Genomic DNA, 57,671 nt, shown 5'->3' on the forward strand with positions numbered 1-57,671 from the left:
TTCATCCGTTTCTTTCAAAGAATGTAATTTGTGAATATAATCCAAATCCAATAGTGCAATTGGTCTTAGTATTAACCGTTCCGTTTTGAGAACTAAAGTATTCATTTTTTGTTTTTAATAATTTTATCGATCTCAAAACGCTCATGATATTCTATTTGATTGTTTCTGTCATATCGAATAAAAGAACCATTTTTCTTGCTATTTTTAAAATTGCCTATTTGCCAAAGCTGTCCAGTTTCGCGATAAAAGAGCCACTCGCCTTCCATCACTCCATTAATAAAAGTACCTCTTGCTTTTACTTTTCCATTTTTGAAAAAATAAGTCAATTGATCTCCAACTAATTCATGGGCAATTTGTCCGTTAACGTAGTATTTTTTGTCTAACATTTGAATTTAATTGTATTCCTTGTTCAGAATTAGTCATTGTTAGCAACACAAGCAGCATTTCTAAAATTGAAAGATATATACAAGCTTTACAATTGCAAAAATAAATTAGCGGTGTTGGTCAATTAAAATAACATTTCCATCTGGGTCAGTGATCATAAAGCCTGCTGGGCCAGACGTTTTCTCATCTACTTCAGGATCTATTTTTAGACCTTTGCTTTTTAGTTCTCGTTGAATTGCTCTAACGTCTTCAAAATCTGCTATATTGTTAGCATTTTCATCCCATCCAGGGTTAAAAGTCAAAATATTATTCTCAAACATTCCCTGAAAAAGTCCGATTAATGAATTATCATTTTTCATGATGAGATAATTTTTTTCTAAACCTCCAGCAAATACTGAAAATCCCAAATTCTCATAAAATTGTTTAGATACTTGAATGTCCTTTACATTAAGACTCACTGAAAATGCTCCTAATTTCATATTCTTCACTTTTTTAATGTTGTTTTTATCTTTATCCTGTTCCATCGCAATTTTGTTATCATTTTTATTTAAAACTAAAGTGTTAACGTAGAAGCCTATCCCAAATGACCCCAAAAACCCTATAATTATTAATATATTTTTTTTCATGGTGTTTTATTAAAAGGTAATAATTTAGTTAATTATGCATACAAATAAGAGTCTCTAATTGAATAGATTTACAATCCCTACACTTCATACATTTACAATAATTTTATAACGTTTGTGCTTTCCTTCACCTAACTGTTTGATCATTTTCATCCGTACTTCGTTTCAATTAGATTAATAAATAAAAGCTAGATGCTCGCACTCTTATTAAGTAATATTTTGAAAACAGAAACAATTTCAGTACTACAGAAAATGTTGAGGTATACTTACATTTAATTAGTAATAACAATATTAACAATGGAAAATAGTTTAATTATACAATATTTGACTGATATTATGTAACTCTTTCGGGGAACAAAACAGTAAACTTTGTTTCCTGACAATAAAGTCATTTTATAAAAACAAAAATAATGAAAATAAACAAATTTTTTCCAATCATTGCAATAGTATTAATGGCATTGCTGTCTAGTTGTGACCAAACAAATGACAATACTACTTCTTCCGGAACTTCAGCTTCTTTAACTGCTAAAATGTCCTCTAACATTGCTCCAACAGGTAAATCAGTCGATGCTTCAGAAAAAGTTAGCTCATTAAGTGCCGTTAATCTTGGAATTGCAGGAGATTTTACAATTCTTTCAAAAACTGGAATTACAGATGTTTATAAATCAACAATTACAGGAGATATTGGTTCCAGCCCAATTACTGGTGCCGCTATTTTAGTTAAATGCGATGAAGTTCTAGGAACAATCTATTCAACTGATGCTACCGGACCACTACCGTGTAGTATCACTAATGCTACACGATTAACTGTTGCTGTTGGAGATATGGAGACTGCTTATACAGATGCTGCTGGAAGACCAAACCCTGATTTTTTAAATTTAGGAGCGGGAAATATTGGAGGAAAAACACTTACTCCAGGTTTATATAAATGGTCAACTGCACTTAATATACCTACAGATATCACTATTTCAGGTAATGCAACAGATATTTTTATTTTTCAAGTTGCTGAAACCCTTAAAGTAAGCTCGGGTGTTAAAATCAATTTAGCGGGAGGTGTACAAGCCAAAAACATTTTCTGGGTAGTTTCAGACGCGGTTACATGCGGAACGAGTAGCCATTTTGAAGGAACAATATTAGGAATGACGGGTATTAATTTGCAAACCGGAGCAACAATCAACGGAAGAATGTTAGCACAAACTGCTGTAACTTTACAAATGAATACAGTGACACAACCCAAATAATTAAACGAATAGATTTATGAGTAAGCTGTCCAAAAGTAATTTTGGACAGTTTTTGTATTTATAAAAAAGAATTGAAAACGTATAATATTTATGATCTGATGAAAACAAGGATACACACCTAAAAAATCCTATTTATTTTTAGATTATTCTATTTTCTCATTTTTATAAGGCACCAATAATTATTCATTCCAATTATTCTCGCAAACTCAAGAGAATGGTATCCGTGTCCTTTTACGTTTTATCAATACATCCCTAAAACGGGAACCGTAACTGATAAAAACACACAATGTAAAGCCTTACGCGTAAAGAGATTACGGAGAACGAGGCACGCCTAAATGCAAACCAAAATAAAACAAAAGTGAATTGCGATTTTATGAAATGTAGCATAAATATGTTAAAAAATTATCATAATATTAGCAGGTAGCCGTTGCAAAAAAATGTAATTTGGCACTTTAATTTACTTCTTTCGAATACTTATTACTACAACTTATGGATAAAATAAAAATACTTTGGGTCGATGATGAAATCGATCTTTTGAAACCACATATCTTATTTCTGGAAAAGAAGAATTACGAGGTAACGACCTGTAACAATGGGCTAGATGCCATTGGAATTTTTGAGGAGAACAACTTTGATATTGTTTTTCTTGATGAAAATATGCCTGGGATGAGCGGATTGGAAACCTTATCAGAAATGAAGGAGAAGAAGTCTTCGATTCCCATGATTATGATTACTAAAAGTGAGGAAGAATACATTATGGAGGAAGCCATAGGGTCTAAAATTGCCGATTATTTAATCAAACCCGTGAATCCAAACCAGATTTTGTTGAGTTTGAAGAAAAATCTGGATCATTCCCGATTGATTTCGCAAAAAACAACGCTGGATTATCAGAAAGAATTTAGAAAAATTACCATGGAAATGGCAATGGTGAATTCTTATGAAGATTGGATTGAATTATATAAGAAATTGATTTTTTGGGAACTGGAATTGGAAAATATTGACGATCAAAGCATGGTTGAAATTCTTGAATCCCAGAAAACAGAGGCTAATTCACAATTTGGAAAATTTATTGAGCGTAATTATGAGGATTGGTTTGCTTCGCCTGTTCGCCAAGGCTCGAGTGCACCAAAAGCCGATAAGCCTGTACAATCGCATACTTTATTTAAAGAATTAGTACTTCCTGAACTCCAGAAAAAAGACAAACCTATTTTATTTGTAGTCATTGACAACTTGCGTTACGATCAATGGAAAACCTTTGAAAGCGTAGTGGGAAATTACTATAAACTGGAAAAAGAAGTACCCTACTACTCCATTCTACCTACGGCTACACAATATGCAAGAAATGCTATTTTCTCCGGCTTAACACCGCTGGAAATGGAAAAACAATTTCCTCAATATTGGAAAAATGACCCAGAAGAAGGAGGTAAAAACCTTTTTGAAGCTGAATTTTTGACCGCGCAATTAAAACGATTGGGTTTAAATATCAAGGAAGATTATTTCAAAATCACGAATCTTGCAGGCGGTAAAAAGTTAGTTGAAAATTTTAAATCATTAAAAAACAACGACTTAGTCACTGTGGTTTATAACTTTGTGGACATGCTTTCTCATGCTAAAACAGAAATGGATGTTGTTAAAGAACTTGCTTCTGATGATAAAGCGTATCGATCGCTGACGTTGAGTTGGTTTAGGAATTCTCCGCTGCTGGAAATCATTCAACAAGGTCAAAAAATGGGTTTCAAATTGATTTTGACTACTGATCACGGAACGATAAACGTAAAAAATCCATCAAAAGTAGTAGGTGATAAAAATACAAGTTTGAACTTACGATATAAAACAGGACGCAGTTTGACCTACGAACAAAAAGATGTATATGCAGTGAAAGAACCAAAAAATGTTGGATTACCTACCATAAATATGAGCAGTTCTTATATTTTTGCAAAAAATGATTTATTTTTGGCTTACGTCAATAACTACAATCATTATGTGAGTTATTATAAGAATACCTATCAACATGGTGGAATTTCATTGGAAGAAATGATTATTCCATTTTTAGTTTTTAACCCGAAATAAGAGATATCTGTTACCCATTTTTAGGTTTAAGTACAACCTAAATTTTAAACTTTAAACAAATTTTACAGAATGAATATCATTTTTTCTATCGACCAGCTCGAGGAAGTAGCCGAAAAAATCATAGCATTAAATCCGAATAAAATTATTCTTTTTCATGGAGAAATGGGTGTTGGAAAAACGACTTTGATTAAACAATTATGTAAAACATTAGGTGTGAAAGGGGCTACAAGTAGTCCAACTTTTTCTTTAGTTAATGAATATGAAACTACTACTAATCAGTTAGTTTATCATTTTGATTTTTATAGATTAAATGCTGAAGTAGAAGCTTTAGACATGGGTGTGGATGATTATTTGTATTCCGGGAATTGGTGTTTTATAGAATGGGCAGAAAAGATACCAAATTTGATTCCTGAAACCCATTCAGTACTAACTATTGTGCTGCTTCCTGACGGAAAACGCGCTTTAACCTTAAGTTAAAAGTAATTATGAATGTAGACAATACCGTAGAAATTATCCCTTTTACAATAGATTTAAAAGAGTCCATAAAAATCTTGAATCTGGAGTGGTTGAGAAAATATTTCAAGGTGGAACCCAAAGATGAAATTGTACTTTCGGATCCGCAAGGTCAAATAATAGATAAAGGTGGAATGATTTTTTATGCAAAATATAATAATGTCATTGTAGGCACCGTTTCCTTAATAAAAATAGATAACAATAGCTATGAATTAAGTAAAATGGCCGTAACAGATAACCTTCAAGGTTTGGGTGTAGGAAAAAAACTACTGTTGCATTGTTTTACTATTGCTGAAGGAAAAGAAATTCAAAAACTGATTTTATATTCCAATAGGAAATTACTACCCGCCATTCATTTATATAAAAAATTTGGTTTTGTAGAAATCCCTTTAGAAGATGGCGTTTATGAAAGAGCCGATATAAAGATGCAACGTAACATATTATAATAATCAATCATTAGTACTACTGAATATATCAAAATGCTAATTGTACTTTTTATAAAACTTTTTACGTAAATTGTACCCTTAATATAATAACATCAATGTCAATTACTATAACTCCGTTTACAAAACAACAGCTATTGCCTCAAGAGGAAAAACTGGAGATTGCAAGACAAAAAAGTGAACTTTTTATTGGGATTCCTAAAGAAACTAGTTATCAAGAACGTCGTATTTGCCTTACACCAGATGCTGTAAATTCATTGACATATCATGGTCATAGGGTGATGATAGAGGCAGGAGCAGGATTGAGTTCTAGTTACACCGATAAAGAGTATAGTGATGCTGGTGCCGAAATTACTAATGACACCCAAAAAGTTTTTAGCTGTCCGATGGTATTGAAAGTAGAGCCTGCAACGCTCTCTGAAATTAAAATGATGAATCCACAGACAATTATTCTGTCCGCAATTCAATTAAAAACCAGAAAAAAAATATATTTTGAGGCGTTAAGCAAAAAGAAAATTACCGCCCTAGCTTTTGAATACATTAAAGATGAGGATGGTACCTATCCCGCAGTGAAATCCTTGAGCGAAATAGCCGGTACGGCTTCTATTTTAATTGCCGCAGAATTGATGATAACCAATGAATTTGGAAAAGGATTGTTATTCGGGAATATTACTGGCGTTCCTCCTACTGATGTGGTTATTTTAGGCGCTGGAACAGTTGGTGAATTTGCAGCCAAAACAGCCATTGGCTTGGGTGCTAATGTTAAAGTTTTTGATAATTCCATCACTAAATTACGCCGACTTCAAAATAATTTAAATCAGCGCATTTTCACTTCTACGATTCAACCTAAATCTTTATTAAAAGCCCTAAGACGATGTGATGTTGCTATTGGTGCTATGCGAGGCAAAGAACGTTGTCCCGTTATTGTAACAGAAACTATGGTAGAACACATGAAACACGGAGCCGTAATTGTAGATGTTAGTATTGATACCGGAGGCTGTTTTGAAACTTCTGAAGTCACATCTCATGAAAAACCAACCTTTATCAAATACAATGTAGTTCATTATTGTGTCCCAAACATTCCTTCTAGATATTCTAAAACCGCATCGTTATCCATCAGCAACATAATCTCTCCTTACTTGATGAAAATTGCCGAAGACGGTGGTATTGAAAGAGCCATCCGATGTGATAAAGGATTAAAAAATGGGGTTTATATGTACCACGGCATCCTGACAAACAGCGCTCTTGGCGATTGGTTTGATTTGCCCTTCAACGACATTAATTTAATTGTTTTTTAAGAAAACTTTCTTCTACCTTTGCCAAAAATATAATTCATGAAGTTTATACATCGTTTTGCCTATTATTTAGTAGGTTTAGTAATAGGATTGTTCTTTGTAGCATTAGTCTTTAGTGGAAAAGATACCCGTTGCAATTATTTCCCCAATTCAAGAGTTTTGAATGATTTAAGAAACAAACCTTTTTATTACTCTGATAAAGCTTCCCAAATATTAGCAGAAAAATGGATTGACACTTCCGATATTAAAAACACACTACAATTTGGTGATGTTGATTTTGATAAAAGCAATATCGAGATCAAAAAAGGTAAATTGTATATCATCGAAGGAAAAACAATCAAAAACCAAGAAGTAATTTTAAAAATAATTAATTATTCTGACAAAGCGGTTTTGGAAGATATTATAAAAAAATAGATCTTGTAATTGGTGTTTATAATATAGGACTGTCATACTTTTTTTAATTTAGGCGTACCCATAAGTAAAAACTTTGTTTGTTGCTGTCGTTCCCACTTTTTTACAGTCTGAAACACCTCTCAAAAAAACTCCATTTCCATTACTTACGCAATATGTTATAAAACAAGTATTTATATTTAAGTATCACGATTATTGCAAAGCAAGCCAGTTAATCATTCCTATTCCATTATTTTTTAAATACGCATTCGTTTTACTAAAATGGTTGTTACCAAACCATTTACCTTGATTTGCACTCATAGGTGAAGGATGCCCGGATTCTAAAACCAAATGTTTGTTTCGATCTATCTTAAGACCTTTTTTATGGGCGAAATTACCCCAAAGCAAGAAAACTACATGTTGATTCTCTTCCGAAATTTTCTGAATTACAGTATCGGTAAAAATATTCCATTTTAAATGTTTATGACTGTTGGCATTGTCTTCCCTAACCGTTAAGGAAGCATTCAAAAGCAACACGCCCTGTTTTGCCCAAGATTGTAAATTACCGGAAACGGGCAAAAAAATAGTTCCTAAATCTTCACTCATCTCTCGAAAAATATTACGTAGGGAAGGCGGAATTCGAACGCTATCATTCACAGAAAAGCACAAACCATTGGCTTCCCCTTTCCCATGATACGGATCTTGACCTATAATAACTACTTTTGTATCTTTGAAACTACAGTAATTAAAAGCCGAAAAAATTAATTCTTGAGGAGGATAGCACAGATGATTTTTATATTCTTCATTAACCGTTTCCATTAAATCCTTAAAATAGGGTTTCTGGATTTCTTCAGATAGAATGGATTGCCAGGAAGAAATAAGATTGATTTGCATGTAATTTATTTTGTGGTAAAGTTCGCAAAGTTTTTCGCAAAGTCGGCTAAAAAATTAATACATTTCACTGTGAATCTTTGTAACTTTGAACCTTTACAACTTAGCTCCTAAAATGATATCTATCACCGAAAAAACATTACAAGATTTACAATTTCCTACAGTTCTCGAAACCATTTCGACAATTTGTAATACCGATATTGGACAACAAAAAGCTCTAGAAATAACTCCTTTTAAAGATAAGGAAACATTGATGCAAGCATTGATGCAAACATCTGAATATGTTTCGTCTTTCCAAAATAACAATGCCATTCCCAATCATGGTTTTGATGCCATCACGCACGAGATAAAATTTCTTGCAATAGAGGACAGTTTCTTAGAAGTGGGCAGTTTTCGAAAGATTGCCACTATTTCTTCAACGGTAAATTTCCTTTTGATTTTTTTGAGAAAATTCGAGGATTATTATCCAAATTTAAATGTAAGGGCGAACCAAGTTGAACTTACTAAAGAAATCATAACGATGGTCGATGAAGTCGTTGATAAATATGGTGAAATAAAAGACAATGCATCGCCAGATTTATTGAATATTCGCAGGAATATGAATGCGGTTCGAGGCAAAGTCAATCAAAGTTTTGGATCTGCGTTGACGCAATACGCAGCTTTGGGATATTTAGATGACATTAAAGAAAGTTTTGTACAAAACAGGCGCGTTTTAGCCGTTATGGCAATGTACCGTCGTAAAGTAAAAGGTTCTATTTTGGGTAGTTCTAAAACCGGAAGTATCGCCTATATTGAACCTGAAGCTACCTTACAATATTCCCGCGAGTTGAGCAATTTAGAATATGAAGAAAAAGAAGAAATTACCCGAATTTTAAAACAGCTGTCCAATTATATTCGTCCTTTTTTACCATTATTGATTCAATATCAGGATTTCCTGAGTGATATTGATGTAATCGCTGCTAAAGCAAAATACGCCAACCGAATTAACGGAATTTTGCCAACAATTACCGAGGAACGTCGTGTTTATTTTAGAGATGCGTACCATCCTATTTTATATTTGAATAACAAACATAAAAACGAAGTTACACATCCACAGACTATTGAACTCAATCAGGAAAGTAGAATTATTGTAATTTCCGGACCTAACGCAGGAGGAAAAACCATCTCCTTGAAAACCGTTGGATTATTGCAACTGATGCTACAATCCGGTATGTTAATTCCGGTTCATGAACGCAGTGAAACCTTTTTATTTGATAGGATTCTAACAGATATTGGAGATAATCAATCTATTGAAAATCATCTTAGTACCTACAGTTACCGATTAAAAAACATGAACTACTTCTTAAAGAAGTGTAATAGAAAAACGATGTTCCTTATTGATGAATTTGGTACGGGTTCAGATCCTGAATTGGGAGGTGCTTTAGCCGAAATTTTCTTAGAAGAATTCTACCATCGGGAAGCTTTCGGGATTATTACAACCCATTATTCAAACCTAAAAATCTTGGCTAACGAATTGCCTTATGCCACCAATGCCAACATGCTTTTTGATGAAAAATCATTAGAGCCCATGTATAAATTGGCATTAGGTCAAGCGGGAAGTTCCTTTACTTTTGAAGTCGCTTTGAAAAACGGAATTCCATTTAGTTTAATCAATCGAGCCAAAAAGAAAATTGAAGTTGGAAAAGTACGTTTTGATAAAACGATTGCCACACTTCAAAAAGAGCGCTCAAAGATGGAGAAAACCTCGCAAACACTCAAAGAAGAAGAAACCAAAGCGCGAGAAGAAGGAAAGAAAATGGAGACTATCAATGTAAAAATCAAACAAAAACTGGAAAGCTATCAGGAATTATATGACAGCAACCAGAAAACAATTTACATTGGTCAAAAAATTGAAGATATTTCGGAGAAATATTTCAATAATAAGAATAAGAAAGAATTGCTTGGTGAATTTTTAAAAATTATTGAAATAGAAAATTCAAAACGCAAAAAAGCCACTGTTAAAGAAACCAAAGCACTGATAGAAAAGAAAAAAGAAGTAATTGAAGAAGTAACAGTTCAGGTTGAAGAAATTAGAAAAGAAAAGAAAGAGAAGAAATTAAAAGTAGTAGTTGAAAAACCTAAACCAATCTTAAAAGTAGGTGATCGTGTGCGAATGTTTGACGGGAAAGCGATAGGAACGATTGATGGTATTGAAAAAAACAAAGCAACCGTAAATTATGGTGTATTTACTTCAAAAGTAAGCCTAGAAGCACTAGAGTTTGTTGAAGCAGGAAAAAAATAAAGTATGTATCGATCATTATCTAAGACGGCAATCACATTAACAAATATATGAATTAAGCAATAAGGTCCGATTGCTTATTCCTTACACTACCCTAAAATAAGAAAATGCTAAACCTCCCTAAAGATAAAAAAATAATACTTTTTGATGGTATTTGTAATCTCTGCGATTCAGCAGTACAGTTTATTATTAAACAGGATACAAAAGATGTTTTCAGGTTTGTTGCTCTGCAATCAGATTTGGGTCAAAAAATAATCATTCACTTGGGAATTGACATCAAAAAAACAGATAGTATTATTCTTTATCAACCCGGTTTTGCATATTTTCATAAATCAGAAGCCATAATTGAAATTGCAAAATATTTAGGTGGACTATTTTATTTTGCTACTTTGTTTTCAATATTACCCACCTCATTCAACAATTTTATTTACGATTTTATTGCAAAAAACCGCTATAAATGGTATGGTAAAAAAGAAAATTGCCTGATTCCTAACAAAGAATTAAAAGCTAAATTTTTAGAATAAAATACCAATTATGATAATTATCATTTCTTTTATCTGGTTAGAAGTTTAAATTTGAATAATCTTAAATTTAATAATTCATGAAAGACACTTCACTCTTTTCTTGGGATAACGGTTCCTTTATAATGATTGTAGTATTTGGCTTAGTAATCATAGGACTGGTTGCCGCGGTTTTAATTATGATGAATTCCGATAAAAAAATAAAAAAATAATGCAAAAAAAAGAGGATGACCAATGGACATCCTCTTGCTATTATTGAAACAATTAGGATTTAACTTCTAATTAATTTTCTATATTTCAATCTTTTTGGAGTTAAATCACCCCCTAAACGTTTTTTCTTATTCTCTTCATATTCCGAAAATCCACCTTCAAAATAATATACTTCAGAGTTTCCTTCGAAAGCTAGAATATGTGTACAAATTCTGTCCAAAAACCATCTGTCGTGAGAAATTACTACTGCACAACCGGCGAAATTTTCTAGACCTTCTTCTAATGCACGAAGTGTATTGATATCTAAATCATTTGTTGGCTCATCCAGCAAAAGTACGTTCCCTTCTTCTTTCAAAGTCATTGCAAGATGCAAACGGTTGCGTTCCCCACCGGAAAGCATGGACACTTTTTTGTTTTGTTCTCCACCACCAAAATTAAATCGTGACAAATAAGCTCTTGAATTTACTTGCTTTCCCCCCATCATAATTAATTCCTGACCGTCAGCGAAGTTTTCCCAAATTGATTTGTCTGGATTAATATTCGAATGGGCTTGATCTACATAAGCAATTTTTACGGTATCCCCAATTGAGAACTCTCCTGAATCTGGCTTTTCTTCTCCCATTATCATTTTGAAAATTGTTGATTTACCAGCACCATTCGGCCCAATAATTCCAACAATTCCAGCTTGCGGTAATGTGAAATTTAAATTATCATACAATAATTTATCTCCAAATGCTTTAGCAACATTTTTGGCTTCAATAACATTCGTTCCTAAACGTGGACCATTTGGAATATAAATTTCCAGATTTTCATCCAATTGTTTTTGGTCTTCATTCAGCAATTTATCGTAGTTCTGTAAACGCGCTTTTTGTTTCGTTTGACGGCCTTTGGCACCTTGACGAACCCAGTCCAACTCCCGTTCTAAGTTTTTTCTACGCTTCGAAGCTACTTTTTCTTCGAGTGCCATACGACTTGATTTTTGGTCTAACCAAGAAGAATAGTTCCCTTTCCAAGGAATTCCTTCTCCTCTATCTAATTCTAGAATCCAACCGGCAACGTTATCCAAGAAATACCTATCGTGCGTTACTGCAATTACAGTTCCAGCATATTGTGCCAAATGTTGTTCTAGCCAAAGTACACTTTCGGCATCTAAGTGATTCGTAGGCTCATCTAGAAGCAAAACATCCGGTTGTTGCAACAACAAACGACATAAAGCTACTCGACGACGCTCTCCACCCGATAAATTCTTAATTGGCGTATCACCTTCCGGAGTACGCAAAGCATCCATGGCTATTTCAAGTTTGGTATCAATTTCCCAAGCGCCCAATGCATCAATTTTATCTTGCAAAAGTGCCTGACGATCCATCAACTGCTCCATTTTATCAGCATTCTCATAGACTTCAGGCAAACCAAAACTATCATTGATTTTATTGAATTCATCTAAAACTGCCATTGTTTCAGCAACTCCTTCTCTGACAATTTCGATAACAGTTTTACTATCATCTAAAATAGGTTCTTGTTCTAAATATCCTACTGTATAACCCGGTGCAAATACCACATCACCTTGGTAATTTTTGTCAACACCGGCTATAATTTTTAATAAGGAGGATTTTCCAGAACCATTCAAACCCAAAATACCAATCTTTGCTCCATAAAAGAAACTCAAGTAGATGTTTTTAAGGACTGGTTTATCTGCTCCTTGATACGTTTTGCTCAATTTTGACATTGAGAATATCACTTTTTTATCGTCTGCCATTTTTTTTAATTTAAAATTATTTCTATTCTGCCATTAAGGCTCGTTTCTCAATTTGTACACCTACTAGACTCTTCCTTTAAGGGAACTAAAAACCCAAGCGTTAGCCAAAAAACCCACACCCACAGCAGCAAATCCCCATCCTGCTACGTCATCATATCTAAATGCACCTAATGCAATCAGCAATAAACCCATTACGATCATAATTAAAGTAGCCCAACCTAAAATAGTATTTTTATTCATTGACATAGTCCTGGTATATATTTTTAAATCACCAATTTTTGGAATACAAATATCGGAAATTTTGCCTTTTAATTAAATATTTTATAGAGCATTTCTCGTAATAAGTCAGATTGAGACATCGCATTAGCGCCAACACCTTTACTCTTAACATCAATATCTCTTATAGCACCCACAATTTGACTTACTTTTTTCATGGGATAATTTTTTAAAGCCACATCATATTCTTTCAGAAAAAAAGGATTTACCCCTAGTACTGCCGCCACATTTTTTGGATTCCTATCTTTCAATCCATGATACTTTAACAATTGAATAAAAAAACCAAAAACCAAACTTGTAGTTACTACCATTGGATTGTCTTTTGGATTCTGAGCAAAATTTTCAGCAATCGTATAGGCTTTTAATTGGTTGCGTTCTCCAAGTGCTTTTCGCAATTCAAATACATTAAAATCTTTACTAAAACCTATATTTTCCTCAATATGTTTGGGAGTTATAGTTGTTCCTATTGGCAAAACAATCTGTAGTTTCTCCAATTCATTGTTTATTTTACTTAAATCTGTACCAAGGAACTCTACCAGCATTGCGGTAGCCTTAGGTTCAATTGTATATTTTTTTCCTGACAAAACACGTTTAATCCACTCTCCCACTTGGTTTTCATAGAGCTTTTTACTTTCATAAACCACACCATTTTTGGCAACTAGCTTAGTAAGTTTCTTTCGTTTGTCTAATGTTTTATATTTATAGCAAAATACCAAAACCGTTGATGCCATTGGATTTTCAGCATAATTTTCCAGTTTGTCTATGGTTCTGATTAAATCCTGTGCTTCTTTTACGATTATTACTTGTCGTTCTGCCATCATTGGATAGCGTTTGGCAGTCGAAACAATATCTTCTATGGTAACATCTCGCCCATATAAAACCGTTTGATTGAAACCTTTTTCCTCTTGGGTTAGTACTTTTTTCTCAATATAATCCGATAGTTTATCAATATAATAGGGCTCTTCTCCCATCAAAAAATAGATGGGTTTGATGTTGCCACTTTTTATATCATTTACAATTTTTAATACTTCGTCCATATTCGCTATTCTCTTTTAATCTATTATCTAAAAGCCTTACTTTTGCTGCATGCAAAAATTAAATTTTCAACTTTACACCTTTCGGTTCAAAAATAGCGAAAATAAAGTCTCCATTTTTGATGAAATAAGGAAAAAATTTATCATTCTCACGCCCGAAGAATGGGTTAGACAGCATGTTGTTCAGTTTTTATTAGATGAAAAAAAATATCCAAAATCATTGATTAATGTAGAAAAAGTACTAAAAGTCAATGGCTTGCGCAAAAGATATGATGTAGTGGTTTTCAATCCTGATGGTTCAATTTTCATTTTAATCGAATGCAAAGCACCTGAAGTTAAAATTGCACAAGCAACTTTCGACCAAATTGCCCGGTATAACATGACGATGAAAGCGCAATTCCTGATGGTGACTAACGGATTGAATCATTACTTTTGTCAAATGGATTTTGAGAATCAGAAATACCAGTTTTTAACTGAATTACCAATGTACCAAATCCAATAATCAAATTTTAAAGATGAAAATAGCTGTTGTTATCCTGAATTGGAATGGAATTTTATTGTTGGAAAAATTTTTGCCATCAGTGCTGAAATATTCTCCAGAAGCCACCGTTTATGTTGCGGATAATGCCTCTACAGATGCTTCTATTTCTTTTATAAAAACATTTTTCCCATCAGTTAAAATTGTTGAAAATGAGCGTAATTTGGGTTTTGCAAGTGGGTATAACGCGGCATTAAAAGCTATTGATGCTGAAGTTTATGCTTTGGTTAACTCGGATATTGAGGTTACTGAAAATTGGTTGCAGCCCATTATTAAAAATTTTATAGAGGAACCAGATACAGCTATTATCCAACCTAAAATACTGGATTACAAACGCAAAGAGTATTTTGAATATGCTGGTGCTGCCGGAGGATTTATTGATCAATACGGTTATCCCTATTGCAGAGGTCGTATTTTTGATTCTTTAGAAAAAGATAACGGACAGTATGATACTAATTGTGAAATCTTTTGGGCTTCCGGAGCTTGCTTTTTTATACGAAGTACCGTTTATAAGGATTTAAAGGGTTTTGACGATGGCTTTTTTGCACATCAGGAGGAAATTGATCTTTGTTGGCGGGCTTTTAATAAAGGTTTTAAAATAAAATACAACTTCCAATCGGTTGTTTATCATGTAGGCGGGGCGACTTTACAACAAGGAAATCCAAAAAAAACATATTTAAATTTTAGAAATTCATTGTTGATGCTGACTAAAAATCTTCCTGAAAAAAAATTATATACGATTCTTTTAGCACGAATGGTTCTCGATGGCATTGCAGGTCTGCAATTTTTAGTACAAGGAAAATCCAACCATTTTGTGGCAATACTCAAGGCTCATTGGTCCTTTTATATTCGTTTTGTTCAGTATTATAAAAAAAGAGACGAATTTCAAAATCTTGAATACTATAGTGTAAAAAGTATCGTTTACTTCTATTTTATTAGAAAAATCCTCGTATTTAACGATTTATTTAGATTTAAATAAATTTTAAAAAACTAACTTTGTTTTTTAACCTTTAATACTAAATTCAAACAATTCATGAAAAAAATCGTAATTGCCTTATCAGTAATGGCTCTTTTAACTTCTTGTGTTTCTAAAAAGAAATACACGGATTTAGAAACTAGAAATAAAGAAACCCAAGATTTATTAAATACTGCAACTGTAAAATTAAATTCTTGCTTAGAGGAAAAAGCAGGTTTTGCGGCAACAGTGGCTGCTTTAAAAGAACAAAATCAAGGCTTAATTAGTGTTTCGAAAGACATGACGGTATTGTCGACTAAGGGAGCTCAAAATATTGAAAAAGCATTAGAATCTATCAAAGAGAAAGATTTAAAAATAAGTAGAATGCAAGATGCTTTAACTAAAAAAGACAGTGTTACCCTTGCATTAGTAACTAGCTTAAAAAGTTCAGTAGGAATATCTGATCCAGATATTGAAATAAATGTTGAAAAAGGAGTAGTTTTTATCTCTATAGCAGATAAATTATTATTCAAAAGTGGTAGTTATGAAGTAACAGACAGAGCTAAAATGGTTTTGGCTAAAGTGGCTAAAGTTGTTAATGACAAACCTGATTTTGAATGTATGGTTGAAGGACATACTGATAATGTTCCTTACAACGGTTCAGGTGTATTACTGGACAACTGGGATTTAAGTGTAAAACGTTCAACTTCTATAATCCGTGTATTAACGAATCAATTAGGTGTTAAACCAGAACAATTAATTGCTGCAGGTAGAAGTTCTTATATCCCTTTAGTTGCAAATGATTCTGCAGAAAACAGGTCTCGTAACAGAAGAACTCGTATTGTTGTTTTACCAAAAATTGATCAATTCTATGAAATGATTGAAAAAGAAATGAAAAAACAAAGACCGTAATTTCAGATTATTTTAAAATATTAACGCCTCGAATCATCGGGGCGTTTTTTTTTGTATTATTTTGTCTAGTCCTGAAATAGTAATATAAAAAAAGCAGGTCAATTGACCTGCCGTTATGTATCCTCAATTTTTCTTTAACAACCAATTAAATATAATTAAGAATATCATGCATATGTGTTGTAATTGTTGAAATCATAAGTAAATATAGAGATTTATTATAACTCACCAACAGTTTTGCTAAAAATTTAAATTTTACAAAATATCCAGACTTCCCTTACCTTCTCTTATCACTATGGGTTCATCTCCCGATAAATCAATAATTGTGGAACCAATATTATCCCCGTAACCTCCATCAATAACTACATCCACCAGGTTTTGCCATTTATCAAAAATCAGTTCAGGATCAGTTGTATATTCTATTACATCATCATCATCGTGGATGGATGTCGAAACAATTGGGTTTCCCAGCTGCTTAACGATTTCTAAAGCAATTGAATTATCAGGAACTCTTATCCCTACAGTTGTTTTCTTTTTAAACTCTTTGGGTAAATTGTTATTTCCGGGCAAAATAAAGGTATACGGTCCTGGCAATGCTCTTTTTAAAATTTTAAAAGTAGACGTGTCTATTTGTCTCACATAATCTGATATATTACTCAAATCATGACAAACAAAAGAAAAATTAGCTTTGTCTAACTTTATTCCTTTTATTTTGGCAATGCGTTCTAGTGCTTTTGTATTTGTAATATCACAACCCAATCCGTATACGGTATCCGTAGGATAAATTACCAAACCTCCATCTTTTAAAACCTTAACCACTTTGGCAATTGCTGCTTCGTTTGGTTTATCTTCATATATTTTTATAAATTGAGCCATTTTTTTAAATTAAAGTTAAACACATTTAAAGTTTAAAAGTACAGGTAACAGACAACTTAAAACCTAAACTCAAAACAAATTTTTTATCCTATGATATCCAGTTTTGCAAATCGCAATAATAATTTCTTTATTCCACCAACTTCAAATTTGATTTCTGCTTTTTTATCCGCGCCAGCTCCTTCCATATTCACTACTTCACCTTTGCCAAAACGTTCGTGCATTACAATATTTCCTGCAACCAGTTTATTGTCAAATAAATTCGCACTACCGCTTGAAGTTACAGTATTCGTTACAGGTTTCAACTTACGAATATTTATATCTGATTTGGGTTCATTATCATTATTATATTTGGCAGGCGGTGTTCCACTAGCAGGTTTGGCCAAACGCAATTTCGATTTGTCCACATCACCAAAAATATCACTATCAATCATGGGCTTATACCGATAATTTGATTCTGTGGGAGTGAGATATTCTAAATACTGTCCGTCAATTTCTTCAATAAAACGCGAAGGTTCACTATCCGTCAATTTACCCCAACGATAGCGAGATTGCGCATACGTCAAATAAGCTTGATGTTCCGCACGTGTAAGCGCCACATAAAACAAACGGCGTTCTTCTTCAAGTTCACTTCGGGTACTCATACTCATTGCACTAGGAAACAAATCTTCCTCCATACCCACTACAAAAACATGTGGAAATTCCAGCCCTTTTGCCAAATGAATCGTCATTAACGCCACACGATCTTCATCACTAGTGTCTTTGTCTAAATCAGTTGCTAAAGCCACATCTTCCATAAACTCAGACAAGGCACCACGAGCACCATCAATTTCTTTTTGACCTTCAGTGAAATCCTTGATTCCGTTTAATAATTCCTCAATATTTTGAATTTTTGCCATCCCTTCGGGAGTAGCATCTTTCTTCAATTCCTGAACTAATCCTGTTTTTTTAGCAACATGATCCGTTATGTAAAAGGCGTCCTGATTTTCATTAATCACCTGAAAACTTTGAATCATAGTAACAAAATCCTGCAATTTTTGTTTGGTTCCTGAATTCAGTTTTAAGTCAATTTTATCAATATTTTGCATCACTTCAAATATTGAACGCTTGTAATGATTGGCGGCAATGGTTAACTTCTCTACAGTTGTATCTCCAATTCCACGAGCAGGATAGTTGATGACACGAACTAATGCTTCCTCATCTTTTGGATTGATAACCAATCGCAAGTAACACAAAACATCTTTGATTTCTTTCCTTTGGTAAAAGGACAAACCACCATAAATTCGGTATGGGATATCTCTTTTACGCAATGCATCTTCCATAGCACGGGACTGCGCATTGGTTCGGTACAAAATAGCAAAAGCACCATTATGCAATTGGTTTTGCATTTTTTGTTCGAAAATGGTACTGGCTACAAAACGGCCTTCTTCCGCATCGGTCATGCTACGGTGCACTTTAATTTTTGGACCAAAATCATTGGCAGTCCAAACTATTTTATCCAGCTTTACTTTATTTTTATCGATAATAGTATTGGCCGCTTCCACAATATTTTTTGTTGAACGATAGTTTTGTTCCAATCTGAAGGTTTTTACTCCTTCATAATCTTTCTGAAAATTTAAGATATTATTGATATTGGCACCACGAAACGCATAAATACTTTGCGCATCATCTCCTACCACACAAATATTTTGAAATTTATCAGACAAAGCCCGAACTATCAAATATTGAGAATGGTTTGTATCCTGATACTCATCTACCAGAATATAGCGAAAACGGTTTTGATATTTAGCCAAAACTTCCGGAAAGCGCGTCAGTAATTCGTTAGTTTTCAGTAACAAGTCATCAAAATCCATCGCTCCGGATTTAAAACATTTATCAACATAATTTTGATAGATCTCTCCCAATCGCGGTTTTTTAGCCATCGCATCCGCTTCTTGCAGTTCTGGATTATTGAAATACGCTTTTACTGTAATCAGACTATTTTTATAACTGGAAATTCTGCTTAAAACTTGTTTAGGCTTGTATACATCCCTGTCCAACTGCATTTCTTTGATTATTCCAGAAATACAACGCAGTGAATCTTGAGAATCATAAATTGTGAAATTTGAAGGATATCCTAAATGATCCGCTTCAGAGCGTAAAATGCGAGCAAAAACAGAGTGAAACGTACCCATCCATAAATTTTTGGCCTCGCTGTTTCCTACAATATCAGCAATACGCTTTTTCATTTCCCGTGCTGCTTTATTGGTAAACGTAAGCGACAAAATACTGAAAGGGTCAACGCCCAGACTCATCAAATACGCAATTCTTATAGTCAATACGCGTGTTTTTCCTGAACCCGCACCTGCAATAATAATCATGGGGCCGTCTTTTTGGAGAACAGGTTCTCGTTGTGCTTCGTTAAGTTGATCGATATATTTATGCATGAAAATTTTATCTAATTGTATGCAAAAATAGCGATTTTGAATGAGGTTTTAAGTACCAAAAAGCAAGAAACGGTTAATTCACTTTACTTTTGTATTTGATAAAAGATTCTGTCTTTTTATTTAAAAAATACATCGTAAGCAAAACGTATTAAAGTACCAACCACCACTATCAAAAAGAAAATCCGAATAAAACTATTCCCTTTATTAATGGCTAATTTAGCACCTATCCAGCCGCCAAGAGCATTACTGGCAGCCATAGGCAATGCAATAGCCCAGATGATTTTTCCTTTTAAAATAAACAAACAAATAGAGCCGAAATTTGTCGCCAGATTCACCATTTTGGCATTTGCAGAAGCATGTAAAAAATCAAATCCCATAATGGCAATAAAAGCGACCACCAAAAAACTACCAGTTCCAGGTCCTATAAATCCGTCATAAAGTCCTACCACAAAACTAATTCCAATTGCATTTAGGATTTGTGTACTTGCAGAATGATTTTTTTCAATGTGTTGTCCAAAGTTTTTCTTAGCGTATGTGTAAATCACTAAAAAAGAAAGCACCACCAGTAATAATGGTTTCATGAAATCATTACTTACATACGTCAACAAAGTAGAACCTAAAAATGCTGATGGAAAAGCCAAAAGCATCATGATGCTTAATAATTTCCAGTTCATATCAACTTTCTTGAGATACTGATACGCTGCAAACGAAGTTCCACTGAATGCAGGAACCTTTAAAGTTCCAATTACCGTTGAAACAGGAAGATTTGGCAATAAAATAAGACCCATCGGCGTTTGTATCAATCCTCCACCACCTACAATTGCATCAATAAATCCTGCAGCAAAAGCCGCTAAACAAAGTAAAACCAATACATACGTCTCCATCGTGATAAGCTATTTTGAATTTTATAGTTATGTTTTGCAAAAATACTATTCAGATTGATGCATTGCTATTAATTTGCAATTGATTTATACTCAAAAAAGTATATTTTTGTTTTAAAATTTTCAAATTAAAATGGATTCAACAAAAATTATAGAAATTCTGGCCTACACAATACCGTCATTAATAACTGGTGGAGTTGCCTATTATCTATTTAACTCATATTTCAAGGACCAACAAAACACAAGACGCTGGTTGTTACAAAAAGAGGCTCAAAAAGACGCATTACCCATACGCTTACAAGCCTACGAACGCATGGCATTGTATCTGGAACGTATCAATCCTACCAAATTATTGATCCGAATTGTACCGCTTTCCAATGATAAAAACGATTATGAAAATCTTATAATTGCCCAAATTGAACAGGAATTTGATCATAATTTAGCACAACAGATATACATGACTGATGAATGTTGGACAATTATTGTCACAGCAAAAAATGCTACAATCCAAATGATTCTAAAAGTTAATAGGAGTGATCGTGTTGACAATGCCGATAAATTGCGTGAAGTACTTTTGAAGGATTTAATGGAGAAACAATCCCCAAGCAATGCTGCTTTGGCATATATCAAAAATGAAGTAGGACAATTGTGGTAAAAATATTGACACTAGTAATTGCTATTCCTTCAATAATCGATTTAATTGATAGTGCTCCAATTCATTTAAATGGGGAAGTATTTTTTCCAAAGAACCTCTTATTACCGGATTTTTCAATAGTTTTCTAATGTTATCTCTACCAAATTTTGAAAATTGCCACATGTGATGGGTAGTTGCATTGACCAAATTTTCTAAAACAAGGTCATTTATCATTTTGAAAACGAGCAATTTCTCCAAAGCATTTTGTCGTGTATTCGCTTCATAATTAATCGATGTATACTGTGTTAATTCGTTAACCAATACTGCTTTATCTGTAACATAATTAGGCGTTGATAAAGCAAGTGTCAACCACAAGGTTCTTAAATTATAATCATTGAAGCCCATCCAGTTTTTTGATTTATCTAAATATAGAATGCGTTGCTCTGGAAAATTATTCCACAAATTGTACAGTGCTATTTCTTGGGTTTGATACGATTTGTCTCCTAATAACGTTTCATATTGTATTCTGAATCTTTCTGGAATTTCATTCAATGCGGCTGCTACTGTTTGACGTAATTTTATATTTTTACTTTCTAAAGCCAATGTTAAGAGCGATTCTTTCTCTTGAAAACGGTCCTCTTTTAATTGGTTTACAACTGCTTCTTTTACAGAAAAATGCACTTCAGACCGCATTGTTTTTTCAAACAAATCTTTTTTCTCTGACAGTGGTTTGTTTTTCAATTTATCTACTTCAAATAATGTTTTAATTGATCTATTTTTAAGTAATAAACTATTGGCTTGTTGCGTATTAAAAACACTTGATTCAAGCCATACTTTACTAAAATTATCCAAATCATAATCTGATATTTTTTTGATTTCTGCAAAGAAATCTGATGTATTTACACTTTGAAACGCATGTTTTTTCAGATAGTTTTTCACTGCTTTTTTAAACACCTTATCTCCTATTTCTTCGTGTAAAACAAAAAGTGCCCAAGCGCCTTTTTGATAAAAAGTCAATGAACTGGCTTTGGCATTCAAAACGGGAATCGTATCCGTTCGAGAAGCGTATTTTAATTGTTGCGCCGAATCATATAATTTCGAATAAAAATAATCTTCCCCATAAATTTCTTTTTCGGCGAGTAACGCATAATAGGTTGCAAAACCTTCCTGCAACCAATGGTGTTTTCCGGTTTGGGCAGTGACCATATTCCCAAACCATTGATGGGCTAATTCGTGTGCATTGACATTTGTGTAACTTCTGTCCTCAAAACCTGTTGAATCAACCACATAACGCATGTTGAAAAGCGTTGCCGATGTATTCTCCATTCCTGCATACAAGAAATCCCGAACTGGAACTTGTTTGTAAATTTCCCAAGGATACTTTACTCCTATTTCTTTTTCTAAAAAATCAAACATCTGTTTTGAATCCCTATAAGTCGGTTCAAATTTGGCACTATCTTTTGGTTCCAAATACATTTCTAAAGGAATTCCAGATTTTGATTTTTGTGTTTCTTTTTTAAATTTCCCGATGGCAAGCATCAATAAATAAGAACTCATCGGTTTTTGCATTTGGTATTGCCAAACCGAAAGTCCATTAAGCTCTGATTTAAATTTTAACGTTCCATTAGAAATTACCTGATAGTTTTTATGATATGCAATATTTAAATTGAAAACTACTTTTTCATTCACATCATCAAAACTCGGAAACCAATGACTAGTATATTTTCCTTGTCCCTGTGTCCAAATTTGTACATTATCATTTGCCTGTGAGCCAACAAAATACATCGTTTGTTTTGGCTTAGCCAAAAACTGAAAAGTCAGGTTGTTTTTTCCTTTTTTAAATGGAAAAATAATTTGCAATTGTTTTTGTGTATTGATGTAATTAAGCGATTTTCCGTTCAGTTTCAAATCAGAAAATTCCATATTTTGAGCATCAATTTTAATGGTATCAATAGATTTCAAAACGTCAAAATCATAATCGACATTTCCTGAGACTATCTTTTCAACCGGATTTATGGCAATTTTTCCTAAAACCGATTTAAAATCAACAAATTGGGTTTGTTGGGCAAATGTAAACGTGGAAATAAAAAAGAATAGGTATTTCATTATTAGGGCATTTAATGCTACGATTTCCAAAGTTACAAAGGTTTCCCAAACTAATCCGCCTAATTTTGTAAGTTTACCTTCAGAAAATCAGAAGAAAATTACTTTGAAAAAGAAAGCCTTATTTAATTGGAGCAGCGGAAAAGATTCTGCTTTAGCCTTATACAAAACCCTACAAAATCCTGAAATTGATATTGCCTGCTTGCTGACCAGTGTCAACCAGCAATACCAACGTATTTCGATGCACGGTGTCCGGGTTGAATTATTGGAACAGCAAGCCGAAAGCATTGGATTACCGCTTGAAATCATGCAAATTCCCGAAATGCCAACGATGGAAGTCTACGAAAATGTGATGCGCGAAACATTGGCTACACTAAAAAACCAAGGCGTCACCCTCTCTATTTTTGGTGATATCTTTCTCGAAGATTTACGTAAATACCGGGAGGATAAATTAGCCGAAATAGGTTTCGAAGGCGTTTTTCCACTTTGGAAAATCCCAACTCACGAGATCATTCAAGAATTCATAACTTTAGGTTTTAAAACAATTGTGGTTTGTGTCAACGAACGATTTTTGGATAAAAGTTTCGTTGGTCGCGTTATCGATCAAGATTTCATCAACGATTTACCTGAAAATGTAGATGTTTGTGGCGAAAATGGTGAATTCCATACCTTCACATTTGACGGTCCCATTTTCTCAAAACCCATAGATTTTGAAATTGGTGAAATCGTGTACCGAAAATATGAAAAACCAGAAAAAGAAGATTCGTCCGATACCGCTTGCGACACGAGTGCTTCTGATGCGTTTGATTTTGGGTTTTGGTATTGTGATTTGGTTGGGAAATAATTTAAACAAAAAACTCCGAAGTCATAAGACAACGGAGTTCCATTTTTATAGAATCTGAAAGAAATTGCTAATCTAAACTTGGCACAACGAAAGTATCCAACACACTTTTTTCATTCATAAGTGCTTCAATTTCATTTGATTTTCTTGGTGCTTCCGCAGATAAATTTACGGGTCCATTTGTGGTAATCAAAATATCATCTTCGATTCGTACCGCAATTCCCCACCATTTTTTATCACAATCACTTCCGATAGGAATGTAAATTCCTGGCTCTACAGTAACAACCATATCGGCTTCAAAAGCATTATACAAACCTGGATCGTGAACATCTAAACCAATGTGATGCGAAGTTCCGTGCGGGAAATATTTACGGGATTCTTGTTCTGTTTTAACAATTCCTAGTTTCACTAAACCGACGCTGATTATTTTGCGAGCCGCCGCATCGGGCGCATTGAAACTATTTCCAATTTTTGCAGCAGCAATTCCTGCTTCTTGAGCTTCATAAACCAAATCATAAATAAGTTTTTGCTCTGTAGAAAATTTTCCGTTAGCAGGAATTGTTCGGGTTACATCGGCAGTATAGCCATGATATTCAGCACCTAAATCCATTAGAACCAAATCATTTTCGACTTTCATTTTACTATTTTCAATATAATGCAATACACAACCATTGTTTCCAGCGCCTACGATTGACGGATAACCTTCAAACTCGCTGCCGTACTTTTTATAGACAAATTCGTGAATTCCCTGTATTTCCGTTTCAGACATTCCTGGATGCATCGCTTTCATGATTTCACGTTGCCCCATTGCCGATATCCGTACCGCTTTAGTCAACAAAACCAACTCTTCTTTGGATTTTTTCTCCCGCAAACTCGCCATATACGTCAAAATCGATTTGGTATTTATAGTGGCCTTTTTTGAAGTGATGCTTTTTTTAGCATTAATTTCGTTTTGCACATTCGAATCCATTTGAGATTTCACTTTTTCATTATAGCCAATTTGGGATTTAAAGGCGCCAATTAACTTGTATAAATCGGCTTTTTCATTTTTCGAATTTCGAGTATCTTCTTCAAATTCCTTAAAGAAAACAGTATCAAAACTGGCATAATCAATCCCTGAATTTAAAAACGTAGCTCCATTCAAAGCATTTTCAAAACCCAACTCTTTTTTAGCGCCTTCCGTTCCTAAACGCACTCCTGTCCATTGCTCCGCTCTTGGATTCTTTTCCTGAACGTACAACAATTCATTGAATGACTTTCCGTCTTTATTGGTTTGATTGTTCGAAAAAATTACCAGAACTGAATTCGGCTCTTTATATCCTGTTAAATAATAAAAATCCGGATCTTGATGGTAGATAAAATCCACATCATTAGCTCGATTCCGAATGGGATTACCAAAAAATACCGCCACACTATTCTCAGGCATTTTAGCACGTAAAGCTTCTCTGCGCTCTTTATGGAATTGAGCCGATAAATAATCGTTTGGATTTCCGTTTTGTGCTATGGTAACACAGACAAAAAAGACAGTAAAAACAAAAGAAAGTTTTAAATTCATGGCGCTAAAATATTAGAGTTTTGCAAAATAAAGACGAGGTTTTGAATGAATGAATTGATAGGTAAATATAATTTTTTTGTGCGTATCAATTACTATTTTTATTGAAAGATCCTTCTTTTATCCGTTTAAAAATAGAAAAAGAGCACCAAAAGTTTTTCAACTTCTGAGTACTCTTCAGCAAAAGTGCTTCATCATTCTAAAATTAACCAAAACTAAACTTTATGAAAAATGTTTTTAATAAGCACTAATAATTTACTTTTTTATACTAGAATAGTAAAATGTTATATGCTATAGTTTTTAAACTTATAACATAGATGCTACTTCTTGCAAAAGGTTGCGTCAAATTATAATTATTTTTTTCTAAAGTGAAAAAGCCGCTAAAATTAACCCTGTTAAACGGTTTACAGTTGCTTCTAAATCAATGACCGCAGATTCACTGATTTTAAAAAATCTGCGAATCTGCGGCTTATTTTTTTACCCGTAAAGTACTTTGTTTATCTTTCCTCGTAGATTTTCAACAACTGCGTCACCGTATTCCAATTGCGGATTGTTGCAATAACATTCAGTTTTTTCTCGATGTATTTTTGGTCGAATCGAGTTTTTCCGGCTCCAACAGCGTATTTAATAAAAATTCTGCTCTCATCAATACTCGCTTCATCCGGCTTGAATTGGCTAATTTTCAAATCATTGATGCTGGTACTTTGCAACGTGGTAGAAATAAAAGCCACGTATAACTTCTTGCTGTCAATATCTTTTTCTTTCAAGAAAGGATTGTTTTTGAAACACGCTTCTAAATCTGCGGAACCAATAACCACAACAGGCACTTCATGACCAAAAACCTTGAAAATTTCCTGCTTGATTTGAAAACCAACTTTCGTAGGACTTTCTTCTTCTGTATCCACGAAAACATTTCCTGATTGAATGTAAGTTTGCACATTTTGAAAACCAATGGCTTCCAAAGTCGTTTTTAGTGCCTCCATTTTTATCATGTTGTGACCGGAAACATTGATACTGCGAAGCAATGTGAGATGAGTTGTCATTATTATACTTTTTATATTCTGCGAAGATATTGTGTTTGGAGCAGAATTTAGCGTTTTAGTTTTAATAGTTAAATTTACTAAAGGTAATTGGTTCGAAACTAAAAAAGTTATTTACCAAAAAACTATAAACCTAAAAATTATGATATTTAGATAATAATTACTTGTTGTTTGGAATTGTATTTAATAAAAATAAGTAATTATTCAAATAACTAATGATGATATAAATAAATTAAGGGGTTTTTCTATTTTTAATAAAAAAAAACAATATACTGATATCCAAAACTGTTGTCAACAATCTTTTGAATTATATCAAATTTGAGTTGTAATTATATCAATAAAATTTCCTAATTTTTGAAAATCTCTATCATTTGTTACAATTTTATAACTATTTTGAGTCGCTAGTTGAGTAATATAAGAGTCATTAAAATCAACATTACCAAAATTATTAAGTAATATATCTGTATCGATATTATGAAAACTATCTGAGACTTTTATAAGATTTGGAATACTTAAAATACTTAATATTAGTTGTTTTATTGTTACAACAGAATTTAGATAATCATTAGTTCCTACAAAATCTCTTTTGAAATCTTGATTATTAAATCCGTTAGTTGTTGACCATTGTTTAAAATCATGCCTAAGTAGTACATTCGCAAATTCAGAGATTACCATAGATGTAATATAAATTGGCTTATCCCTTAAAATGAGTTCTTTTAAAAGGCTAGAATATGATGCTTGATCATTTCTTTGGTAATTTGAAACAGTTCCAAAAAGTAGAAGCCAAACATTAGTATCAAAAAAAAACTGATCTGTCATTTTTATTTGATATCCATTCAATTTAATTGTTGCCATAAATGGAATCATTTGTATTTTTCTCGAATCCGAGTTTATTTGCAAAATACTCTTTAGCCCTCTTGACAACTAATGCAAAGAGCGGCCTATCTTGTTCTTGTACATTGATTAATTTTAAATTTGTATTTAAAAAAATACTAGAATATTTATCATTGCTATATAACTGACCGATTGCTGAGTTTAAAAATGCAGTAGTCATAAGAGTGATCCCTTGAAAATCAAGAATTACCATTTCATTTTTCGAAAAATTATCATCCAATAATTCAAAAATAGTATTACCGTCTTCTGTTGTGACAGCAAAACTAGCATTTATAATATCCTTAATTAAAATTTGCATTTGATTGTATATTTAATATTTTACAAAGTTAAAAAATATTATCTAATTCTGGCACTTCATCTATAAAGCTGTAATGTTTATTTTCTGTTAAGTCAAATTCTAAGTTTGCAATCGTACCATCGAAACTAAAATTTAAATCTGTTTTACTGATTATACCCTCGCGTAATTCCCAATATCCATTTGAGGAAACAATTTGTACTTTACCTTTATTTAGATTAATAAATTCAAAAATTAGCCCCAAACCTAAACCTCCAGGTGTATTACCCACCTTTGTTGTATTTCCGGTTTCCATTGCCCAGTTAATACACTCAGATGAACTCATACCCTTATTCAAAAAATCATTTACATTATTCACAATCGTTTTTCCAGTATCTACAATTGTAATATGTAATTTTTTTCTAGTGGGATAGAATTGACCACATGTATGAATATTTTTACATTTACCATGTGTTCTTGCATTCTCGAACAATTCATAAATATTTCGCTTTATTTCATTTCCTAATCTTTCTGTATGTCTGGGAAATTCCTTATTATCGAGTAATTCACTTTGAATGTATTGATTATATAAATGAGGCTCTCCTTCTTTAAATTTTTTATAAGGAATTTGTGTGTTACTACTAAAAAGACTTCCAGAATTAATGCCATAATGAGGTAAAAACCCATTTCTAAAAAGAATATCATTTTTGCTTTTTAAATAGTCCGTATCTATAATTTGAACGATATTTTGTCTTTCTTCAAGATCTTCGATAATTGCGCCCAATATTGCAACTAAATTAGCTTCAAACCAAAATACATTTTTAAAGCTAATATGAATCATTTCATTTTTAAAGCTCGACAAATCATTATGAAAACGCAAGAGCAACTCATAACCATATACTTGCGAAGTTATTTTAGAAGGTATATAAATAATTTTCATTTTAATATTTGAAGGTGTGATATAATAATTTTGACTTATTTATACAAAAAAACATTAACTATTATTAAGTAGCAATATCAATCTTTCAAATATACAAATTTTCCTACTCCTTTCGTTAACAATCCCATTTCCAAATTTCCAAACAAAAAACTATCTTCGCTCCATCAAATTAAAAATCCGTTTTAATCTGCGTTTTTGTCATCTCGAGCGAAGTCGAGAGAAGCAAATCCGTTTCATCCGTGTCCAAAAAAATCTAAATGCAAAACCTCCTACTTACTCCCATCGAATACCTCAAAGGCGTTGGTCCCAATCGGGGCGAATTGTTGCGTAAGGAATTGGGAATTTATAAGTACGTGGATTTGGTTAATTTTTTTCCAAACAGATACATTGATAGAACGCGGTATTACAAGATTAATGAACTGCAAAACAATAGTGCCGAAGTTCAGATTATTGGTAAAATCACAAACATCAAAACCGTTGAATTTGGACGAAACCAAAAACGTTTAGTCGCTACTTTTGTGGATGATACGGGCCAAATGGAACTCGTTTGGTTTCAAGGTCACAAATGGATTCGGGAGAGTTTAAAGCTTAATGAAATTTGCGTGATTTTTGGGAAATGTACCTCTTTTGGGAATGCTTTCAATATGGCGCATCCGGAAATTGAATTGATGAACGAGCACGAGCAAAGTCTACGTTCGGCGATGCAACCCGTGTACCCTTCGACAGAAACCTTGACGAATCGTGGGATTTCAAACCGGGTGATTAACAAACTGATGCAGCAATTGTTTCTGGAAACACAAGCGTTATTCACGGAAACCTTGCCGGATTATTTGATTAACGAACTGAAGCTGATTCCTAAAAAAGCAGCTTTATTCAACATTCATTTTCCAAAAAGCGCTGATGTTTTGGCGAAAGCCAAATTCCGATTAATATTCGAAGAACTGTTCTTTATTCAGTTGCAATTAATCACGAAAAATCTCATTCGGAAACATAAGATAAAAGGACATCCGTTTGCCACTGTGGGCGAAAATTTCAATGATTTTTACCAGAATCATTTGCCTTTTCAATTGACTAATGCCCAAAAAAGAGTGATCAAAGAAATCCGAACGGACATGGGCAGCAACGCCCAAATGAACCGTTTGCTGCAAGGCGATGTAGGTTCCGGGAAAACCATTGTGGCTTTTATGAGCATGCTTTTGGCACTTGATAATGGCTTCCAAGCGTGCTTGATGGCACCTACGGAAATCTTGGCGAATCAGCATTTTATTGGTTTATCTGAATTGGCCGAAACGTTAAACATCAATATCAGAATCCTAACAGGTTCTACCAAAATAGCGCAACGCAGAATTATCCATGAAGAACTGGAAAACGGTACATTACACATTCTTATCGGAACACATGCTTTACTGGAAGACAAGGTTAAATTTAAGAATTTAGGACTGGCCGTGATTGATGAACAACACCGTTTTGGCGTAGAACAACGCTCTAAATTGTGGAAGAAAAATGTGATTCCGCCACACGTTTTGGTGATGACCGCCACGCCTATTCCACGAACTTTGGCGATGAGTTTGTATGGCGATTTAGACATTTCGGTGATTGACGAATTGCCTCCGGGACGAAAACCCATTCAGACCGTTCATCGTTTTGACAGCAACCGATTGAAGGTTTGGAAATTTCTGCGGGACGAAATTGCTTTGGGTCGCCAAATCTATATTGTGTATCCGCTGATTCAGGAATCGGAAAAAATGGATTTCAAGGATTTAATGGACGGTTACGAAAGTGTTTCCAGAGATTTTCCGTTGCCGCAATATTCCATTTCAATCCTTCACGGAAAAATGAAACCGGCGGATAAAGATGCCGAAATGAAACGCTTCTCGGAAGGAAAAACAAATCTTATGGTCGCCACAACGGTAATTGAAGTTGGTGTGAATGTTCCGAACGCCAGTGTAATGATTATAGAAAGTGCGGAACGTTTTGGATTGTCACAGCTGCATCAGCTTCGCGGTCGTGTGGGTCGTGGTGCGGAACAAAGTTATTGCATCCTGATGACCAGTCACAAACTGAGTTCGGACAGTAAAACCCGAATGGAAACAATGGTGCAAACCAATGATGGTTTTGAAATTGCCGAAGTGGATTTAAAATTACGGGGACCGGGGGATTTAATGGGAACCCAACAAAGCGGTGTGCTTAATCTTCAAATTGCTGATTTGGTTCGGGATAGAGATACCTTGGCATTAGCCAGAAATTACGCTTTACACTTACTCAAGGAAGATGCGGGCATGCAAAAACCGGAGCATGCAGCTTTGAGAACCGTTTTTATTGAAATGACCAAAAAGAAAAATATTTGGAATTATATAAGTTAAACTAATAGTTACTATATTTTTCTTTTTAGTAAAAGTCTCTTGAATTTATTTTAAGTAAAATCGCATATTTTTTATACTTTGGATTAAACCATTTTACATTTTTACAGTCATAGAAAATTACAAAACGAATTTTATTGCATTTAATTAAAATGTAATATTATGTTATTATTAATAGTTGTATGTACAAACGTTAAATAAAAATTAACAATTCGTCAATTACCATTCCTAAATATTAGATTTGCATTTAACTAAAATTATTGATACCTAATCCTACTTTATAAAATAACTATGAAAATAAAACACCTTGTTTATGCCTTGTTAACGATCGGAATAATTGGATTTATTGTTTATCGAATCTCAGAGAACAAAAGTAAAAACGGAGATCCAAATGATCTTAAAGGAAAAGATAAACAAATGAACGTAAGCGGTATTGTAGTTAAATACCAAACATTTGATAATAATTTATCCCTTTCAGGTTCTATAGAAGCCAATGAGCAAGTAGAAATTCGAAGTGAAGTTTCAGGAATAGTAGAAGGAATTTATTTTCAGGAAGGTAGTGCTGTCATTAAAGGACAAGTACTTTTTAAAGTCAATGATTTAGAATTAAGAGCACAATTGAGACAAACTTCCACCAGAGAAGGATTGGCTTCCGAAAACGAAAGACGAGCCAAATTATTACTTCAAAAAGAAGCCATTAGTCAGGAAGAATACGATTTAGCACGTGCTGATTTAAAATCGGCACAAGCCCAAAGTCAGTTGATCAAAGCACAAATTGCAAAAACATCAGTACGAGCACCATTCTCTGGAAAAATTGGTTTGCGTTCTATTTCGCCGGGTACTTACATAACGCCAACAGTATTAGTTGCTAAATTAGTGAATGTTGGGAAATTAAAAATTACGTTTTCAATCCCAGAAAAATATGCCAATCAAGTTAAAAAAAATACAACAATAACTTTTAAAATTGCCGGCTCTGATAAAAAATATACTGCTAATGTGTATGCTATTGATCCAGAGATTGCAGTTAGTACCCGAACATTACAAGTACGTGCCATTGCGGATAATAAAGATGGCAAATTATTACCTGGAACTTTTGCTGATGTAGAAATGCCATTAGATATTATACAAGATGCTATTGTAGTGCCTACAGAAGCAATTATTCCGGTACAAAACGGGAAAAAAGTTTTTATTTCCAGTAATGGTCAAGCCAAAGAAATAATGATAGAAACGGCTACGAGAACAGACGCATCAATTTTAGTGCTTTCTGGTTTAAAAGCAGGTGATACCGTTATTACCAGTGGTGTGATGTCATTAAAAAATGAAACTCCTGTCAAAGTTACTATAAAATAATTTTAATTGTGAGTTGTGAATTATGAGTTTTCACTAGAAAATTTAATAATCATAACTTAAAATTCATAATTCAAAAAAAAAATGAGTTTATCAACCACAAGTATTAGAAGGCCCGTACTGACTATCGTTATCAATCTAGCCATTGTGTTGTTTGGAATAATAGGATACACTTTTCTAGGCGTTCGTGAATTCCCCTCAATTGATCCGGCTCAAGTTTCTATACGTACCAACTACGCAGGTGCTAATTCTGATATTATTGAGTCCCAAATTACTGAACCCTTAGAGAAAGCAATCAATTCTATTGACGGGATTAGAAATGTGACTTCTTCTAGTGCGCAAGGAAGCAGCAATATTACTATCGAATTTAATTTAGATAAAAACCTGGAAGATGCAGCCAATGATGTTCGAGATAAAGTATCACAAGCTGTAAGAAACCTTCCGCAGGATATTGATTCACCGCCTGTAGTTTCAAAGGCGGATGCCAATGGAGAGGCGATTATTTCGATGACCGTTCAAAGTGATACCAGAAGCGCATTAGAATTAAGTGATTATGCCGAAAACGTAATTTCCCAAAGATTAGAAACGATTCCAGGCGTAAGTGGTGTTCAGATTTGGGGACAAAAAAGATATGCCATGCGATTGTGGATTGATCCTGTAAAGCTGGCTTCGTATGGTTGCACCGTTTCAGAAGTAAGAGACGCTTTGAACCAGCAAAATGTCGAATTACCTTCTGGAAAACTGACTGGAAAAAACACAGAATTAACGGTAAAGACTGTTGGGAATTTATCCACTGCCGAAGAGTTCAACAATATAATCATCCGTACCGATGGGGAAAAAGTAGTTCGTTTTAGTGATGTGGGTACCGCCACATTAGGACCTGAAAATTTAGAAACCAAAATGACTCAATCCGGCACACCTCTTGTTGGTGTTGCCATTGTTCCACTTCCGGGAGCAAATTACCTGGATATTTCTAAAGAATTTTACACTGTTTTCGAAGCTTTAAAAAAAGATTTACCCAAGGATATTAAATTAAACATTGCTATTGACAATACCATTTTTGTAAAAAAATCGGTTATCGAAGTAGCGGAAACACTAGGGATTTCAATTATTCTGGTAATCTTAATTATTTATCTTTTTTTCCGGGATTGGGCTATTGCTTTTAGACCTTTAATTGATATTCCCGTTTCATTGATTGCTACTTTCTTTATAATGTGGCTTTTTGGATTCTCCATTAATGTGTTGACTTTGCTTGCTATTGTTTTGGCAACCGGGCTGGTCGTTGATGACGGAATTGTTGTCACCGAGAATATTTTCAAAAAAGTTGAGGAAGGAATGACACCGATTGAAGCGGCCATCAAAGGATCCAACGAAATCTTCTTTGCCGTAATATCCATTTCTGTAACCTTGGCAGCAGTATTTCTACCTGTAATTTTCCTTGAAGGATTTGTCGGGAGGCTATTTCGGGAATTTGGTGTCGTCATTGGCGCAGCCGTATTAATTTCTGCTTTTGTATCGTTGACATTAACCCCAATGTTGAATGCCTATTTAATGAAAGGTGGTGAACAAAAAAAATCGAAATTTTATATTAAAACGGAACCTTATTTTCAAAAATTAAATAAAGGGTATGCAAGTTCGCTGGCTCGTTTCATGAAAAAAAAGTGGTTCAGTTTCCCCATTCTTTTTGTTTGTTTTGGATTAATTTATCTTTTCTTTAATTTATTACAAAAAGAGACAGCTCCGTATGATGACCGAAGCGGATTTACGATGCGTATGACTACTCCCGAAGGCTCTTCGTATGAATACACGGATCGTTTAATGCAGGAAGTTTCAAAATTAGTAGATGATTCGATCCCGGGTAAAAAAGTCAGCTTAGTAATTACCTCACCCGGTTATGGTTCATCCTCTGTAAATAGTGGTTTCATACGAGTTTCATTAGTAGAACCAGGTGATAGAAAAGATTCCCAAAAAGAGATTGCAGAGAAATTAACCAAATGGACCAAGCAATATTCCGAAGCAAAAACATCTATAATTGAACAGCCGACAATTGCTGTAAACAGACGTGGTGGCTTACCGATACAGTATATTATTCAGGCCCCAAACTTTGAAAAACTACGAGAAAAAATTCCTTTGTTTATGGATGAAGCATCCAAAAATGAAACTTTTGCTGTTACAGATGTAAATCTAAAATTCAATAAACCCGAAATCAACGTCACAATTGATCGTGAAAAAGCGGAAAGTTTAGGGATTTCTGTGATTGATATTGCACAAACTTTACAGCTTTCGTTGAGTGGACAGCGTTTTGGTTATTTCATGATGAATGGAAAACAATATCAAGTAATTGGCCAATTTGACCAAAAAGACCGTTCAAAACCATTGGATTTGACCTCTATGTTTGTCAAAAACAATATGGGCCAATTGATTCAAATGGATAATGTTGTAAAAGTAGAAGAGCAAAGCAATCCGCCACAATTGTATCATAATAATAGATACATGTCTGCCACTATTTCAGCCGGTCTCGCTCCTGGAAAAAGTATCAGCGACGGTATTGAGGCAATGGATGATATAAAAGCCAAGGTACTTGATGATACATTTACAACCGATTTAGGAGGCGAATCCAGAGACTTTGTTGAAAGCAGTTCGAATACCGCTTTTGCATTTGGTCTAGCTTTACTGTTAATCTTTTTGATTCTGGCAGCCCAGTTTGAAAGTTTTATTGATCCGTTCATTATTATCCTGACTGTTCCTATGGCGGTAGCCGGTGCATTATTTTCCTTGTGGCTATTTGACCAAACTTGGAATATTTTTAGTCAAATTGGTACTGTTATGCTTATCGGTTTAGTAACCAAGAATGGGATTTTGATTGTCGAGTTTGCCAATCAGCTTCGGGAACAAGGAAAACCAAAATTAGAAGCCATCTTAGAAGCTTCGGAAGCAAGATTACGACCAATTTTAATGACCAGTTTAGCAATTTCATTAGGTGCATTGCCTATTGCAATGTCACTTGGTGCAGCTTCAACAAGTAGAATTGGGATGGGAGTTGTTATTGTAGGAGGAACAATCTTCTCATTGGTTTTAACATTGTTCGTTATCCCAGCTATGTATTTGATGTGGTCTAAAGCTAGAAAACATTATCCTGAATTTGATCATATTGAAGAATATGAAAAAGAAGTTAAATAATTTCTATACTTACATCTAATAATTTAAATGGAACTTAGCTGACGTCGATTATCTTTTTTTAATTTAAAAATTTAGAAAATCGTGACCAAAAAATATAATTATGAAGACTATTAAAATACTATTTCAAAGTTTTATATTACTCTTATTTTGTATCGTAAAAACGAATGCTCAAGAAGTTTTGACATTAGAAAATGCTGTAAAAATTGCATTGGAAAATAATTACGAAATAAAAATTGCCACTAATAATTTATCGATACAAAAAACAAACGTAGCAATAGGAAATGCAGGAATGCTACCTACTGTAACAGCTTCTGTTTTTGATAATAACAGCGTTCAAAATAGTTCTCAAACACGTCAGGACGGAACCCAAACTGAATTAGACAACGCTAAAAATAATAATTTAACGTATGGCGTTGGATTGGATTGGACTGTTTTTGACGGACTTAGAATGTTTGCCCGAATGGACCAATTGAAAGAACTACAAAAATTGGGTGAAGCACAATTAAAACTAACCGTAATCACAAGAATTAGCGATGTAAATGCGGCGTATTATGATCTAGTGCAACAACAACAACAATTAGCCGCTTTAGACACCACAATAGTCATTTCGAATCAACGGCTGAATTTGGCACAAAACAGATTTACCATTGGTAAAGCCTCTAAATTAGAAGTTTTAAATGCACAAGTAGATCTTAATACAGATCAGGTGGCATTACTACGACAGAAAGAATTATATGCTAACAGCAAAATTTTATTAAATCAATTGTTAGCCCGGGACGTAACCACTAATTTCAGAGTAATCGATGTTCTTGAAGTCGATGGACTGTTATTACTTCCGGAACTAACTGCTTTGGCGGAAAAGCAAAATCCACAATTAGAGGCCCAAATCATCAATAAAAGAGTCGCCGAATTAGAATTGAAACAAGTAAAAGCAGCCCGTTATCCAACCGTTAGGGTAAATACTGCCTATAATTTTTCAGAAAGTCAATCCAGTTTGGGTTTCGTTGCACAATCACAATCAAGAGGTTTTAATTATGGTTTTAGTGCTACATTGAATGTATTTGATGGTTTTTCTCAAAACCGAAATGAGAAAATCGCTAAGATTCAAATTCAGAATTCTAAACTGAATATAGAGCAACAAAATTTAGCTTTAAACTCCCAATTGGCTACTTCTTATCAAACGTATTTAACTAATTTAGAATTAATTTTTTTAGAAGAAAAAAATGAATTAATAGCCAAACAAAATCTCAGTATAACACTAGATAAGTTTAGAATTGGGACCATAACTACTTTAGAATTTAGAACGGCGCAATTGAATTATGTCAATGCTAAAGTGCGGTATAGTAATGCTCAATTTCAAGGAAAATTATCTGAAATTGCACTCCGAGAATTAGCTGGTAATCTTATTTTTTAATTTATTTTTGCTAAAAAAATATCTTAAATGGTTTCCTATAACACAAAAGACTGGTTTACTTTTATTTTTCGTTTTCATAAAGCGGATACCTTCCGAACCTTATTCCCAATAATGATTGCTATAGGTGCGTATTCCGGTATAGTAGGATATTTAGAAGTAGAATATTTGAAATTAGCTGACACCAGTTATATAAAAAACATTACCATAATGCATGGGATGTTAGGATTTGTGATATCATTACTATTAGTTTTCAGGACTAATACCGCTTATGATCGTTGGTGGGAAGGCAGAAAATTATGGGGTTCTTTAGTTAATAATAGTCGTAATTTTTCAATAAAATTATCCGCTATGTTACCCGAAGAAAAAGACCGCAAATATTTCAGAAAAATGATTCCTGGTTATGCATCTATCTTGCACAAACATTTGAATGACACTGATACAGGCAAACAATTGTTTGAAGATGTAGATTTAGAAATTGACCATCACAAGCACAAACCCAATCAAGTAGCAAAAATGCTATTTCAGAAGATTAATGATTTATATGATTCTAAAAAAATAACAGGGGACCAACTTATCATTTTGAACGACGAAGTCAAATCGTTTACCGATATTTGTGGTGCTTGCGAACGAATCAAAAACACGCCTATTCCCTACTCCTACAGCGCTTTTCTTAAAAAATTCATCTTCTTTTATGTAATGACTTTACCTTTTGGATACTCCTTTAGTTTGGGTTATTATGTAGTGCCAGTTGTTGTATTCATTTTTTATGTTTTGGCTAGTTTGGAATTAATTGCAGAGGAAATAGAAGATCCTTTTGGAAGCGATGCAAATGATTTACCAACACATAAAATTGCAGCGAATATCAAAAAACATGTGGAAGAATTAATTTAAGTTTTGTTAAACAGTGTTCTGGTTCTAATTATTTTCATTAAATTTAGATTTTGCCCATTTAAAGTTTAAAACTATGAATAGTACCCGCGCTTTTATAAACCCACCACATTTATCAAACGAGAAATCGTTAAAAACATTAGTAGAAAACAGAACCGTTTACTCTTTAAACCATTGTGAACTGAATCTTTTTGAAACATATGAATCTTCTACGTTAGTTCCTTTAAAATTTAATGATTTTGTGGTAACCAGCATGTTGCGTGGCAAAAAAATAATGCACCTCTTAGACGATCCAAGTTTTGTCTATTTACCAGGCGAAACCGTTGTCATACCATCAAACGTGCAAATGAAAATCGATTTTCCTGAAGCTTCAAAAAACAACCCGACACAGTGTTTGGCTTTGGCTATAGACCAAACTAAAATTACAGATACCTTAGATTTTTTGAATGAAAGATACCCAAAAGAAGGAAAAGACCAGTTCTGGCAATTGAATTTCAATAATTATTATTTTTACAATAATGTGGAATTCGCAACGACCATTAATAAACTGATCAAAGAATGCATGAGCACATTACTTACAAAAGATGCTTTGGCCGATTTGACTTTACAGGAATTATTGATTCGAATTATTCAGACACAAACTGCAAAAGCTATAGAGGATGGTTTATTTACCGATCCAAAAAATCCTATCACACAAGTAGTCGAATTCATTCGATTGAATTTGAAAGAAAATATTAGCATAAAACATTTGAGCGAGAAAGCGTGCATGAGTACTACTTCTTTCTATCGATTTTTCAAAAGAGAAATAGGCATGAGCCCAATAGAATTTGTGATTAGCGAAAAAATGAGATGTGCCAAACAATTACTAAAAAATCCTTCGATACAAATTAATGAGGTTGGGTATTTATCAGGATTTGAAAATTGTAATTACTTTATTCGTTTGTTTAAAAAACATGAAGGGATTACTCCTAAACAATATCAATTATTGTACGTAAACTAGATTATTCTATAAATGCAACGGGTTCAAGTGACAATTCTTCCTCTGGAGTAAAAATTCTATATTCGATTCGGAATGTTTTTTTCAATGGTGTTTCTAAGGAAAATCCTCCCGCTCCAAACGCATCTATTACACCCAAAGTAAAATGTGCATGTTTCCAATATTCAAATAAATCCTTATCTACCCAAAATTCAGTATTTTCAATTGTACCTATACATACGTCGCCCATTCTTTGATAAAACCCGCCTTTTTCAAAACATTGTGGTTGCGTTCCTTCACAACACCCTCCTGCTTGATAAAACATCAAATCACCATGTTTTTCCTTTAAAATAGTGATTAATTCTATTGCTTCTTCTGTGGCATCAATTCTTTTTATCATTTTTTTACTCTTTTTTTTGCAAAAATATTTTAAAATATGTTTATGGTTGGCCTATAAAATTACCGCTACTTTGCAGATTGATTATTATTTAAGAAACTCAATTTGTCGCAAAATCCGTATACCATTTTAATTGATTTCAATCAACTATATCCGTTTAAAAATAAACCTGACAAATCATACAATCTGTCAGGTTTGAAATTAACCCTTAATTTGTTATCAACTAAAAGAAACCTAATTTCTTTTTGTCATAAGAAATCAACATGTTTTTTGTCTGACGGTAGTGTCCAAGCATCATTTTATGGTTTTCTCGACCAATACCGGATTGTTTATAACCTCCAAAAGGAGCGCCTGCAGGATAAGAATGGTATTGATTAATCCAAACACGACCCGCTTGAATTGCTCTTGGAACCTGATATATTTCGTGTGCGTCACGGGTCCAAAGTCCTGCTCCTAAACCATACATTGTATCATTTGCGATAGCAATAGCTTCTTCGGTAGTTTTGAAAGTGGTCACCGCTAAAACTGGTCCGAAAATTTCTTCTTGAAAAATACGCATCTTATTGTGTCCTTTGAAAAGAGTAGGTTTGATATAATATCCTCCCGCTAAATTTCCTTCCAAATGATTTTCTTCCCCTCCAATTAATACTTCTGCACCTTCATCTTTTCCTAATTTAATGTAAGTTAGAATTTTTTCTTTTTGAACCAAAGATGCTTGGGCTCCCATCATAGTAGTTCTATCTAAAGGATTTCCTAATTTGATTGCCGCTGTTCTTTCGATTACTCGGGCAATAAATTTATCATAAATATCTTCGTGAACTAATAGTCTGGACGGACTCGTACATATTTCTCCTTGATTTAAAGCAAACATTACCGCTCCTTCTATAGCTTTATCAAAGAAATCATCATCAGCATCACCAACGGATTTCATGAAAATATTTGGAGATTTTCCTCCAAGTTCTAAAGTAACCGGAATAATATTTTCAGTAGCATATTGCATCACTAAACGACCTGTAGTTGTCGAACCTGTAAAAGCAGCTTTTGACACTTTTTTATTGGTTACTAAAGCTCTTCCAAGTTCTGCACCAAAACCATTAACAATATTGATAACTCCCGGAGGTAAAATATCGCCAATCAATTCCATCAAAACCAGAATGGAAATTGGCGTACTTTCTGCTGGTTTTAAAACAACGGTATTACCTGCTGCTAATGCTGGCGCAAGTTTCCAAACAGCCATTAAAATTGGGAAGTTCCAAGGTATAATTTGAGCAATTACGCCTAAAGGTTCGCTTAAAGCTATGGAAACAGTTTGCGAATCTAGTTCGGTGATAGAACTTTCCTCAGCGCGAATTACACCTGCAAAATATCTAAAGTGATCAATTGCCAAAGGCATATCCGCTGCCAACGTTTCACGAATGGCTTTTCCGTTGTCAATAGTCTCCACAGTTGCAAGATATTCCAGATTATCTTCTATCACCTGAGCAATTTTATTTAATAAGTTACTGCGTTCTGATACAGATGTTTTTCCCCATGTCTGAAAAGCTTCATAGGCAGCATCAACAGCCAAATCTAAATCTGCTTTGGTGGAATGTGCGGCTCTTGTAAACACTTTTCCGTCTATGGGAGAAACTACGTCAAAATATTGCCCGCCTATGGGCGCAACAAATTTGCCCCCTATATAATTATCATATGTTGCCTTAAAATCAGGTCTTTTTACCACGTTATCCATGTCGTTATCTATTTATGTTTTATCAAATATACCTTCATCCATATCATTCGAATAGCACAATTCATTCAACTAGTAGCATTAAATTTTCATATTTGTTTTTTTAACCTAATTTTATTATTTATTTCATATTTATTTATGATTTATATCAGCTATTTGTTATTTAAAATACTTACATGATACATTAAATCAGTTATAAAAAACCAAAAAAATTGTTTTTTACTCCAAACTGCAATCCTTATATTTGCAACCGAGACCGAAGGTCGAACTGACGAAGTAATCGCATTAAAATTTAAAGATGAAAATATCTTACAACTGGTTAAAACAATTCATTAAAATAGACTGGAACTCCGAAGAAACAGCAGCATTGCTAACTGATTTAGGTCTGGAAGTAGAAATTGTTGACAAATACCAATCAATAAAAGGTGGATTAGAAGGCATTGTTGTGGGACATGTTCTAACCTGTATTCAACATCCGGATGCTGACAGATTAAAAATAACTACAGTAGATTTAGGAAATGGTGTTCCTGTTCAGATTGTTTGCGGTGCCAATAATGTTGCTGCTGGACAAAAAGTACCTGTTGCTACGATTGGGACTACATTATACGACGCAGCAGGAGTTGCTTTTTCAATCAAAAAAGGAAAAATACGCGGACAGGAAAGCCACGGAATGATTTGTGCTGAAGATGAATTAGGTCTTGGTGAAAACCATGACGGAATTATGATATTGGACGAAGCATTACTACCTGGAACTCCTGCAGCAACGGTTTTCAAAATTGAAAATGACGAGGTTTTTGAAATTGGCTTAACACCCAATCGTGCCGATGCTATGAGTCATCTTGGAACTGCACGCGATTTAAGAGCGGGAATGTTACAAAGTGGTGTTAATGTAGAATTAATTACACCTTCAGTAAGTAATTTCAGAGTCGACAAAAGAACTTTGAAAATTGATATTGATGTTAAAGAACCTAAACTTGCCCCTAGATATTGCGGCGTTACTATTTCTGGACTTACTATAAAACCATCTCCAGCTTGGCTGCAAAACCGATTGAAAGCAATTGGAATAAATCCAAAAAACAATATTGTCGATGTAACAAATTATGTTTTACACGAATTAGGTCAACCATTACATGCTTTTGACGCTTCAAAAATTAACGGTAAAATAGTAGTTCAAACGCTTCCTGCCGGAACAAAATTTACTACGCTTGATGATATTGAAAGAACCTTACACGAGGAAGATTTAATGATTTGTGACGAAAAAGGACCTTTATGTATTGCAGGTGTTTTTGGCGGAAAAAAATCAGGAGTCTCTGAAAATACGAATTCAATTTTCTTAGAAAGTGCTTACTTCAATCCGGTAAGCATTCGTAAAACGGCTAAGAGACATCAACTAAATACTGATGCTTCTTTTAGATTTGAAAGAGGAATTGACCCAACCATCACGGAATATGCATTAAAGCGTGCTGCCTTATTGATTCAAGAAGTAGCAGGAGGAGAAATAACTTCGGATGTTATAAATGTGTACCCGAAAAAAATTGAAGACTTTTCGGTGTTTTTAAACTTCAGTAAAGTGGCTAAAATTATTGGCCAAGAATTACCCAAGGATACCATAAAGAAAATATTAGTTTCATTAGATATCAAAGTAAACAGCGTTTCCGATGCGGGACTTGGATTGACCATTCCGTGTTACCGTGTTGATGTACAAAGAGAAATAGACGTTATTGAAGAAATACTGAGAGTTTACGGATACAACAACATTAATTTTTCAAAAAAACTAAATGCTACAGTCTCCAACTCACCAAGAAACGAAGATTATAAAATACAAAATACGATTGCCACACAATTAAACTCTCAGGGATTTAATGAAATGATGGCCAATTCGTTGACTACTGCTTCTTATGTTGCCCTTTCGGAAGAATTGGATGCATCGCATAATGTAACCATGCTAAATCCTTTAAGTGCTGATTTAGCAACAATGCGTCAGTCTTTATTGTTTTCCGGATTAGAAGCGGTATCATATAATATCAATCGTAAAAATCCAGATTTAAAATTATTCGAATTTGGGAAAACATACCATAATTATCTTGCAGGCTATGAGGAGAAAAAGCATTTAAGTTTATTCCTTACAGGAAATAGAAATCAGGAAAGCTGGACCAATACTCAAAAACCTTCGGATTTCTTTTTATTCAAAGGATATGTAACAGGAATATTATCAAGATTGGGCATTCAAAAAACACAGCATTTGCCTGTAGTCTCAGATATTTTTTCTGAAGGAATCGCTATTAGCGTTGGAACCGAAGTACTGGTAGAATTAGGAGTAGTTAAAAAATCAATATTAAAACATTTTGGAATTAAACAAGAAGTGTTTTATGCTGATTTTAATTGGACTTTGATTCTTAAATTGATTTCAACTAAAATAAAATATACCGATATTGCAAAATATCCAGAAGTACGTAGAGATTTAGCGTTGTTAATTGATCAAAATGTAAGCTACGAAAGTATCTTTAATATTGCTCGTCAGACAGAAAAAACACTTTTAAAAGACATTAATTTATTTGATGTTTATGAAGGGAAAAATCTTCCAGAAGGCAAAAAATCATATGCGTTGAGTTTTACGATTCAAGACAATTCAAAAACGCTGACAGATACTCAAATTGATAAAATTATGAGCAAACTGCAAAAGAATTTTGAAACTGAACTTGACGCTAGTTTAAGATAAATTTTGGTTTTATAAATTAAAAAATCCAGATTCTAAAATTAGAATCTGGATTTTTTTTAAACTTTTTTTTGAATTTATTTTTTAAATAGTATACATTTTGGTTCTTAATTCCTGAACTTTTTCATCGTCAAGGTAATCGTCAAATGTCATGTAGCGATCAATTGCTCCGTTAGGAGTCAATTCAATAACTCTATTAGCAACAGTTTGAGAAAATTCATGATCATGTGTGGTAAAAATAACCGATCCTTTGAAGTTTTTCAAAGAGTTATTAAAAGCTGTAATAGATTCTAAATCTAGGTGATTCGTTGGTTCATCAAGCATTAATACATTCGCTCGTTCCATCATCATTCGAGACAACATACAACGCACTTTTTCTCCTCCAGATAGCACTCGACAGGTTTTTAAAGCCTCTTCGCCGGAGAAAATCATTTTCCCAAGAAAACTACGAATATTTACCTCATCACGCTCTTCTTCGGTCTTTACCCATTGACGCAACCAGTCTACAAGAGAATAATCGCTCTCAAAAAACGAATGATTTTCTACTGGCAAATACGCTTGGTTAGTTGTAACTCCCCAATCATAACGTCCAGAATCCGCTTTTTGATTTCCGTTTAATATTTCATAAAAAGCAGTTGTAGCTCGAGAATCTTTCGAGAAAAGAACAATTTTATCCCCTTTAGCCATATTTAAATCTACTCCTTTAAACAGGACGTCACCTTCAATTGAAGCACTTAAATTTTGTACATTCAAGATTTGATCTCCTGCTTCACGTTCTTGATCAAAAATAATCGCAGGGTAACGACGACTTGATGGTTTTATCTCCGAAATATTAAGTTTACTAATCATTTTTTTACGAGAAGTAGCTTGTTTTGACTTGGCCACATTCGCAGAAAACCGACGAATAAATTCTTCTAATTCCTGTTTCTTTTCTTCGGCTTTTTTATTTTGTTGGGCACGCTGTTTTGCAGCTAATTGGCTTGATTCATACCAAAAAGTATAATTTCCGGAATAATGATTTATTTTACTGAAATCAATATCCGAAATATGGGTACAAACGGAATCTAAAAAGTGTCTGTCGTGAGATACTACAATTACTGTATTTTCATAGTTCGCCAAGAAATTTTCTAACCACGCTATGGTTTCAAAATCCAAATCATTGGTAGGCTCATCCATTATAAGTAAATCAGGATTTCCAAAAAGCGCTTGTGCCAAAAGAACACGAACTTTTATCTTTCCTTCCAAATCTCCCATCAACATATAATGATACTCCTCTGTAATACCTAGATTTGATAACATCGATGCAGCATCAGAATCAGCATTCCATCCATTCATTTCTTCAAATTGCACTTGCAACTCCCCTATCCTGTCTGCATTTGAATCATTGTAATCTAAGTACAAAGCATCCATTTCTTTTTTGATAGCATACAAACTTTTGTTTCCCATCATAACGGTTTCAAGAACCGTACTTTCGTCAAACATATTATGGTTTTGGTTTAAAACCGACATACGCTTTCCTGGTTCCAAATGAATATGTCCCGAAGTAGGATCCATTTCACCGGCAATAATTTTAAGAAAAGTAGATTTTCCAGCGCCATTGGCTCCGATAACGCCATAGATATTACCGTGTGTAAAGGTAGTATTTACTTCGTCAAACAAAATTCGTTTGCCAAACTGAACTGATAAATTATTTACTGTTAACATGAATATTTATTTTATAAAATTTTTGCAAAAATACGAAAAAAAATACTGATTTATTGAATTCCAAAAAAACACATTTTCAATAGGTGCATTTTAATGAATATTAAAATAATTTTAAAAAAAAACCTGACACAAAAGTCAGGATTTGAAAATTACTAATGAAAAAAAATCTTAATTTTTGTGTTTACAGCAATTTTTTTAAACTCGCATACACTGTTAATTCTACATCAGCAGCACTTCGCGTATTGCATTTCTCTAATAAATCAACCAATACCGTTGGATTTATTTTTTGCTTTTTATCCATTACAAGTAAAAGCTGCTGGGATAAATCACTTAAACTTTTTGACAAAGGTAAAAGTGGTTGTACCAGCGGAGCATTTGCACTCAAAGTAATTAAATCCACATTCATGGCAATCCACTTCTTAAAAAAATCAGTTACTAGTACTTTATTTTCCTTACTTTTATTCGCTAAATACGCACTTACAGCAACATTAAAATCTAGTGCTTCCAAGGCATCTGCATTGCAAGCATCCGCAAATAAGGTTAATGGAGAATGCATCCGGTATTTCTTTCCGCCACCATTGCGTTTATAATTTTTCAATGGTTCACAAAGGTTCGAAAAATTATTCAATACACGCGTATCTTGATTGTTACTGATGTTTCTCAGAATCACTTCTTTGTTTCTAATATGAGAAATTCCAAGTTCTTCTAATCTAAATGAAATTGTTTTCAATCTTTTGCGCATGCTGTTCATGTCCTTCACCTCCTCATTAGACCAAAGTCGCTCCGCAATTGCGGCAGTTCGTGGCCAAATTCTGGAATCAATATTTAATGGTGTCACCAGTTCACTCCACATGGCCGCTTCGCCTCCTAAAACCCTTGTTTTTTCCTGGGGAGTAAGGATAATAGTTTTGGGTATGGGATCATTCAAATAATGACTTTCGACTCCAAGCATTAAATCAATATAATACCCATTGGACAAAACAGTATTGTACCCACTTTTAGCAGCTTTGATTAATGCTCCTCCAGCGGTTTGTCCTTCATTAGTTCCTCTCCAAGCATGAATTATAGCGTCTTTAGACATGTTTTCAGTCATTATTTCTTCCCAACCCATCAATTTTTTATTGTGTTTTTTGAGCATTGGAATTAACTTCATATTAAAATAAGTCTGCAAATCATGGTTGTTGACTAAATTATTTTCATTTTTAAATTTCTGGATAGCAGGATTTGCATTCCATTCTTTTCCATTATTCTCGTCACCACCGATATGAAAATAATTACTTGGAAATAACGGACAAACTTCATCAAAAATCGAGTTTAAAATTTCATATGTTTTTGCATTGGTAGGGTCTAAAGTTGCATTGAAAATTCCTGAATTTCTTTGGACTTCATACGTGATTTTTCCTTCTCCTACTTTACTTCCTATTTCCGGATAAGCAGTTAGCAACGCCGATGCGTGTCCAGGAACATCTATTTCAGGAATGACTAGAATCCCTCTTTCATCCGCATACTGTACAATATTTTTGATTTCTTCCTGAGTATAAAAATTTCCATCTGAGGCTAATTCCGTCAATTTCGGATGGTTTTTCATTTCAATTCGCCATCCTTGATCGTCCGCTAAATGCCAATGAAAAACATTCATTTTCATTGAAGCCATGGCATCCAAATTTCTTTTAATAACATCTACCGGCTGGAAATGTCGGGCCGCATCAATCATCAATCCTCTCCACGTAAATCTTGGCGAATCAAGAATCTCAACCGTCGGGAAATAATATGACGTACTGTTATTTTGTAGCAATTGCAATAGAGTCTCCAAACCATGCAAAGCCCCTAAATCGCTTGTGGCATTAATTATTATTTTATTGGAAAGGATAGTTAGTTGATAACTTTCATCCTCGTTAATCTCTATTTTTCCGTAACGAACACAATTTATTTGCAATTCGGCTTCGGGTTTTTCATTGACTTTTGTCAAAAAGCTTTGCTCCAAAAACAACCCCGTCCTGCCATCCAATCTTCGTAGGAAGTTGGTTGCGCCTATAAAAATTCTTGGATTTGGATTTCCGGTAATATTTACTTTAAAATTTTTGGTTAAAGCGAAAGTACCACTAGTCAAATTTATACTTTGCGGCCAAGGCATCAGGTTTAATTGCTCATTGGTAATTTGCGCATTCGAAACAAAACTTCCCAATAATAGGATTAAAAAGTATTTCATAATGTATAGGTATTCAAAGTGTTTTTAATAGTCAAAACGTTTAAATGCTTCAATAGCCTCGTATTCAGCCAACCCTAAATCGTCATACAATTTTGCTGTATGCTTGTTTCGGTCTTCTGCACGCACCCAAAATTCTCGAGAATCATTGCCTTGAAACATCACACGATCTTTTTGAGATTGATGGTATAAAATAGCGTGTCTTTTTAGCATTACTTCTTCTGGACTTAACGGGACCGCCATATCTATTTCATGAATTCCCCATTCATGCCAAGCACCGCGATACAACCACAGCCAGCAATCATTCATAAACGATTGTGGTTTTAACGCTGCCATAGCAGCAAAAACAGCATTGAGACAAACCTCATGTGTTCCATGTGGATCAGCAAGATCACCAGCGGCAAAAACCTGATGGGGCTTTATTTTTTCTATAATTGCTTTTACAATAGCAATATCCTCCGCTTGTATTGGGTTTTTCTTTATTTGTCCAGTCTCATAAAAAGGCATATCCAGAAAATGAATATTTGTTTCTTTTAACCCAATGTACCGAACGGCTGCATATGATTCACGCCGTCTGATAAGTCCTTTAAGTTTTCGAACCTCAAGAGAATCCATTTGGTTTTCTGACTTGTTGTTCAAAAAATCGACAGCCGATTTAAAGTTTGTTTTAGTGGCATCAGTACCCACAAAATCAGCACATACTTCCGCAAACTTTAATGCTTCTTCATCCGTAACCGCTATATTTCCAGATGTTTGATACACGACATGAATATCGTGTCCTTGTCGTATTAATTTAGAAAAAGTACCGCCCATAGAAATAACATCATCATCCGGATGCGGACTAAAAAGGATGATTCTCTTCTTGGCAGGATTCGCCCTTTCGGGTCTGTTGGTATCATCGGTATTAGGCTTTCCTCCTGGCCATCCAGTAATAGTATGTTGCAATACATTGAACATGTTTATATTTAAATCGTAAGCTGAACCTTCTAAAGCCAAAAGATCAGACATCCCATTATTATTATAATCCCTATCCGTAAGTTTTAGTATGGAGCGGTTTGTTTTTAAACACAACCAAACAATCGCTTTACATTTTAGTTCCAAAGTCCAATCACAGTCTTGAACGAGCCACGGTGTTTTAAATCGGGCTAGTTCGGAAGCCGCCGATTGATCTAAAACAAAAGTGGTATTAGTATGGTTTTGCAAAAATGTTGCTGGGGTTTCAGGGCTGATTTCTCCTTGAATGGTTGTTTTTATCACTTCTGCTTTATTCTGACCCCATGCCATCAAAACAATTCTTTTGGATGTAAGAATAGTAGAAATACCCATCGTAATGGCTCTTTTGGGGACGTTTTCGATTCTATTAAAATCAGAAGAAGCATCAACCCTGGTAATGTGATCTAAAGTAATTATTCGGGTTCCTGAATTGATATGAGAACCTGGCTCATTAAAACCTACGTGACCCGTCCTACCAATTCCTAACAATTGAAAATCAAGTCCACCTACCTTTTTTATTTTATTTTCATATTCAATACAATATTGTTTGAGCGTATCTATTGGTACAGTTCCATCAGGAATATTTATATTTTCAGGTTTAATATCAATATGATTGAACAAATGCTCGTGCATAAAATAATGATAGCTGTGGTGGTTTTCTTTTTTCATTGGATAGTATTCATCCAAATTAAAAGTGACTACATTACTAAAACTAAGTCCGTCTTCTTGATGCATCCGAACCAATTCTTCGTATACCTTTATTGGTGACGAACCTGTTGCTAGACCTAGAATACACGATTTGTTTTCAGACTGTTTGAAAAGAATCAATTGTGCAATTTCTTGAGCAACTATTAAAGACGCTTCTGAAGCATTTTTGAAAATTTCATTGTGAATTTTTTCAAATCTTGTTTCCTCAAATTTGCCGGCACTTTCATAACTGATGTCTGGTACATTTTCTAAAGCACTTTTCATAGGATGTTTTTTTATACTGATTTATAAAGATAGGTTTTTTTAAAAGAGTGGAAAAAAATTAAAATCGCAGATATCTAATTCTTAAAATTACATACTGAAGTGTATTGAATTCTAGAGAGAGCATACTATTTCTACTCCTCAAGAGTATTCTATAGCAAACGGCAAATTAATCCTAATGCAGGAATTAGGAAAAAATTTGAAAAAAAAACATCTTTTTTTAACAATTAGTGAATATTCAATAATTATAACAATATTTAGTCTAAATTATTTTTTTTTAATTTACTTAACAAATATATTTACGGTCTTACAGCTTTAAAACTATTTAATTACAATCATTAACCAATGTATACTTATGAATTCAGAACAAACAAGGTCTAACAATTCCGCACTTTATACGCTCATAACCGTATTTTTCTTTTGGGGTTTTATTGGAGCATCAAACGGTATTTTTATTCCATTTTGCAAAGCTAAATTTGGCTTAGACCAATTTCAAAGTCAACTAATCGATTTCGCTTTTTATGGGGCTTATTATATTGGAGCTTTATTGCTTTTCATTTTTAGTAGTATTGCAAAGAAAGATATTCTAAATGGATGGGGATTCAAAAAAGGAATTATTTATGGATTATTAGTCAGTACATTTGGAGCCGTATTAATGATAGTAGCGGTAACACAAGGTAGTTATTTATTTATTCTTGGCGCTTTATTTATAGTTGCACTTGGTTTTTCATTGCAACAAACATCAGCACAACCTTTTGCAGCCTCTCTTGGTGAACCCCATTCTGCATCAAGCAGATTGAATCTTGCCGGAGGAATTAATTCATTAGGTACTACGATAGGCCCCATTGTTGTTTCCATCGCTTTGTTTGGAGTTATTGCGGGAGTAAATATCGAAGAATTTGCTCAAAAACCAGATTCATTGGATTCAATGAGAATCCTGTATGTATTTGTTGGAGGTCTGTTTTTATTGGCTGCAGCCTTATTCCATTTTTCTAAAAAATTACCGGCAGGAAAAAGTGATTCTACTTTTGAAACGGCTAATAAAGCAATGAAAACCCTTATTGCAATTACTGTAATTCTGGTAGCTATTTTTGCTTATATTTTTTCTCGTTATGAAGACCCTCAATTTATTAGTCGTTTTATAGACAACAAAGAAAAAGATTTCTTAGGATTAGCTTTGACTGTTTCAACCCTTTTAGTTGTGGTCATTGGATTATTCTTCGCTAATACAACTGCTCAAAAAAATCCTGAAGGATGGGGTGCTATGAAATACCCACAATTAGTATTAGGGATGCTGGCACTGTTTGCTTACGTAGGTGTCGAAGTAACTATTGGAAGTAATCTTGGAGAATTATTGGTGACTGCTGACTTTGGTTCTATTTCTGGTCCTGCTTTGGCACCTTATATGTCTATGTATTGGGGTAGTTTAATGATTGGACGCTGGGCAGGAGCTATTACTGTTTTCAACCCGTCATCACAATTAAAGAAAATTTTACTTATTGTTATTCCTTACGTAGCTTTTGGTGTAGTACTGACCGCTAATGCAATTTCTGGCCAAGATGTTACACCATTATATGCCTATTCCTTTGTAATTTTGTTTCAAATTGCTGGTTTCTTTTTAGGGAAAGACCAACCTTCAAGAACCTTAATGATTTTTGGTTTAATGGGAATGACAGCCATGCTTATTGGTTTATTCACAACGGGGACTATCGCAATTTTTGCTTTTATGAGTGGCGGATTATTCTTAAGTATTATGTGGCCTTGTATTTTCTCACTGGCAATTGCCGGATTAGGAAAATACACATCTCAAGGTTCTGCTTTTTTAGTAATGATGATTTTGGGTGGTGGAATTATCCCTCCATTACAAGGAAAGTTAGCAGATATAATTGGAATTCATACCTCTTATTTTATTCCAGTTTTATGTTTTGCTTTCATCGCATTCTATGGTTGGAAAGTAATTGGGATTCTAGAAAAACAAGGTATTGGAAACGAAATAGAAGTTGGTGGAGCACACTAATTTCACACAGAAACACCAAAAATTAAATAAATAAAAAAGCGATTCAAATAAGATTTTGAATCGCTTTTTTTAGCTAATGCCATATCATTAGTATGCTTAAATAAAAATGTACTAGGCTACCTAACCTATAAAAAAACAAATAAGCTGTCTCTTTTAGAACTTTTATTTGTTTTTTTATATTAACCTTAATCTTACTAATTTATTTTAAAACTGTAAACTCAATTTTTGAATCATTATAAATTTTGTGTGTCTGTTTCTTAAAATCTTCAGGTTTAGCATAGAATATATTATCCACAAAGGTTTGCGGATTCAAATCAATTAATGGAAACCAGGTACTTTGTACTTGAATCTGGATTTTATGTCCTTTTTTGAATGTATGAAAAACATCTTGTAACTTGATATTTACCGCCGTTTTTTCATTAGCCACAAAAGGCTCTGGTTTTGAAAAACTATTTCTAAAACGTCCACGCATTACTTCGCTACGCACCATCATGTGGTAATTACTCATTTTTAAATAAGAAGCAACGTCTTTTGTCTCTGGTTCGTCTTTCGGGAATACATCAATTACTTTAACAATCCAGTCCGCATCAGTTCCTGTAGTTGAAACTTGCAGTTTAGCTATAATTTCTCCAGCTAAAGTTGTGTCGTTATTTAAAACTTCTGTTTCAAAAACCAGCACATCAGGTCGTCTAGCAGCAAAACGCTGATCATCTGTCATATATTTTCTTGGCGTAAGCCCTTGTTGTTTAATATCCTCTGAATAAGGAACTGGTTTTTTAGGATCACTTACAAATTCCTCAAAAGCAAAATTCTTTTTTGCCATTTTTGACAAACGATTGTCTTGTAAAAAGAAATTTTGTTTTTCAGTATTTTGTGGAGGCCACGAATCATAAGTTTTCCATTCTTTAGCACCTGAATCAAAAACATAGGCTTCGGGTAATTTATTTTCTCCTTTTGCGCTATTTTTTAAAAAATGGCGGAAAAAATTAGCTTCGATATTTTTTTGATAAAAACCAGAAATACTGTCTCCAAAATTAATATTACCAATCACTTGTTTTGCAGAATTTCTAGCCCAATCGCCATGACTCCATGGTCCCATCACGATGGTATTATAGTTTTTACTACTCTTTTCTATAGTACTATATGTGTTTAAAGGCCCGTATAAATCTTCTGCATCAAACCATCCACCTACTGTCATTACAGCTGGCTTTATGTTTTTCAAATGTTGTAAAATCCCACGTTTTTGCCAAAAATCATCGTAACTGGAATGGTCTTTCAGCTGTTGCCAAAATTCATCTTCTTTACCATAATACTTATCTAAATTGGATAATGGTCCTGCATCCAAGAAAAATTGGTAATCATCATTTGTTCCTGTATTCGTGAATTTATACCACGGTTCAGTAGTACGTTTTGTTTTTTGTGGTCCAAATAATGGCGTTACTTTCCAATAACTCAACAAATAAGCTCCATTATGATGAAAATCATCAAAAAAGAAATCAGCGATACACGCTTGAGGTGAAACCGCTTTTAATGCAGGATGGTTGCTTAACAAAGAATAGGTTGCATAAAAACCTGGATAGGAAATTCCCCATGTTCCAACATTTCCGTTATTGTTAGCCACATTTTTAACCAGCCAGTCAATCGTGTCATACGTATCCGAAGCCTCATCAGTATCTTTTTTACTTTTTTTGTTAGGTATAAAACCTCGCATATTGTCATAAAGACCGTCACTCATAAAGCGACCACGAACATCTTGATAAACTACAATATATCCCTCTTTCATCATGGTTTCACTTGGAGAAATACTTTTTTTAAACTGATTCTCTCCATAAGGTCCTGAATTATAAGGCGTTCTTTGCATTATAATTGGATATTTTTTTGAAATATCTTTTGGGGTGTAAATAGAAGTAAACAACTCTGCACCATCGCGCATTTTAATATGCACTTCTTTTTTGGTGTAATTATCAACAACATAATTTGGTACTTTATCTTGGGCAAAAAGAATTGCACCAATAAAAAAAAGAGAAATACTTAGTAATTTTTTCATGAATTTTTTTAATTAAAATAGTTTTTAAAGATAAAAATTCTGTCCGAATATAGTACTCTTTTACTTGCTTTTTTAAAACATTAATCTCAAATTATTATAAAATTTAAAATTTTTAACTTATACTTTTTAGATAAAAAGATGCGTTTATTCATTTTTTTAATCCTATTTGCTATTCCTATAAAATCCAAAAACAAAAATTAATTCTTCTTTGAAAACTAATGATTAATCTTGTTTAAATGATTAATAGTTTCTTTTTTTTAGCCTACAAACAGTGAGTTAAAAGTATTAATTTAATGATAAAAAATAGAATTTACGGCTTTAAATTGGAATTTTTCAATAAAATTGGCCTATATTTGCGAAACACTCATCAATACGTTGCGATTAATTCAAGTCCATTTTACGAACTTTTAATCAAAAACCAAGATTCCTTATTTTAGAAATCATTCTAAAATAAGGAATCTTTTTAGCAGTTTACTGCCTCTTGTGCCTTTTGGAAAAATTCCATTTACAGGCTTTTAAATAATCAAAAAAATTAAACTGTTTGATTTTCTATTCAGAAAAACTAATATGCTAATTGCACCTAATATTTAACACTAAAATACTTTAAAATGGAATTCAAACAAATTAATGCTACTACTGGAGAAGATACAATTTATACCAATCAAATTGTTGCACTATTCCTTTATACCCATTTAGAACAATATGGCGATTCCATTGAAGACATTCAGAAATGTATTGATTATGTCATGAATCCTGCCAAAGGAGGAAACATTGTAGTGGGAATTGAGGAAAAAAAAATTGTAGGAGTTGTGATCTTGAATAATACGGGAATGAAAGATTTTATTCCCGAAAATATTTTAGTATACATTGCAGTTGACCATAAAGAGCGTGGCAAGGGCTTGGGAAAACAATTGATGCAAAAAGCCATATCAATTACCGAAGGTAATATTGCACTTCATGTAGAACCTGATAATCCTGCCAAAAAACTATACGAAAGTTTAGGTTTCACTAATAAATATCTAGAAATGCGCCTCATCAAGTAGTCAAAAATGGAAAAATCAAACCAATATACAGATGCACTTATAGACTTTCGAAAGGAATTACATAAACATCCTGAAATATCAGGTAAAGAAATTAAAACTGCTAAACGTATATATTCGTTTCTTCAAAATTATTCTCCTGATGCATTAATCTCTGGAATAGGTACAACGGGTATAGTTGCAATCTATAAAGGGTTAAAAATTGGTAAAAAAGTATTATTTAGATGTGAGCTGGATGCTCTGCCTATTGAAGAAACGAACGTTTTTGAACATCGATCACGTACAACTGGAATTTCCCACAAATGCGGACACGATGGTCACATGGCTATTCTCTGCGGTTTAGCTGCTGAATTGTATCAGAACAAACCGGAATCAGGAACTGTTATTTTATTATTTCAGCCCGCTGAGGAAGATGGCAGTGGTGCTAAAAAAGTATTTTCGGATCCAAAATTTGCTTCTTTGCAACCCGATTATGTATTTGCGTTACATAATTTACCGGGATTTCCACTCAATCAAATTGTCGTAAAAAACAATATTTTTACTTGTGCAGTTCATAGTATGATTATTAAACTAAAAGGAAAGACGGCCCATGCCGGGGAACCTGAAAAAGGAATTAATCCTGCATTAGCAATAGCAGAAATTACTACTAAATTTAATGCAATTATTCATAGAGACATTTCAAAAGAAAATTTTTGTCTTATTACACCCATTTACACAAAAATGGGCAAAAAAGCCTATGGTGTTTCAGCTGGTTCAGGAGAAATTCATTTTACTGTACGCAGTAACAGTAATTTGCAAATGAAAAAAATTGAATTGCTTTTAGAAAATTTATCATTATCAATTGCAAAAGAATATGAGCTGGAATGTAAGATTCGATGGACGCAAGGTTTTCAAGCCAATGAGAATCATGAAACCGCTGTAGCAATCATCAAAAAGGCAGCAAAAATTAATAATTTAGAACTATTCGAAAAAGAAAAACCATTTACTTGGGGTGAAGATTTTGGATTGTTTACACAACACTATCCCGGCGCCATGTTTGGAATGGGTTCGGGAACAAATACACCGGCTTTACACAATCCTGATTATGATTTTCCAGATGAAATTATTGCAACTGGAATAGCTATTTTTCATCAAATCAGTAAACAAATTACAAATGCACACTAACTCAATTATCGAGCTTGATCGCTCCGCGTATCAAAAAAATATTGATTTTTTAAAAAATACTTTTGGAAAAAAAGTACTCGTTTCCTCTGTTGTAAAAGGAAATGCTTATGGTCATGGAGTACAGCCGTTTGTGGCTATGGCGTTTCAATGTGGCGTAACCCATTTTTCTGTTTTTGATGTTCAGGAGGCTAAAGTAGTAAAAGCAACACTACAGGACAAGGCAACTATTATGGTTATGGGACTCGTTCAGGATGAAGATATGGAATGGGTAATCCAAAATAATATTGAATTCTTTGTTTTTGACAAAAGTCGTCTTTCCATAGCTATGAAAACAGCTAAAAAGCTAGATAAAAAAGCCGTTTTACATATAGAAGTTGAAACCGGAATGAACCGAACTGGTTTTGATAAAAATGAATTGAATACTGTTATTGCTTTTTTGAAAAAACAGGAAAAACATCTTATTTTCAAAGGGCTTTGTACTCATTATGCAGGAGCTGAAAGTATCGCTAATTATTACAGAGTGGACCAGCAAATCAAGAATTTTGAAGAAATTTATCATTTTTTTTGTAAAAATGATCTGAAGCCACAAATTAGACATTCCGCTTGTTCTGCAGCTTCTATAATGTTTCCGCAAACGAGAATGGATATGGTGCGCATTGGAATAATGCAATACGGATTGTGGCCCAGTCCAGAAGTATTTGTTGCCTACCTCAATTCTAAAAAGAACAAAACAGATCCACTCCAACGCGTTATCACTTGGAAAAGTGCAATTATGAGCGTTAAAAAAGTAAAAATTGGCGATTTCATAGGTTATGGGAGCAGTTTTATGGCCAAAAGGAAAATGAAAATCGCAGTAATACCTATAGGATATTGCCACGGATACAGTCGTTCTTTGAGCAACCAAGGCCGTGTACTGATACATGGACAACGCTGTGTAGTAGTGGGCTCCGTAAATATGAATATGATGACTGTTGATGTTACAGACATAGACACTGCAAAAAAAGAGGATGAAGTAGTCCTAATTGGCACACAAAAAGAGCTTTCTGTTTCTGTCGCTTCCTTTAGTGATTTCAGTAATCAACTCAATTATGAATTATTAACTCGGATTTCTAAAGCAATTCCACGTAAAATTATAGAATAATGGCCTTTATAAAATTATATAGAAAAAAATTACAAGAAAATTATCAATTTTTAGACCAAACATTTAAATCAAGAAACATCCAGTGGGGAGTAGTTTCAAAACTCTTATGCGGAAATAAAATTTATCTCAAAGAAATCATCGCCTTAGGAGTCCGTGAAATTCATGATTCCAGAGTGAGCAATTTGAAAAAAATTAAAGGACTAGATCCCGAAATTCAAACTGTCTATATTAAACCCCCAGCAAAACGAAGTATTAATAGCATTGTGCGATATGCCGATATTAGTTTTAACACTGAGATCTATACGATTCAATTGCTTTCGGATGAAGCTGTCAAACAAAACAAAACGCATAAAATTATCATCATGATTGAAATGGGTGATCTTAGAGAAGGCGTTATGGGAGAAGAATTAATAGAATTTTACGGTACCATTTTAAAAATGCCTAACATAGAAATATCAGGTATTGGGACCAATCTTAATTGTCTTAGCGGTGTAATGCCAACGCAGGATAAACTAATTCAATTGAGCTTATACAAACAGCTAATTGAAGCTAAATTTAACATTAGTATTCCATTCGTCTCCGGTGGAACCTCAGTTGCAAT

The 57,671-nt window shown here is 33.7% G+C and carries 48 protein-coding genes (2 of these 48 cut by a window edge); 26 read left to right on the top strand and 22 right to left on the bottom strand.

Annotated elements, in window-relative coordinates:
* From AC0608_RS08630 to AC0608_RS08640, 3 genes are all read right to left on the bottom strand, one after another.
* Positions 1 to 105, bottom strand: the beginning of a protein-coding gene (locus tag AC0608_RS08630; RefSeq protein WP_417989982.1) for a GNAT family N-acetyltransferase. Its footprint begins 435 nt before the window's first position; only the first 105 of its 540 coding nucleotides appear in the window; its start codon is at positions 103 to 105; the stop codon falls past the left edge of the window.
* The gene (locus AC0608_RS08635) at positions 102 to 386 is read right to left on the bottom strand and encodes a toxin-antitoxin system YwqK family antitoxin (RefSeq protein WP_417960082.1); all 285 of its coding nucleotides are present in this window, start codon (positions 384 to 386) and stop codon (positions 102 to 104) included. Before AC0608_RS08635 ends, AC0608_RS08630 begins: the two co-directional genes overlap by 4 nt.
* A gap of 105 nt (positions 387 to 491) precedes the next feature.
* Entirely contained in the window at positions 492 to 863 is a 372-nt protein-coding gene (locus AC0608_RS08640) for a VOC family protein (protein ID WP_478288889.1), read from the bottom strand.
* A 554-nt stretch (positions 864 to 1,417) separates the two neighbouring features.
* Here AC0608_RS08640 and AC0608_RS08645 point away from each other — a divergent pair.
* The 6 genes from AC0608_RS08645 to AC0608_RS08670 all read left to right on the top strand — a co-directional run bounded on the left by AC0608_RS08645 (position 1,418) and on the right by AC0608_RS08670 (position 6,983).
* Positions 1,418 to 2,248, top strand: coding sequence for an ice-binding protein (locus AC0608_RS08645; RefSeq protein ID WP_478288781.1), 831 nt, complete (start codon positions 1,418 to 1,420; stop codon positions 2,246 to 2,248).
* A gap of 489 nt (positions 2,249 to 2,737) precedes the next feature.
* Positions 2,738 to 4,318, top strand: a complete 1,581-nt coding sequence (gene porX / locus AC0608_RS08650) for a T9SS response regulator signal transducer PorX (protein ID WP_478288782.1) — start codon at positions 2,738 to 2,740, stop codon at positions 4,316 to 4,318.
* Positions 4,319 to 4,387: 69 nt separating this feature from the next.
* The gene (tsaE, locus tag AC0608_RS08655) at positions 4,388 to 4,795 is read left to right on the top strand and encodes a tRNA (adenosine(37)-N6)-threonylcarbamoyltransferase complex ATPase subunit type 1 TsaE (protein ID WP_478288783.1); all 408 of its coding nucleotides are present in this window, start codon (positions 4,388 to 4,390) and stop codon (positions 4,793 to 4,795) included.
* 8 nt (positions 4,796 to 4,803) lie between these two features.
* On the top strand, positions 4,804 to 5,277 hold the full coding sequence (locus tag AC0608_RS08660; protein WP_478288784.1) for a GNAT family N-acetyltransferase: 474 nt from the start codon (positions 4,804 to 4,806) through the stop codon (positions 5,275 to 5,277).
* 95 nt (positions 5,278 to 5,372) lie between these two features.
* Positions 5,373 to 6,572, top strand: coding sequence for an alanine dehydrogenase (locus tag AC0608_RS08665; protein WP_417960087.1), 1,200 nt, complete (start codon positions 5,373 to 5,375; stop codon positions 6,570 to 6,572).
* Positions 6,573 to 6,608: 36 nt separating this feature from the next.
* On the top strand, positions 6,609 to 6,983 hold the full coding sequence (locus tag AC0608_RS08670; protein ID WP_417960088.1) for a DUF4258 domain-containing protein: 375 nt from the start codon (positions 6,609 to 6,611) through the stop codon (positions 6,981 to 6,983).
* Between the two features lie 189 nt (positions 6,984 to 7,172).
* Here the strand turns inward: AC0608_RS08670 and ung are convergent, their stop codons facing one another.
* Positions 7,173 to 7,853, bottom strand: a complete 681-nt coding sequence (gene ung, locus AC0608_RS08675; RefSeq protein WP_478288785.1) for a uracil-DNA glycosylase — start codon at positions 7,851 to 7,853, stop codon at positions 7,173 to 7,175.
* 112 nt (positions 7,854 to 7,965) lie between these two features.
* Between ung and AC0608_RS08680 the strand changes: the two genes are divergently transcribed.
* The 3 genes from AC0608_RS08680 to AC0608_RS08690 all read left to right on the top strand — a co-directional run bounded on the left by AC0608_RS08680 (position 7,966) and on the right by AC0608_RS08690 (position 10,861).
* Entirely contained in the window at positions 7,966 to 10,131 is a 2,166-nt protein-coding gene (locus tag AC0608_RS08680) for an endonuclease MutS2 (protein ID WP_478288786.1), read from the top strand.
* A 104-nt stretch (positions 10,132 to 10,235) separates the two neighbouring features.
* Positions 10,236 to 10,652, top strand: coding sequence for a thiol-disulfide oxidoreductase DCC family protein (locus tag AC0608_RS08685; RefSeq protein ID WP_478288787.1), 417 nt, complete (start codon positions 10,236 to 10,238; stop codon positions 10,650 to 10,652).
* Between the two features lie 77 nt (positions 10,653 to 10,729).
* Positions 10,730 to 10,861, top strand: a complete 132-nt coding sequence (locus AC0608_RS08690; RefSeq protein ID WP_417960092.1) for a hypothetical protein — start codon at positions 10,730 to 10,732, stop codon at positions 10,859 to 10,861.
* Between the two features lie 59 nt (positions 10,862 to 10,920).
* Here the strand turns inward: AC0608_RS08690 and ettA are convergent, their stop codons facing one another.
* The 3 genes from ettA to holA form a co-directional block, all read right to left on the bottom strand.
* Positions 10,921 to 12,615 (bottom strand): energy-dependent translational throttle protein EttA, encoded by a 1,695-nt coding sequence (gene ettA / locus AC0608_RS08695; protein WP_417960093.1) that lies wholly within the window; start codon positions 12,613 to 12,615, stop codon positions 10,921 to 10,923.
* A gap of 63 nt (positions 12,616 to 12,678) precedes the next feature.
* On the bottom strand, positions 12,679 to 12,861 hold the full coding sequence (locus tag AC0608_RS08700) for a CAL67264 family membrane protein (RefSeq protein WP_417960094.1): 183 nt from the start codon (positions 12,859 to 12,861) through the stop codon (positions 12,679 to 12,681).
* 62 nt (positions 12,862 to 12,923) lie between these two features.
* A complete protein-coding gene (gene holA / locus AC0608_RS08705; RefSeq protein WP_478288788.1) occupies positions 12,924 to 13,928 on the bottom strand; it encodes a DNA polymerase III subunit delta in 1,005 nt (334 codons plus the stop codon).
* Positions 13,929 to 13,977: 49 nt separating this feature from the next.
* Here holA and AC0608_RS08710 point away from each other — a divergent pair, with 49 nt between their 5' ends.
* From AC0608_RS08710 to AC0608_RS08720, 3 genes are read left to right on the top strand one after another with little or no spacing between them, the layout of a single operon-like run.
* Entirely contained in the window at positions 13,978 to 14,427 is a 450-nt protein-coding gene (locus AC0608_RS08710; protein WP_417960096.1) for a type I restriction enzyme HsdR N-terminal domain-containing protein, read from the top strand.
* Positions 14,428 to 14,440: 13 nt separating this feature from the next.
* Positions 14,441 to 15,442, top strand: a complete 1,002-nt coding sequence (locus AC0608_RS08715; protein WP_417960097.1) for a glycosyltransferase family 2 protein — start codon at positions 14,441 to 14,443, stop codon at positions 15,440 to 15,442.
* A 54-nt stretch (positions 15,443 to 15,496) separates the two neighbouring features.
* Positions 15,497 to 16,330 (top strand): OmpA/MotB family protein, encoded by an 834-nt coding sequence (locus AC0608_RS08720; protein WP_417960098.1) that lies wholly within the window; start codon positions 15,497 to 15,499, stop codon positions 16,328 to 16,330.
* 252 nt (positions 16,331 to 16,582) lie between these two features.
* On the opposite strand, the gene AC0608_RS08725 is transcribed toward AC0608_RS08720, so the two are convergent.
* The 3 genes from AC0608_RS08725 to AC0608_RS08735 all read right to left on the bottom strand — a co-directional run bounded on the left by AC0608_RS08725 (position 16,583) and on the right by AC0608_RS08735 (position 20,510).
* The gene (locus AC0608_RS08725) at positions 16,583 to 17,203 is read right to left on the bottom strand and encodes an L-threonylcarbamoyladenylate synthase (RefSeq protein ID WP_478288789.1); all 621 of its coding nucleotides are present in this window, start codon (positions 17,201 to 17,203) and stop codon (positions 16,583 to 16,585) included.
* An 83-nt stretch (positions 17,204 to 17,286) separates the two neighbouring features.
* Complete coding sequence (locus AC0608_RS08730) at positions 17,287 to 19,626, bottom strand: ATP-dependent helicase (RefSeq protein WP_478288790.1); 2,340 nt, start codon at positions 19,624 to 19,626, stop codon at positions 17,287 to 17,289.
* Positions 19,627 to 19,742: 116 nt separating this feature from the next.
* Positions 19,743 to 20,510, bottom strand: a complete 768-nt coding sequence (locus tag AC0608_RS08735) for a sulfite exporter TauE/SafE family protein (RefSeq protein ID WP_478288791.1) — start codon at positions 20,508 to 20,510, stop codon at positions 19,743 to 19,745.
* Positions 20,511 to 20,640: 130 nt separating this feature from the next.
* Between AC0608_RS08735 and AC0608_RS08740 the strand changes: the two genes are divergently transcribed.
* The gene (locus AC0608_RS08740) at positions 20,641 to 21,162 is read left to right on the top strand and encodes a DUF7935 family protein (protein WP_478288792.1); all 522 of its coding nucleotides are present in this window, start codon (positions 20,641 to 20,643) and stop codon (positions 21,160 to 21,162) included.
* A gap of 21 nt (positions 21,163 to 21,183) precedes the next feature.
* Here the strand turns inward: AC0608_RS08740 and AC0608_RS08745 are convergent, their stop codons facing one another.
* On the bottom strand, positions 21,184 to 23,247 hold the full coding sequence (locus tag AC0608_RS08745) for a M1 family metallopeptidase (RefSeq protein WP_478288793.1): 2,064 nt from the start codon (positions 23,245 to 23,247) through the stop codon (positions 21,184 to 21,186).
* Positions 23,248 to 23,350: 103 nt separating this feature from the next.
* Here AC0608_RS08745 and AC0608_RS08750 point away from each other — a divergent pair, with 103 nt between their 5' ends.
* Complete coding sequence (locus AC0608_RS08750; RefSeq protein WP_478288794.1) at positions 23,351 to 24,088, top strand: Dph6-related ATP pyrophosphatase; 738 nt, start codon at positions 23,351 to 23,353, stop codon at positions 24,086 to 24,088.
* 67 nt (positions 24,089 to 24,155) lie between these two features.
* Here the strand turns inward: AC0608_RS08750 and AC0608_RS08755 are convergent, their stop codons facing one another.
* From AC0608_RS08755 to AC0608_RS08775, 5 genes are all read right to left on the bottom strand, one after another.
* Entirely contained in the window at positions 24,156 to 25,640 is a 1,485-nt protein-coding gene (locus AC0608_RS08755; protein WP_478288795.1) for an aminopeptidase P N-terminal domain-containing protein, read from the bottom strand.
* Between the two features lie 494 nt (positions 25,641 to 26,134).
* Positions 26,135 to 26,680, bottom strand: a complete 546-nt coding sequence (locus AC0608_RS08760) for a DUF1697 domain-containing protein (RefSeq protein ID WP_478288796.1) — start codon at positions 26,678 to 26,680, stop codon at positions 26,135 to 26,137.
* 309 nt (positions 26,681 to 26,989) lie between these two features.
* Positions 26,990 to 27,532 carry a PIN domain-containing protein gene (locus AC0608_RS08765; protein WP_478288797.1) on the bottom strand — a complete coding sequence of 181 codons (543 nt, stop codon included), beginning with the start codon at positions 27,530 to 27,532 and terminating at the stop codon, positions 26,990 to 26,992.
* A complete protein-coding gene (locus tag AC0608_RS08770) occupies positions 27,519 to 27,869 on the bottom strand; it encodes an STAS-like domain-containing protein (protein WP_478288798.1) in 351 nt (116 codons plus the stop codon). Before AC0608_RS08770 ends, AC0608_RS08765 begins: the two co-directional genes overlap by 14 nt.
* 28 nt (positions 27,870 to 27,897) lie before the next feature.
* Positions 27,898 to 28,785 carry a hypothetical protein gene (locus tag AC0608_RS08775; RefSeq protein ID WP_478288799.1) on the bottom strand — a complete coding sequence of 296 codons (888 nt, stop codon included), beginning with the start codon at positions 28,783 to 28,785 and terminating at the stop codon, positions 27,898 to 27,900.
* A gap of 257 nt (positions 28,786 to 29,042) precedes the next feature.
* On the opposite strand from AC0608_RS08775, the gene recG reads away from it, so the two are divergent.
* From recG to AC0608_RS08805, 6 genes are all read left to right on the top strand, one after another.
* Positions 29,043 to 31,148 carry an ATP-dependent DNA helicase RecG gene (recG, locus tag AC0608_RS08780; RefSeq protein ID WP_478288800.1) on the top strand — a complete coding sequence of 702 codons (2,106 nt, stop codon included), beginning with the start codon at positions 29,043 to 29,045 and terminating at the stop codon, positions 31,146 to 31,148.
* Positions 31,149 to 31,436: 288 nt separating this feature from the next.
* Positions 31,437 to 32,495, top strand: coding sequence for an efflux RND transporter periplasmic adaptor subunit (locus tag AC0608_RS08785; protein ID WP_478288801.1), 1,059 nt, complete (start codon positions 31,437 to 31,439; stop codon positions 32,493 to 32,495).
* An 81-nt stretch (positions 32,496 to 32,576) separates the two neighbouring features.
* Positions 32,577 to 35,672, top strand: coding sequence for an efflux RND transporter permease subunit (locus AC0608_RS08790; RefSeq protein ID WP_478288802.1), 3,096 nt, complete (start codon positions 32,577 to 32,579; stop codon positions 35,670 to 35,672).
* 100 nt (positions 35,673 to 35,772) lie between these two features.
* The gene (locus AC0608_RS08795) at positions 35,773 to 37,086 is read left to right on the top strand and encodes a TolC family protein (protein ID WP_417989971.1); all 1,314 of its coding nucleotides are present in this window, start codon (positions 35,773 to 35,775) and stop codon (positions 37,084 to 37,086) included.
* Positions 37,087 to 37,113: 27 nt separating this feature from the next.
* Positions 37,114 to 37,977: a bestrophin family protein gene (locus tag AC0608_RS08800; protein WP_417960112.1), complete on the top strand. Its 864-nt coding sequence runs from the start codon at positions 37,114 to 37,116 to the stop codon at positions 37,975 to 37,977.
* Between the two features lie 73 nt (positions 37,978 to 38,050).
* Entirely contained in the window at positions 38,051 to 38,974 is a 924-nt protein-coding gene (locus tag AC0608_RS08805) for an AraC family transcriptional regulator (RefSeq protein WP_478288803.1), read from the top strand.
* Between the two features lies 1 nt (position 38,975).
* On the opposite strand, the gene AC0608_RS08810 is transcribed toward AC0608_RS08805, so the two are convergent.
* Both AC0608_RS08810 and AC0608_RS08815 read right to left on the bottom strand, forming a co-directional pair.
* Entirely contained in the window at positions 38,976 to 39,350 is a 375-nt protein-coding gene (locus AC0608_RS08810) for a DUF779 domain-containing protein (protein WP_417989969.1), read from the bottom strand.
* Positions 39,351 to 39,570: 220 nt separating this feature from the next.
* The gene (locus AC0608_RS08815; protein WP_478288804.1) at positions 39,571 to 41,076 is read right to left on the bottom strand and encodes an aldehyde dehydrogenase family protein; all 1,506 of its coding nucleotides are present in this window, start codon (positions 41,074 to 41,076) and stop codon (positions 39,571 to 39,573) included.
* A gap of 295 nt (positions 41,077 to 41,371) precedes the next feature.
* Between AC0608_RS08815 and pheT the strand changes: the two genes are divergently transcribed.
* Positions 41,372 to 43,792, top strand: a complete 2,421-nt coding sequence (pheT, locus tag AC0608_RS08820; protein WP_478288805.1) for a phenylalanine--tRNA ligase subunit beta — start codon at positions 41,372 to 41,374, stop codon at positions 43,790 to 43,792.
* Positions 43,793 to 43,873: 81 nt separating this feature from the next.
* Here the strand turns inward: pheT and AC0608_RS08825 are convergent, their stop codons facing one another.
* From AC0608_RS08825 to nagB, 3 genes are all read right to left on the bottom strand, one after another.
* Positions 43,874 to 45,493 carry an ABC-F family ATP-binding cassette domain-containing protein gene (locus AC0608_RS08825; protein ID WP_478288806.1) on the bottom strand — a complete coding sequence of 540 codons (1,620 nt, stop codon included), beginning with the start codon at positions 45,491 to 45,493 and terminating at the stop codon, positions 43,874 to 43,876.
* A 181-nt stretch (positions 45,494 to 45,674) separates the two neighbouring features.
* Positions 45,675 to 47,702 (bottom strand): beta-N-acetylhexosaminidase, encoded by a 2,028-nt coding sequence (locus tag AC0608_RS08830; protein ID WP_478288807.1) that lies wholly within the window; start codon positions 47,700 to 47,702, stop codon positions 45,675 to 45,677.
* Positions 47,703 to 47,726: 24 nt separating this feature from the next.
* The gene (gene nagB, locus AC0608_RS08835; protein WP_478288808.1) at positions 47,727 to 49,664 is read right to left on the bottom strand and encodes a glucosamine-6-phosphate deaminase; all 1,938 of its coding nucleotides are present in this window, start codon (positions 49,662 to 49,664) and stop codon (positions 47,727 to 47,729) included.
* Between the two features lie 352 nt (positions 49,665 to 50,016).
* Between nagB and AC0608_RS08840 the strand changes: the two genes are divergently transcribed.
* Positions 50,017 to 51,678: an MFS transporter gene (locus AC0608_RS08840; RefSeq protein ID WP_417960120.1), complete on the top strand. Its 1,662-nt coding sequence runs from the start codon at positions 50,017 to 50,019 to the stop codon at positions 51,676 to 51,678.
* Positions 51,679 to 51,877: 199 nt separating this feature from the next.
* On the opposite strand, the gene AC0608_RS08845 is transcribed toward AC0608_RS08840, so the two are convergent.
* On the bottom strand, positions 51,878 to 53,725 hold the full coding sequence (locus AC0608_RS08845; RefSeq protein ID WP_478288809.1) for a CocE/NonD family hydrolase: 1,848 nt from the start codon (positions 53,723 to 53,725) through the stop codon (positions 51,878 to 51,880).
* 608 nt (positions 53,726 to 54,333) lie between these two features.
* On the opposite strand from AC0608_RS08845, the gene AC0608_RS08850 reads away from it, so the two are divergent.
* The 4 genes in view from AC0608_RS08850 to AC0608_RS08865 are tightly spaced (at most 6 nt apart) and all read left to right on the top strand, a layout consistent with a single transcriptional unit that may run on beyond the window.
* Complete coding sequence (locus tag AC0608_RS08850) at positions 54,334 to 54,768, top strand: GNAT family N-acetyltransferase (RefSeq protein WP_478288810.1); 435 nt, start codon at positions 54,334 to 54,336, stop codon at positions 54,766 to 54,768.
* Between the two features lie 6 nt (positions 54,769 to 54,774).
* The gene (locus AC0608_RS08855; protein ID WP_478288811.1) at positions 54,775 to 55,929 is read left to right on the top strand and encodes an amidohydrolase; all 1,155 of its coding nucleotides are present in this window, start codon (positions 54,775 to 54,777) and stop codon (positions 55,927 to 55,929) included.
* Positions 55,919 to 57,070, top strand: coding sequence for an alanine racemase (gene alr / locus AC0608_RS08860; RefSeq protein WP_478288812.1), 1,152 nt, complete (start codon positions 55,919 to 55,921; stop codon positions 57,068 to 57,070). Before AC0608_RS08855 ends, alr begins: the two co-directional genes overlap by 11 nt.
* Positions 57,070 to 57,671, top strand: the 5' portion of a protein-coding gene (locus AC0608_RS08865; RefSeq protein WP_478288813.1) for an alanine/ornithine racemase family PLP-dependent enzyme. It continues 472 nt past the right edge of the window; 602 of the gene's 1,074 nt are visible here — the first part of the coding sequence; the start codon lies at positions 57,070 to 57,072; its stop codon lies beyond the right edge, outside the window. Before alr ends, AC0608_RS08865 begins: the two co-directional genes overlap by 1 nt.

The sequence above is a fragment of the Flavobacterium sp. GNP008 genome, assembly GCF_056428965.1.

What these genes read in the sequence shown, in the direction of transcription:
- AC0608_RS08730 (WP_478288790.1), bottom strand. Translation starts at nt 19,626, where the DNA reads ATGCATAAATATATCGATCAACTTAACGAAGCACAACGAGAACCTGTT.
- AC0608_RS08720 (WP_417960098.1), top strand. Translation starts at nt 15,497, where the DNA reads ATGAAAAAAATCGTAATTGCCTTATCAGTAATGGCTCTTTTAACTTCT.
- AC0608_RS08760 (WP_478288796.1), bottom strand. Translation starts at nt 26,680, where the DNA reads ATGACAACTCATCTCACATTGCTTCGCAGTATCAATGTTTCCGGTCAC.
- AC0608_RS08715 (WP_417960097.1), top strand. Translation starts at nt 14,441, where the DNA reads ATGAAAATAGCTGTTGTTATCCTGAATTGGAATGGAATTTTATTGTTG.
- AC0608_RS08795 (WP_417989971.1), top strand. Translation starts at nt 35,773, where the DNA reads ATGAAGACTATTAAAATACTATTTCAAAGTTTTATATTACTCTTATTT.
- AC0608_RS08855 (WP_478288811.1), top strand. Translation starts at nt 54,775, where the DNA reads ATGGAAAAATCAAACCAATATACAGATGCACTTATAGACTTTCGAAAG.
- AC0608_RS08840 (WP_417960120.1), top strand. Translation starts at nt 50,017, where the DNA reads ATGAATTCAGAACAAACAAGGTCTAACAATTCCGCACTTTATACGCTC.
- recG (WP_478288800.1), top strand. Translation starts at nt 29,043, where the DNA reads ATGCAAAACCTCCTACTTACTCCCATCGAATACCTCAAAGGCGTTGGT.
- AC0608_RS08665 (WP_417960087.1), top strand. Translation starts at nt 5,373, where the DNA reads ATGTCAATTACTATAACTCCGTTTACAAAACAACAGCTATTGCCTCAA.
- holA (WP_478288788.1), bottom strand. Translation starts at nt 13,928, where the DNA reads ATGGACGAAGTATTAAAAATTGTAAATGATATAAAAAGTGGCAACATC.
- AC0608_RS08775 (WP_478288799.1), bottom strand. Translation starts at nt 28,785, where the DNA reads ATGAAAATTATTTATATACCTTCTAAAATAACTTCGCAAGTATATGGT.
- AC0608_RS08645 (WP_478288781.1), top strand. Translation starts at nt 1,418, where the DNA reads ATGAAAATAAACAAATTTTTTCCAATCATTGCAATAGTATTAATGGCA.
- ung (WP_478288785.1), bottom strand. Translation starts at nt 7,853, where the DNA reads ATGCAAATCAATCTTATTTCTTCCTGGCAATCCATTCTATCTGAAGAA.
- AC0608_RS08755 (WP_478288795.1), bottom strand. Translation starts at nt 25,640, where the DNA reads ATGAATTTAAAACTTTCTTTTGTTTTTACTGTCTTTTTTGTCTGTGTT.
- pheT (WP_478288805.1), top strand. Translation starts at nt 41,372, where the DNA reads ATGAAAATATCTTACAACTGGTTAAAACAATTCATTAAAATAGACTGG.
- AC0608_RS08815 (WP_478288804.1), bottom strand. Translation starts at nt 41,076, where the DNA reads ATGGATAACGTGGTAAAAAGACCTGATTTTAAGGCAACATATGATAAT.
- AC0608_RS08735 (WP_478288791.1), bottom strand. Translation starts at nt 20,510, where the DNA reads ATGGAGACGTATGTATTGGTTTTACTTTGTTTAGCGGCTTTTGCTGCA.
- AC0608_RS08765 (WP_478288797.1), bottom strand. Translation starts at nt 27,532, where the DNA reads ATGGCAACAATTAAATTGAATGGATATCAAATAAAAATGACAGATCAG.
- AC0608_RS08790 (WP_478288802.1), top strand. Translation starts at nt 32,577, where the DNA reads ATGAGTTTATCAACCACAAGTATTAGAAGGCCCGTACTGACTATCGTT.
- AC0608_RS08805 (WP_478288803.1), top strand. Translation starts at nt 38,051, where the DNA reads ATGAATAGTACCCGCGCTTTTATAAACCCACCACATTTATCAAACGAG.
- AC0608_RS08685 (WP_478288787.1), top strand. Translation starts at nt 10,236, where the DNA reads ATGCTAAACCTCCCTAAAGATAAAAAAATAATACTTTTTGATGGTATT.
- AC0608_RS08850 (WP_478288810.1), top strand. Translation starts at nt 54,334, where the DNA reads ATGGAATTCAAACAAATTAATGCTACTACTGGAGAAGATACAATTTAT.
- AC0608_RS08845 (WP_478288809.1), bottom strand. Translation starts at nt 53,725, where the DNA reads ATGAAAAAATTACTAAGTATTTCTCTTTTTTTTATTGGTGCAATTCTT.
- ettA (WP_417960093.1), bottom strand. Translation starts at nt 12,615, where the DNA reads ATGGCAGACGATAAAAAAGTGATATTCTCAATGTCAAAATTGAGCAAA.
- AC0608_RS08670 (WP_417960088.1), top strand. Translation starts at nt 6,609, where the DNA reads ATGAAGTTTATACATCGTTTTGCCTATTATTTAGTAGGTTTAGTAATA.
- AC0608_RS08725 (WP_478288789.1), bottom strand. Translation starts at nt 17,203, where the DNA reads ATGGCTCAATTTATAAAAATATATGAAGATAAACCAAACGAAGCAGCA.
- AC0608_RS08745 (WP_478288793.1), bottom strand. Translation starts at nt 23,247, where the DNA reads ATGAAATACCTATTCTTTTTTATTTCCACGTTTACATTTGCCCAACAA.
- AC0608_RS08770 (WP_478288798.1), bottom strand. Translation starts at nt 27,869, where the DNA reads ATGCAAATTTTAATTAAGGATATTATAAATGCTAGTTTTGCTGTCACA.
- AC0608_RS08810 (WP_417989969.1), bottom strand. Translation starts at nt 39,350, where the DNA reads ATGATAAAAAGAATTGATGCCACAGAAGAAGCAATAGAATTAATCACT.
- AC0608_RS08680 (WP_478288786.1), top strand. Translation starts at nt 7,966, where the DNA reads ATGATATCTATCACCGAAAAAACATTACAAGATTTACAATTTCCTACA.
- AC0608_RS08800 (WP_417960112.1), top strand. Translation starts at nt 37,114, where the DNA reads ATGGTTTCCTATAACACAAAAGACTGGTTTACTTTTATTTTTCGTTTT.
- AC0608_RS08825 (WP_478288806.1), bottom strand. Translation starts at nt 45,493, where the DNA reads ATGTTAACAGTAAATAATTTATCAGTTCAGTTTGGCAAACGAATTTTG.
- alr (WP_478288812.1), top strand. Translation starts at nt 55,919, where the DNA reads ATGCACACTAACTCAATTATCGAGCTTGATCGCTCCGCGTATCAAAAA.
- AC0608_RS08660 (WP_478288784.1), top strand. Translation starts at nt 4,804, where the DNA reads ATGAATGTAGACAATACCGTAGAAATTATCCCTTTTACAATAGATTTA.
- AC0608_RS08635 (WP_417960082.1), bottom strand. Translation starts at nt 386, where the DNA reads ATGTTAGACAAAAAATACTACGTTAACGGACAAATTGCCCATGAATTA.
- porX (WP_478288782.1), top strand. Translation starts at nt 2,738, where the DNA reads ATGGATAAAATAAAAATACTTTGGGTCGATGATGAAATCGATCTTTTG.
- AC0608_RS08785 (WP_478288801.1), top strand. Translation starts at nt 31,437, where the DNA reads ATGAAAATAAAACACCTTGTTTATGCCTTGTTAACGATCGGAATAATT.
- AC0608_RS08710 (WP_417960096.1), top strand. Translation starts at nt 13,978, where the DNA reads ATGCAAAAATTAAATTTTCAACTTTACACCTTTCGGTTCAAAAATAGC.
- AC0608_RS08830 (WP_478288807.1), bottom strand. Translation starts at nt 47,702, where the DNA reads ATGAAATACTTTTTAATCCTATTATTGGGAAGTTTTGTTTCGAATGCG.
- AC0608_RS08700 (WP_417960094.1), bottom strand. Translation starts at nt 12,861, where the DNA reads ATGTCAATGAATAAAAATACTATTTTAGGTTGGGCTACTTTAATTATG.
- AC0608_RS08690 (WP_417960092.1), top strand. Translation starts at nt 10,730, where the DNA reads ATGAAAGACACTTCACTCTTTTCTTGGGATAACGGTTCCTTTATAATG.
- nagB (WP_478288808.1), bottom strand. Translation starts at nt 49,664, where the DNA reads ATGAAAAGTGCTTTAGAAAATGTACCAGACATCAGTTATGAAAGTGCC.
- tsaE (WP_478288783.1), top strand. Translation starts at nt 4,388, where the DNA reads ATGAATATCATTTTTTCTATCGACCAGCTCGAGGAAGTAGCCGAAAAA.
- AC0608_RS08740 (WP_478288792.1), top strand. Translation starts at nt 20,641, where the DNA reads ATGGATTCAACAAAAATTATAGAAATTCTGGCCTACACAATACCGTCA.
- AC0608_RS08640 (WP_478288889.1), bottom strand. Translation starts at nt 863, where the DNA reads ATGAAATTAGGAGCATTTTCAGTGAGTCTTAATGTAAAGGACATTCAA.